Below are 57671 nucleotides of genomic sequence, written 5' to 3' on the forward strand. Positions count from 1 at the left end.
TTTTTATCCGCTTGTTTTCCTTTCCGCCTCATCAACCACACTGTGGCGGGGCGTTGTCGGTCGCGGCGACTTCCACTAAGTTACACGGCAACCACCACTTCCACAACTTTGCTGGTCAAACCACTTTTTCCAGCATCGTCAAAGTAGAAGTCACGGTGGAGCACACACCCTGGGTTGAATAGATGCCCGCACCGCGGGCATCCCTCATGCCCTACGGACAGTAACTGCCCGCAGTTACCGCACTCCAACGCCGAGGGGTCGTCGACAAGCGCTTTACCAAAAGGATGGCCGGCAAGTTCCTCATGGCAAGCATGGCAGGCCCACCACTGATTGCAGGTGGTGCATTTGTTGCCGACCACATCGAAGGGGCCGTGGTAGTGGATGCATCGGCCGTTGCCGTCAACAAGATGGCCACGCATTAGCGTTGTCCTAAATAGGCAGAATCCACCTCGCCGTGGCGGGAGCATTGTGCATCCCAACCATCGGGGCGCACCTGCACCTTCATGCGGCGCCCGCAGATCTGGCAATAGCGGGGTGCCTCATAGCCGGCACGTGCCGAGGGTGAAAGCACCTGGTCTTCGGAAAATGGACGGCCAGTATTGGGGTGAAATACCGGAGCCACGCCGGTCAACATGGCAAATTGCAGCTCATCACTCATTAGATGACCTTGTTAAGAACCTTGATTGGCAGCTGAAGACGACCCATCATGTCGAGGTCTTCTTCCATGGGGCGGCCCAAGGTGGTCAAGTAATTGCCCACGATGAGCGCATTAATGCCACCCAGAAGGCCCTGTTCTGCGCCCTTTTCACCCAGGGTTAGCTCACGGCCACCGGCAAAACGCAGCATAGTGTGTGGCATGGCTAGGCGGAATGCGCCGATGGCACGCAGGGCATCGCGGCTATCCATTAGTTCACGATCGGCAAAAGGAGTTCCTGGGCGCGGATCCAGGAAGTTCATGGGAACCTCGTGCGGGTTGAGTTCTGCTAGCTGCACTGCAAACTCGGCACGCTGCTCGATAGTTTCGCCCATGCCTAAGATGCCGCCGGAACACACCTCCATGCCAGCTTCTGCCACCATGCGCAAGGTATCGCGACGCTCCTCCCAGGTGTGCGTGGTGACAACCTCGGGAAAATAGGAACGCGCAGTTTCCAAATTGTGGTTATAACGGTGCACGCCAGCCTTGGCCAAACGCGCAACCTGCTCCTGCGTCAAGGTGCCAATAGATGCTGCAACCTCAATGTTTACCTCAGCATGAATAGCAGCAACCGCTGCCTCCAACTGCTGCATTAGACGCTCATCTGGCCCCTTCACAGCAGCGACAATGCAAAATTCAGTGGCGCCGGACTTGGCGGTCTGCTTTGCAGCCTCTACCAGCTGTTCAATATCGAGCCACACCGAACGTACGGGAGATTCAAAAAGTCCAGACTGTGAACAGAAGTGGCAATCCTCCGGGCAGCCACCGGTTTTGAGGGAAATGATGCCTTCCACTTCAATTTCCTCGCCACACCACTTCAAACGCACCTGGTGGGCCAATTCCATAAGTTCTGGAATTTGCTCCTCGGGCAGCTCAAAAACCTCAATGAGTTGTTCTTGATTAAGGCCAATCCCCTGCTCCAGGACCTGAGCCCGCGCGGTTTCAAGAATAGACATACAGCACTCCCCTTAGATTTTTATTAAGTGGGACACAGTCTAACATCAAACTGAACACCGTTCAATACACTGTTCAATTAGATTTCTAAGATACGTGTCGACGCCGCCCAGCAGGCGCAACTCAGCCACTCAGCGGTGGCCACCGCCTGCAGGGGCGCGTCGAAAAGCGCAAAAAGGGCAGGCTTAGCGGGCGAGCCAGCCACCATCGACGGTGAGCGTGGAGCCGGAGACAAAGGTGGAGGCGTCAGAGGCGAGGAACACCGCTGCGCCGCCGAGTTCTGCGGGCTTGCCCCAGCGATGCGCCGGCACGCGCTGCATCATCTGGGCTTCGCGGTCGGCAGCCTCGCGGTGCGCCACAGTGAAATCAGTTTCAAAATAGCCCGGCGCGATCGCGTTCACGCGAATACCACGGGCGGTCCACTCATTGGCCAGCGCACGAGTCAGCCCCAGCAGCCCGTGCTTGGAAGCGGCATAGGAAGGAACCTCCACCCCGCCCTGGAAGCCATTAATAGAGGACACATTAATAATGCTGGCGTTGACCTGCCCGGCCGCCTGGTTTGAAGTGCCCTGAGTGCCCTGAGTGCCCGCAGCACCCAGGAGGTGGCGCGCAAAGGCCTGGCTCAGCAAAAAAGGCGTGGTCAGGTTGAGGTCAAGCACCGCCGACCAGTCCGCGGCCGGGGTATCAATAACCGGTCCGCGGCGAATAATGCCTGCGTTATTAACCAGGATCGACAGCCCCGGGAACTGCTCCCCTGCCCATGTGACCAGCTCAGCAGCACTTTCCGGGTTCAGACCACCCAGATCAAGCGCGCGGGTGGCACATTCAACGCCCTTGGCGCGCACCTCCGCGGCCACATCATCAAGGCCGTTGAGCGCGATGGCAACGATATTTGCGCCGGCATCAGCCAAGGCCAGCGCCATTGCCCGCCCCAAACCGCGCGAAGCCCCGGTCACAATGGCGGTCTTGCCATCGAGCCGAAATTGATCAAGTACCGAATCGCCCATGGCCACACTCCTGCATTCCCATTTAAAAGAAGCTCTATATATAAGGTATAAATCAAAAATATCAAGAAAACGCTTGTCGACGCGGCCCTACGCCACAGCAGGTTGCGGCCCGCACCCGAGGAAACGCCCAGCGGTTGAGTGGGAGGTGAACTGCTGGGCGTTTGTTATCTAGTTGGTGACTGCTGCTTGGGCTGCTTGGGCGCGCTCCTCCATCATTTCGCCGATATAGGCGGTGTTGAACTCGCCGCTGCGGAACTTCTCACTATCCAACACCATCTTGTGGAAGTTGGCAGTGGTGGTCACGCCTTCGATCTGAAGTTCATCCAGCGCGCGGAGCATGCGCGCAATGGCTTCATCGCGGTCATTGCCCCAACAAATCAGCTTGCCCACCATGGAGTCATAGAACGGTGGGATGCGGTAGCCATTTTCCACGTGGCTATCCCAGCGCACTCCGAATCCGCCTGGTGCGTGGAAATGAGTGATCGTTCCGGGTCCGGGTGCAAAACCACGTTCTGGGTCTTCGGCGTTAATACGAACCTCGATGGCATGTCCGGACAAGCGGATATCATCCTGGGTGAGATCCAACTTGCCGCCACCGGCAATCTTGAGCTGCAACTTAATGAGGTCAACACCAGAAACCATTTCAGAAACTGGGTGTTCCACCTGGATACGGGTGTTCATCTCAATGAAGTAGAACTTGCGCTCAATATTGTCAAAGACGTATTCCACCGTGCCGGCGTTTTTATAGCCCACTTCTTTACACAGCGCGATGGCTGAGGCTGCGAGCTCTTCGCGGAGTTTGGCATCAAGTACTGGTGAGGGAGATTCCTCCACCAGTTTTTGGTTTCGACGCTGCGAAGTACAGTCACGCTCGCCCACGTGAATGACATTTTCACCATCGGAGATTACCTGGATCTCAATGTGGCGAATGTCGGTGAGATAGCGCTCGATGTAGATGGACGGATCGCCGAAGGCCATTTCTGCCTCGGACATGATTTCAGAAACATCCTTTTCCAAGGTGTCCGCGCTTTTAACCACGCGCAAACCACGTCCGCCGCCACCAGCGGATGCCTTAATAAGCAGTGGGAATCCCACTTCATTGGCAATGGCAACTGCTTCGTCATAATCAGCAACTGCACCCTCGGAACCTGGAACCGTGGGCACACCTGCTTTACGAGCAATCTTCTTGGCTTCAATCTTGTCACCCATACGCAGAATCACTTCTGCGGACGGCCCCACAAAACCAACGCCTTCTTCTTCCACCTTGGCCACAAAATCTGGCTTCTCAGAAAGGAATCCAAAACCAGGGTGAATAGCATCCACACTATAAGCCATCGCCGCACTAATTACTGCTTCAATGCTGGTATAGCTTTGGTTCACAGGTGCGGGTCCGATGCATACAGCCTGGTCAGCGAGGCGAACCGGAAGGGAATCCTTATCGCCTTCGGAATATGCCAGCACGCTCTTAATGCCCATTTCTTTACAAGCTCTGATCACGCGCAGTGCAATTTCACCGCGGTTGGCGATCAGCACACTTTTTAGTCCTGCTGTCATCGTTTACTCCTTTAATCGGGTGGGCAGTTTAAGAAGTCGCGATGACCATCAGTGGCTGGCCGTATTCCACAGCTTCACCATTTTCCACCAGGATGCGCGCAACCTTGCCGGACACCTTGGCCTCAATATTGTTCATGAGCTTCATAACCTCAACGATGCCCAGCACGGATTCTTCAGTAACCTCATCACCCTCAGTAACAAAGGCCGGAGCACCTGGGCGTGGCGCCGAGTAGAAAGTACCCACCATTGGAGCCTTAATCAGAACTTCACCCTCGCCTGTTTCTGCAGCGCCTGCAGCAGGAGCTTGCTTTTCGACGGGCGCAGCTGCCTCAGCCGGTGCGGCCGGTGCCGCAGCTGGGGTTGGTGCTGCCGCAGGTACGGGTGCGGCAGGTGCCGCCGGGGTTGCTGCTGGAGCGTGGGACTGCTCATTGCGGGACATGAAAAGCTCGACGTCGCCGAACTTGAGGGAGAGCTCACGCACGTCATTGGAGGTGTTGACCCACTCGACGATAGACTTGAGTTCGTTGATGCTGATCTTGTTCTCGGACATTGTTATGCTCGTTCCTTTTCTAGATTAATTTCCAGGTCGCCGGTCTTCAGGCTGAAGTGTGCGAATTCTTCGTTTTGGTAGAGTTCCTTGATCAGGCTCAAGATGGTGTTGTACTGCTCATCCGGATTTCCGCCGGCAGCCACAACCTTCTTCATCTCATCAACCTGGCTGCCAGCAAACTGCGCACGCAGCAGGTGGTGATCGAGGCTCTCATCCGGGTGGCGTTCTTGCAGTCCCGGCAGCATTGGCTTAAGTGGAGCTGGTTCCGCCGGAATATCGGAGGCACCGTTTTTGAGAATGAGCTCCATCACGTCATCGGCGATGGGAGCCAGTAGCTTTCCGTAATAACCCAGCGCGTACTTCTTCACCTCATTGGGAACCATCTTGTAGCGCTCCCCGGAGATAACATTGAGTACCGCTTGGGTTCCCACGAACTGAGCAAAAGGCGTGATCATGATGGGATATGCCAGCTCTTCACGCACACGGGCGGTTTCATAGAGTAGCTCTTCAAAACGGTCCGATAGTCCTGCGGTTTCCAACTGGGCTTCGAAGTTGGAGAGCATGCCACCAGGAAGCTGGTGCATATAGTGCATTCCGTCATAAGCAACGGGCTTACCTACTGGCTTGCCTTCAGCTTCTGCGATTTCGCTGAGGCGCTTGCTGATATTCTCAATGCGCTCATCATCAACATTGACGGTGTAGCCCAGGGCGCGGAGATCGCGGACAATGCGCTGGGTAGCAGGCTGACCTGCACCATTTGCCAGTGGTTCGATGGAGGTATGCAGGGCATCGCAACCAAGTTCCACTGCTTCGAGGTATACCAATGGTGCCAAAGCAGTTAGGCAGTGGCTGTGGAGTTCCAGCTGACGGTCGCCGATAACTTCCTTAATGGCTGGGACCAGGGTGCGGATGCGATCTGGGGTCAGCAGGCCGCCAGCGTCCTTCAGCATGATGGAATCAACATCTGCCTTTTCAATAAGCTCCTTGGCCTTAGCCACATAAAGCTCATCGGTGTGGACGGGGCTTTCACAGAAGGACAGCGCACCGAAGGTATGCGCTCCCAATTCTTTGGCATAACGCAGGCCATCGGCAATATTGTCCACATCGTTAAGGCCGTCGAAGGAGCCAATTACGCGGAAGCCATTTTCATAAAGGCGCTGTACCCAGCCGCGGATAACATCGTCTGGCAGGAAGTCGAAGGAAGCTAAGTTCTTGGAGCGGATCAGGGCACGGAACTTGGTGTTTGGTGCGCCCTTGTGTGCTTCGCGGACACGCTCCCAGGGATCTTCTTTGAGGTATCGAACCGAGACATCGAATTGGATCGGTGCCATGAGGTCAACCTGCTCACAACCGGCGTTATCAAAATCTTCCAGCATGGACTGGATATGTTCGGTGCGCATGCGGGTAGCCCAGAGGCTCTGGTGTGCATCGCGCAGGGTGGTATCGATGATCTTGATTTCGCGACGGTTATTGGCCGGGCGACCACCACGGCTCATCACTGTGGCGATATTTTCAATCTCAGCCATGTTTAACTCCTTTATTAATTGATTTCGGTTTGGCTAGACAGTTCGAAGGTCAATGCCCTTGGTTTCAGGCAGTAGCTTCATGGCGATCAATGTAAGAACACAGAGCACGACCACAAATCCACCGGACATCCATGCCAGATCACGGGCAACAAAGAGCTGGTAGACATAGGGCGCGGTGCCGCCGAATACGGCCACGGATACGGAGTAGGCCAGGCCGATGCTCTGAGTCCTTTGAGCTGTTGGGAAAACCTCGGACATGATGGAGGACAACAAGGATCCGGACGCTGCGACGAAGATAAGCGCAATAGAGGAAGCCACCAACAAGGTCCATGGTTCATCGCTGATCAAAGCCATCAATGGAATCTGCAGCACGATCATCGCCACTGCGAAGATGTAGATCACTGGCTTTCTTCCGATGCGGTCAGATAACCTGCCCCATAGTGGCAAGGCGATGAGACCAGCTATTTGAGCAACCACAGTCACCCAGTACGCGCCCTGAGTGGGCATACCCTGCTGAGTAATCGCATAGGTGGAAACATAGGATGACCAGGTGTAGTGAGCTGCGGTGACACCGGATACCATGCCGATCACCAGGAGGATAGATACCCAGCGTGGGCGTACCTTGCGTGGTGCAAGTCCAAAATCTTCCGTGGCGGTGGCTTTAGGTGCTGCACTTTCCGGAGTGGTCTCCTCATCAAAGACCTCTGATTCATGCATACCGCGGCGGAGATAAAGTGCGAAGATTGCACCAAAAGCTCCGAGTAGGAATGGGATCCTCCAGCCCCAAGCACCGATCTGTTCCTGGGTTAGTGCCAGGGAGATTAGGCCGCCAAGTACATAGGCGATAACCGAACCACCAAAAATAGAAACATAAATCAGGCTGCCCCACTGGCCACGCTTTTCCTTGGGAGCAATTTCTGGAATGTAGCTATTTGCAGTGGCTGATTCACCGCCGTGGGCAAAGCCCTGAATCATGCGGATAACCAGCAGGCCGGCAGAAGCACCAATACCGATGGTGTCATAGGTTGGCATGAGACCAATGGCTACGGAAGCCAGTGCCATCATGACCATGGTGACAACCATGACGCGCTTACGACCCTTACGGTCTGCGATGAAACCGAAGACGATACCGCCGATGGGACGCATTAAGAATCCCACTGCAAAGACACCCAGGGTGGACAGCAGTGCAGAAGCAGGATCAAGCTTGTTGAACATTGCTACTGCAATGAAGGGTGCAAATACGGCATAAGAGCTCCACTCGTACCATTCCAAAAGCTGGCCAATGGTAGATGCGCGAAGTGATCGACGGCTTTGCTTACGATCAACTACTCCCGGCGGGTGCACATTATTGTGAACTGCTACTGATTGAGTCACGGTATTTTCCCTTTGTGGATCGAATGTTGAAAAACGGATTTTCAATGGTTTCTTGGCTAAATCCGGTGTTCTTATGAATTGTGAGAAACCTGAGATACATGGTTGGACTCTGTTTTGAACTCAAGGAGGCAGAGACCTTAAATAACTAAAATCTGACTCTTAAGCTCGCTGAGATTTAGCCGATGCTGGTGAGCCGGAAACGTCATATCTGACTTTGATATCCATCCCACAACCTCCGCTCATCTCTGAATAAACCGTGATTTTTGTGTTTTTAATAAAACCCTTCCTCAAGGAAGTGAGACTCATATTACATAGGAGGTAGATTGTCGTCTACGTTATTTAATGTAGGTATGTACATTGTTCAGGGTTATCAGAGTTAAAAAAGTACATTCTACAGAAGGTGGGAACGCTAAAAAGTGGGCCAAATTAACCCCAGAACCCGTCCCGATTTCAAAAAATCCCCCAGCCCATGCCGCATAGGCCCCCGAAAAAGGCTCCCCGATAGGAAAACGTTTAGAAATAGGCCTTTAACTGGCATAATGCAAATTTTCCACATATGCAGTTTGGGCAAAAACAGCTCCTCGAAAGTGCAAAATGACCAAAAATAAAGCCCAGAAAGCGACACCTTCACCACTTGAACACCATTCAATTATTCTTGTCAAGTGAAATTAGCAAGTTTTAGGTTACTATTTCTTTGAGCTTCACCAAAGAATGACATAGAGCCTAAAAAGGCCAGGCCTCCCCATCTCCACCCCAAAACTTAAAAAAACTCAAGAATGCTCACTCTGACTATCTCTAACCATTGATGACACCACCGTCCCCTGCGCGCTAAAGTCGAGGAGAAATACTTGCAAACATTAAGGACAAGAAATATGGGCATTTCTAATGCAATTCTGCGTGGCGTTTCCGGCGCATACCTACTGCAATCTGGATATGGAAAACTAAATCTTCCTTCGGAAGCAGCCGCTGGCATCCAGGGTCTTGCAGCAACTGGTGTTCCGCCAGTGTCCAATCTTGATGCTGAGACCTTCGGCAAAGTTGTGTCTTACTCCGAGCTTGGCATCGGCGCAGCTCTTCTTACCCCCGTAGTTTCAAATCGCATTGCAGGCTTAGGCTTGGGTGTCTTCTCCGCAGGTCTATTGGCTATCTACTTCCGCAACCCAGTGATGACCCAGGAAGATGGCATCCGCCCATCCCAGGATGGCATCGCTATTTCCAAGGACCTCTTCATGGCAGCAATCGCCGGCGCCTTGGTTTTCGCTCCAAAGAAGAAGAAGTAAACTCTAAAACTTCCCTCAAGTGCTCTTTCCGCAAAGGTTTGAGCACTTTTGGCATTTTTAGGGGCTAGCCTTAGGTTATTTAGCACCACCAAAAACTATCCCCACGAAATGAGGATCCTTTGAGCCAGCTGGTCGAGATTTTGGAAAGCTTGTGGTCCGGCAAAGCTATGCCCGAGGATCTGCAGGAGCACCTTAGCCCCCAAGAATTAGATGTGGTGCGCGCGGTAGAAAATAGCATCAACGCTGAAAAGCATTGGCGCGATATTGCACTCTCTATTATGGGGACTGCTAAAAACCTCTCCCGCGGTGAGGATAGAAGCAAGGTGCTCGATGAATTGGTGGAAAGTAGCCGCCGGATTATTCGTTCCGATGTGGCTTATATCAGTATTAATGATCTTGATGCCCAGATCACCCGGGTACTAACAACCTCTGGGGTTATTACAGAGCAATTTCGCGCGGTGGAAATTCCTTTAGGTATTGGCGTTATTGGAAATGTGGCCCAAACCAGGCAGGTGTCCTGGACTTATGATCAAGGAACCGATCCTGAACTTAGCCGCACACCCCATGTTGATGAGGTTGTTAGAGGCGAAGGTGTACGCGGAATTATGGGTGCGCCTCTGGTGAATAATGGGGAAATCATCGGTACCTTGATGGTTGGTGATCGCCGGCCTAGGCGCTACACGGCAGAGGAAAAAATCATTTTGGATTCCCTCGCTTCAATGGCCTCGGTGGCAATGGAAACCTCGCAGCTTATTGCTGATTTGGAAGAAAATGTAGCTGCCCTCAAGGTGGCCAATGAAAGAAGCCAACTGCAGGTTGCGCAATTGCGTGCTCTTTCGGAAGCAGATTCCCAGCTCATGGAGGTACTGTCCCGCGGTACCCAACTAAAAGCCATCCGCGAGGTGGTTCACAAGGCTCTTGATTGTGAAGTGTGGTTTTATCGCGAGGGTGCATTTTTATTGGAGAAGGATAAAAGCACCCACACTCCCCCAGCGGAAGACCTCATCAAATCCCTCATGTTAAGTTCCGAGCAACGCGGGGAGATTGTTAATGAGGAAGGTTTTTCGGTTCTCAGCATATCTTTTAATCAGCGTCAGTTGGGTGCCATCTGCGTTAACCGCACCGTTAGGGGCCATCAAGCAGCAATTTTAAATCGTGCGGCTCAAGCTTTTGCCACCATTGTGTTGTTTAGGGAAGCTGTGGTGGAGGCCGAAAGCCGGCAGGTTGATGATCTGCTGCGTCGTTTTATCGCAGGCACCGCGGTAGAAGAAGACCTGCTGCGGATCAAACGCATGACTGGTCTGAATCTGGCGCGGAATAATAATGTATGTGTGGCAGTTTTGGTCTCGCCCACTTCCCTGCCCCAGGTGCGCGCCACTAAGCAGCATTTAGCTGAAAATGATGTGGTTTTTGAATTTGAAAACCGGCTCTGCATTCTTTTTGAAGCACCTGCAGGGATCGAAAAATCCCTGGACAAGCTGCTCGAATGGCTAAAAGCGGAAAATTACAAGGTTTATATGGGTGCCATTAAAGTGCCCGATGATCTCAGCGCAGTAGCTAAGGCACATAATCGCGCCATTACTTTGGCCACCAGTATGCAGTCTTTGCACTTGGATAATCAGGTGGCAACGCCCACAACCTTTGGTTCTTTGGGCTTGTTGCTGGGTCTTGAAAGTGTGGCTTTGAATGACATCATCACCGATACAGTGGGCGCTTTGCTGGATTTTGATCAGCGCAATAATGCTGAATTGGCCACAACCGCAGCCGTTTATTTTGATAATGCGCGCAATATTGCGGCCACCGCCAAAACGCTTTTTGTCCATTCCAACACCGTGCGCCAACGCATCGACAAGATTTCCAGCATTATCGGCGAGGATTGGGCGACCGGGCCACGATCATTTGATATCCATCTCGCACTTCGGGCCTGGCAAATAACAAAAAAATAACGCTTTTCGACGAGAAGCTGCAGCTTGTCGTCGAAAAGCGTTAAAAGCTAGTCGTTGACGTAGAAGGTTTGCTTGTTCACAAACTCATCCATCGCGAGGACGGATAGCTCACGGCCGAAGCCGGAATTCTTGATGCCACCGAATGGAAGTGCTGGGCTGAATGCCTGGCCGAGGTTCACGTGGATCATGCCGGTTTCCACCTTGTCCGCGACCTTCTTTGCACGCTTTTCATCCTGCGCAAAGACGGATCCGCCGAGTCCATAGTTGGAATTATTGGCCAGCTCGATTGCTTCCTGATCGGAGTTAACCTTGTAGACCTCCGCAACTGGTCCGAAGAATTCCTCGTAGTAAGAATCGGATCCCACTGGAACATCGGTAAGCACTGCTGGGGTGAAGTAGGCGCTCTTCTCATCCAAAACGCCGCCGGTACGCAGGTTGGCACCTGCAGCTACTGCACGTTGCAACTGGTCATTGAGGTTTTCCGCGGCCTGACGGCTAGACATTGGGTAGTACTCATTGGCGCCAGATGCCTGTGGATCACCCTTGGTGAAGCCTTCTGCGATCTTGACCATCTCATCCACAAACTCATCATAGATATCTGCCATGACGATGATGCGCTTATTGGAGGTACATGCCTGGCCGACGTTTTCAATACGCTTGGCCCATGCCTCTTCAGCTGCAGCCTTAACGTCTGCGGTGTCAAGGATGATGTAGGCGTCGGTGCCGCCGAGCTCGAGCACGCACTTCTTCAGTGCCTTACCAGCCTGAGCTGCAACGATGGAACCTGCACGCTCGGAACCGGTGAGGGAAACACCTTGAATGCGACGGTCCGCAATGATGGTTGAGATCTGATCGTGGGTGGCATAAACGTTTATGAACACACCCTCTGGCACGCCCGCGTCGATGAAGACCTTTTCCATTGCAGCCGAGGACTTAGGGCAGATCTCGGCGTGCTTCAAGATGACAGTATTGCCATTCATGAGGTTGGGGCCAGCAAAACGAGCGACCTGGTAGAACGGGTAGTTCCAGGGCATGATGCCCAGAATTGGACCCAAAGGCAGGCGGCGCACAATGGCCTTGCCTCCATCAATATTATCAATTGGCTGGTCAGCGGAGTGCTTTGCGGCATTGTCCGCGTAGAACTGGAGGATATCGCCGGAGAAGTTGATTTCCCATTCGCCCTGCGGGGTGGCCTTACCCATTTCCTCGGCGGCAATCTTTGCCAGCTCTACTTTGCGCTCGCGTAGGAGTTCAGCTGCGCGGGAAATAATGACTGCGCGCTCTTCAAAGGTGGTGTTGCGCCAGGTTTTAAAAGCTTTAGCAGACTTGGCGAGGATCTCTTGGATCTGCTCATCGGTGGCTGCATCAAAGGTCTCAACAATTTCATTGGTCGCTGGGTTCTGGACGCGGTACTGAATAGACATCTACGTGCCTTGCCTTTCATTGGGGGACAAATGGGTTCTGCACTACTTTTTTGAAGCTGTGGCCCCCACGCTACCGACCTTCTTTGGTGCTTTAAGGTCAGTGCGGGGGTTTAGCCGGGGTTTTTGGCCAGGTGGGCCAATAACTTTTTAAGGCATGTTCTTAGGCGCTAGCTTTGGTGGCAATCCCATTGTCTTGCTTGAGATATGCAGGTTCGTCATCTAACAAAGCGATGTGCATCTGCTCATTTTTCTCAATTTCCGCCTGCAGTGCCTCCGGGTTTGCACGGAGCAGGTTATAACGCTCAGCGCGGGCTTCGGTTTCCATTTCAATAATGGGTTGCATGATGGATTTAGCTACACCATAGCTATCCGCAACCTCGTGACCATGGATGATGCGGGTATACGCAGCAGTCCAATCGGCCAGAGATTCTTCTGGCACCTCGGTGAGTGCATTGACGTTAACCACAAAGCCTGTCATGAGGGCATCAACCAAATCCTGGGATGCTTGGTCTGGTTCACCATCAATGGAGTGGATTGCTTCCATGGTGCGCTCGGAGGAGGCGATATCATCATTGCCTTCCATGAGATCCTCGGCGATTCCAACCATGCGGCCAACTACCTTCCACAGGTAGTAGATATCTTGTTCCTGCTCCTCGGTGATGGTCCACCCCATATTGCGCAGTCCCTTGTAGGGGATGTAGGTGAAGTCGAACCAGGTGCGCAGCATATCAATTTCATTGATGGCCACTCCCCAATCGCCGTAGTCAAAGTCGCGGGAGGCGTGTACTCGACGCACATGTGCGTGCATGGCGCGCACCATTCCGGTGTGCATAAAGCCCTTGCTGCCTGGCTGAACACCTTCTGGCAGGTAGAGCGAATAGGTCCAGTTGGTGGTGTAGGCCAAACGCTTCACTGCACCATCGGTGAGTTCACCGGTATTGACCAAAAGATCAGCAATGGCTGGGGTGGAATAGGTGTGAACCAGGGAACCTGGCCCCACTGCCAAACCATGAACCAGTGGTGAGATGGAGAGATAGACCGCACGGCCGCGCTCATATCGCTCTTGATCAATGTTTTCCAGAGCTACTTTCATATCCTCGAGCAGGGCTGCGACCTCGGGGAAAGTATCCTCATTTGCTTCGCCGCGGGCAAGTGCATCGCGCAGGTTTGGCATGATCTCTCGAACTGCGTGGCCACTGGTAAATAGTGCATCGGCAACTGGGTCCGCAGTGAGGAAGCCTTGGGCAAAGCGGTTGGCAAGTTCCTGGCCATAGGTGGCAACAAATTTGTCATAGTTGCCACGGCCGGGAGGCCATTGTTGGGTGGCTGAATTTGGGGTAGTCATAGGGTGCTCCCGTGTGATTGAGGTGTTTTTAGCAAAATGTGGAAGATTTGCTGCAATGGGTGTGGGCTGATTCTCCTGCCGAGAATGCTGGTTTCTTATCAGCTTTTCAGCGGGAACCTACGTTGAGATTAATGTTGTACAGGTCACTATTCGAGCAAAAATGGAATCTGCGCCATATTAGGGGGTAATGAAAGGGGGTTGGCATTTAATTCATCTCAAACTATTAAAATGTCCTTATGGAATAAGGGTCACCCCCGCCCAAAATGGCTTCGCTGCCTAAAAATGGCGCAATTAACCTATTTTAAGCAGGGTGAACCAAGGGATACCGGCAAATCAGGCAACAAAGCCCGCGCCACCACCCTTTAAACCCAAAGGCTTTCATATAAAGAAAACCTATTAGATCTTGGCTTCCTTGGAATTATCGTGCAGATCCCACTTGACAGCTACCTCAGGCTCATTTTTCTTAGCATGATCCTCGATCATCTTAAGAACGGCATCCCATGGTGGCTTGCCATTATGGGCGCGTTTGATTTTTGCTTTTTCTGCGCCCGGCAACTTATCCCGCAGGCTGGTTAATGCTGCGTCTGCCCTCGCAGCCGCGCCATAAATAATTCCGATGGGGCGGAAATTGAGCTTCTCCCATTTGGTTCCGCGCACCATAAAGCGGGTGTCTTTAGTACCAATGATGTTGGAGAGTGCACCCAGCACAATGATTGGCATCAGCGGATGCAGTTTTTCCAAGATGGTCATCAGTGCGGTGGCCACCTCTTGTTGGTAGCTGCTCGACATACCGCCATTGGCGTAGATGTGGTCAGTCATTTTGCGCATTTCATCACCGTTTTTGGGGATGATGTGTTCCTCGGCGCCCATCATGTGCAGGATATATGCCCAGTACATGGCCACGTCATCCCATTCTTGACCGGAATGTGAACGCCCAAAAAACTCATCCACGGCAAGGGGCATGAGCGCAAACCAGCCTTCGCCGGAGACCAAGAAGCTGGATCCAATGGGGCGACCGAAGGTGTTGTAATGCTCTGGTCCCCATAGTTTTTCCAGGCCACGGTTGGCTTGGGCATGCAACAAGCGCACATGAACGGCAGATTTAAGGCCCTCGCTATAGCGATCAAAAACATCATCGCGACCAAGATCCACAAAGAATTTTGCGGTTTCAATGGAACGCTGCATCGCCTTGATGGCAAACATTTGGGTTTCGCCGGTGGCCGCGGAGGTGCGGTCCTCCATGGTGGTGGCCCAGTAGGCGAAGCCAATGGAGAGGATCTCTGAAGTCTTGGTCACATTGTAGTAGGCGATGCGGCCGCGTTCGGCTGCTTCCATGTCGATCCACGCTGGGATGTTGTCAACATCCTCAAAGAAGTCCACCAGTTCAGGCTCTGGGTTTTCCACCTTGTCAATGCCGCGGTTAAGTGCGGTTTCAAAGTCAGCGCGAGCTTTTTCTGGGCCGATTCGCTTAAACATTTTAGCTACCGCTGCCCCCTTCTCATCACATTGCCACATGTGATCATCGAGCAGACGGGTTTGTTCGGAGTTATAGCCCTCCCAGTTGTCCTTGACGTCATGCCAATTATCAAAAAGATTATGACGCAGGGTGCTCCACGATGGCTTATCGGTGCGACGACCTGGTGCCGGACGAAGCGGCATGCCCTCGCGATAAAAATAGCGAAAATCCTCATAGGGATTCTCGGATGGAGGAAGAATCTCAGGCTTGGTTGCAGTAGTCATGTTGCCCTCATTTCCTTTCTCAGATTGGAAGTTGGTTGTACTTCTTTGCCACTGTTAAGCGATAACGTGGCTATTGTTAGGCGAGCGTCATTTCAAGTCAATTATTAGCTAGGTCACACTTTCTCTAACCCTTTTATGAGACCCTTTTTTGTATTCCATGCACAAAATTTCTAGCTGAGGAGGGCATATGAAAATGCAAATTAGCAAGATCCACCAAGAGACCGCAATTGTGAAAACCTTCCTTTTGCACTCACCCGATGGCACACCTTTGCCAGCATGGGAAGCCGGTGCACACATTGATATTCACCTGCCCGATGGCATGATTCGGCAGTACTCTTTGTGCACCAATAACAACACTCCACATGCCTACCGCATCGCTGTAAAACTGGAACCAAACTCACGTGGTGGTTCCCAAGCAATGCACCAATTGCAGGAGGGTGATGAACTTGAGGTCTCCCCTCCTCTTAACCACTTTGAGCTGGCACAAGATGTCGATAAACATATTTTGATTGCGGCAGTAATTGGTATCGCACCAATTTATGCCATGGCCCAACAGCTTGCTCAGCACAATCAAGACTTTGAGCTTTTATATGTGGCTAGTAGCGCGAGCGAAGCAGCCCTTTTGTCCGAAGTGCACAAAATGTGCGGCCCGCGGATCCATGAGTTTTTTGGCGAGAATTTAAGGGAGCAACAAGCTGAGGTTTTACGCACTTTGCTAGCTCCAGCAACGCCCAAGACGCATGTGTATATTTGCGGTCCGGTGGAGTTTAACCACAAGGCTGAGTCCATTGCTGCGGAAAATCTAAGCGCCACGCAGATTCATATTGAAAATTTCCGCGCCGATCCTGACCTCTTGCACAGCCCCGCGGGCAACACTGTTTTTGAGGTGGTGTTTCAGGGTGAAACTTTTGTTATTCCCGCAGATCAGAGCATTGTTGATGTTTTTGAGGACAATGATGTGGGCATCTTGACCTCCTGTGCCGAAGGTACCTGTGGTACCTGCACCATGCGGGTGGTAGCGGGAATTCCGGACCACCGCGATTCAGTCTTAAGCACCCAACAACACGAGGATGAACAGCTTTTTACCCCCTGCTGCTCGCGCGCCCGCTCCGAGCGCATCACCCTGGAACGGTGGCGTCGACAAGCGCCTGCTGCGCCAGTTGAAACCCCTGAAGGGGTCAAGAAGCTCTTTAAGAGATGGGGTTCCGCCTAAAGCTGCGGGCGTGAATAAAGGTGCTCGGGCCGGCCCGATTGTCCATATTTGAGCCTGACTTCAACCACTCCCTGGCTGGCCATGGACGCTAATCGACGTTGGGCCGTAGCGCGCGAGACCCCAGCTATTTCTGCGGCCTCAGCTGCGGAGATCTCTTGGCCCTGCAGCGCATCAAGTAATAATTGCTCAGTTGCGGAGCGTGAATTAACCGGTGTGGTGGAACCGTGCAGAATGGCTAGACCTTGATCGATTTTTTCTTGGGATAGCCCCGCCGATCCGGACAGTACATGTTGGAAACGCGCATAGGAATCAAGCCGGTCCACGAGCTGTTTTTGTGGAAAAGGCTTGAGCAAATATCCCAAAGCACCAGCTTGGAAGGCACGGCGCACGGTGGGAGCATCATCTGCAGCGCTGAGCACAAAGGCATCAATGGCGTGGGTGCGCACCAAATCAATGCCATCACCATCGGGCAGATATACATCAACTAAGAGCAGATCAGGTTGGGAAGTAGCAATGTGGAGGGTGGCCTCTGCCACGGTGCGGGCGGTTGCCAACACACTAAAACCTGGGGCTTGGTCCACAATGGAGGCGTGAATTCCAGCCACGCGGAAATCATCATCAACCACTAGGACCTGCAGCGTTTTATCTTTCATTTTTCCTCCATTACCCCAGGTAGTTGCACCCCAAAAACGGCGCCAGCAGTAGACCCGTGATCAATCACCCAGAGCTCGCCACCATGGGAGCGAGCCAGAGCGCGGCTGAGTTTTAGGCCAATGCCATGACCATGAACCTCTACATTATCCGTTGCGGAATCAGCATTGGCACCCTGTCTAAAAACATCCACGCCAGCAGGAATGCCCGGACCTGAATCGGCAATGGTGATAGCCAGGGTATCGCGATCATCCAGCAAGGTGATTTCCACCCAGCGCGGTTCCTCCCCGGCCACTGCTGCGGTTACGGCATTTGCAATGAGATTGCCCAGGATGGTGGCCACATCTTCGGCAGCTGCAACCTCTCCCAGCACCAGAGTATCGGCACTAACTTTAAGGCTTACCCCGCGTTCAGAGGCCGTAATAGATGCGGTGTTGAGGAAAGAACTCAAAAATGCTTCATTCAAATGCGCAGCCCCAATGAGTGGATGGGATTGACCACCATTTTTGGAGATTTCTCCGAGGAAGTCGGCGGCTTCCCCAAAGCGACCAGCATCAATAAGGCCGGTCGCGGTGTGGATTCGATTGGCAAATTCATGGCGTTGAGCACGCAGCGCATGGGTCATATTGCGTACCGAATCAAGGCGTTCACTCAGTTCAATGATGTCGGTGCGGTCGCGGATGGTGATCACATGGCCTAGGGTTTGTTCACCTCGGATTACTGGGTGAGATGCCACATAAAGAATTCGGCCATTGTGTACAACAGCTTCGGGACGCTGCGCCTTGAATATTGCATCAAGGGTGTCGTCGTCAAGCCCTAAATCTTTAAGGGTGCGCCCGCGCATGGGGCCGGCGCCCAGGATGTCTTGGGCCTGTTGGTTGTGCACGCCGATGCTGCCATCGCGGTTGAGGGCGAGCACGCCCTCGTCGATACCTTCAAGGACGGCGGTGTGGTTTTGGACCAGGGTAATTAGTTCCTCTGGCTGCAGGCCGAGGGTGATTCTTTCCCAGTGGCGGCGCAGCATGAAGGCCACAATTGTGCCGATGAGCAGCGCAAGTAATGAGATCACCAGCATCGACAACAAGATCGCGGGCAGACGTGAATACACACTTTCGCGTTCAAATCCCACGCTTACCTCACCCACGGGCGTGGTACTGCCCGGCGCGAAAACTGGAACCTTGGCACGGGCGGAATCACCCAGGGTGCCAGTTTCCCAGGCGATGGTTTCCTCCCCGCGCATGGCGGCAGCAAAGCTGGTGCTCACTATTTCACCCAGGCGGCTGGGGTCTGGGTGTGCCAGGCGAATGCCATTGCCATCGGTAATCACCACAAAGAGTGCACCGGTGCTGTCCGCTGTAGCTTGGGCAAATTCTTGGAGGTTTCCGGCTGCTAGTTCCGCAGGGCTGGGGTCAGCGCCGGTGAAGGTATCGGCCGCTACTTCAGCTCTGACCTCTGGATTGGAGGCAATGGACCGGCTAATGGCAAGCGCTGTGTGTTCGGCTTCAGTTTTGAGCTGATCCATGGTGAGAGCAGCGGTGATACCGGCACATACACTCACCACCAAGGCGATTGTTAAGACCTGAATCACCAGAATTCGGGTAGCAAAACGCATGGCCTCCACCTCCTTTAAATTCACAAACTACGAATCTTAGTACCCCCGGGGGCACCTCACTTTAACAGTGTCATCCTGGGCTTTTGTTGGGAAAAATTCATGAGTAAAATGCGCAAAACTCTTCTTTTGCACACAACTTAAGCTAATGCACTCAAGACTTCTTAAGTGACTTACGCCACCCTAGACTGCCAGGTGCAAAGTAGAACACTCGGGGCAGTGCAGACGAGGGTTCTTTCGATTCCACATGAACCCTCTAGCCACGAACTTTCAGGAAGGGCAGCAATGAGCAGCTCAACAATACTTCTAGCCGCAGATTACGCGATTAGCCACACACCTTCAGATGGTGTGTTGGTGGTCCTCGGCTTCTCCATGATCTTGACCTTCATGACCTTGATCATGCTGGGTCGCCTCACCCCAATGGTTGCCATGTTGTTGGTGCCCACCATCTTCGGCCTCATTGCAGGCGCCGGCCTCGGCCTTGGCGATATGGCACTTGACGCCATCAAGGACATGGCACCAACCGCAGCGCTATTGATGTTTGCGATTATGTTCTTCGGCATCATGATTGACGTTGGGCTCTTCGACCCACTGATTCGCGCAATCACCCGTTTGCTCCACGATGACCCCGCCAAGGTTGTGCTGGGTACTGCGATTTTGGCAGGTGTGGTTTCCCTGGATGGCGATGGTTCCACCACCTACATTATCACCACCTCCGCTATGCTGCCGATCTACCTGCGCTTGGGCATGAGCCCGGTAGTTCTCACCTGTGTGGCTGGTCTGATTAACGGCACCATGAATATCTTGCCGTGGGGTGGCCCCACCGTCCGTGCTGCTGCAGCACTCGGCTTGGATCCAGCAGAAGTGTTTGTACCAATGGTCCCTTCCCTCATCGCTGGTATCGTGATTTCCCTACTCTTGGCTTGGTTCTTGGGTCTGTCCGAGCGCAAGCGTCTCGGCAAAATTGATTCCTCCCGCTTTGGTGGCCCCGGCTTCCCTGAAACCGGCACCACTGGTTCCCGCGCAGCAGATACCGATGAGCCCCTCGGTGGCACCGGCGGCGCTACCCCACGCAGCACCGGCACCTCCGGCGATAAGACCGGCCCAACTGGTGGACCTAGTGGCGGCATCTTGGTTGAAGAGCGCGCTGAGCAGCAAGAAAAGCACATTAACCTCGATGAATCCACCCTCACCGAGAACATGACTGACACCCTGCTTGATCCTCACCGCGCTACCCTGCGTCCCAAGCTCTTCTGGTTCAACGCGATTCTCACCGCAGCGGTTATGGTGCTGCTGGTTGCCGATATCTTCCCCCTCGCCTTCATCTTCATGGTGGGCGCAGGCCTGGCTCTGGCCGTGAACTTCCCTAGGGTGAAGGATCAGGCCAATGAAATGCTGGCACATTCCTCCAGCATTGTTGGAGTGGTCTCCATGGTTTTAGCCGCTGGCGTTTTGGTCGGCGTGCTCAACGGCACCGGCATGGTTGATGCCATGGCTACCTGGATCACCACGGTTATCCCGAACTCCATGGGACCGCACCTGGCAGTTATCACCGGTTTGCTCTCCATCCCGATGACCTTCTTCATGTCCAATGATGCCTTCTACTTCGGTATCTTGCCGGTGCTCTCCGAAAGCGCCTCCCACTTCGGCATCGCGCCGGTAGAAATGGCTCGCGCCTCCATCACCGGCCAGCCTGTCCACATGCAGAGCCCACTGGTTCCCGCCATCTTGCTGCTGGTCTCCCTAGCCAATGTCAACCTTGGCGATCACCATAAGAAGGTGCTCTGGCGCGCAGTTGTGGTATCCATTGCCATGCTTGCGGTTGCCATCATCCTCGGCGTGGTGCCACTAAGCGCTTAAGCGCTTTTCGACGAAAAAATCCAGCAACTGTGTTTCTACAATTGCTGGGTTTTTGTTATTTATGCTGCTAGAGCGATGGTGAATCCAGTACCTGAGTTACCAACTCTGCAATGCGGGAACGCTCCGAACGCTGGAGGGTGATATGGGCAAAAAGCTCATGGCCTTTGAGCGCTTCCACCACAGAGACAATGCCGTCATAACGTCCCACCCGCAAGTTGTCGCGCTGGGCCACATCGTGGGTGAGCACTACGCGGGAGTTTTGACCAATGCGTGAGAGCATGGTGAGCAAAACATTGCGTTCCAAGGACTGTGCTTCATCAACAATGACAAAGGCGTCATGCAGAGAACGGCCACGGATATGGGTGAGGGGCAGCACCTCAATGAGTCCCCGGGACAGGGCCTCGTCGACAATGTTTTGGCTGACCATGGAGCTCAGGGTGTCAAACACCGCTTGGGCCCAGGGGCCCATTTTTTCATCCTGGTCGCCGGGTAGGTAGCCGAGTTCTTGGCCGCCGACGGCAAAAAGTGGGCGGAAGACAATGATTTTGCGCTGAATGCGACGCTCCAGCACCGCCTCCAAACCTGCGCACAAGGCCAGGGCGCTCTTGCCGGTTCCGGCGGCGCCGCCGAGGGACACAATGCCCACTTCATCATCGTTGAGCAGGTCAATGGCAATGCGCTGTTCGGCGCTGCGGCCGCTGATTCCGAAGACCTGCTGGTCACCCGGAACCAGCTCAATAACCTTGTGCGTGTTCATGCGACCCAGTGCAGAACCGCTGGAGGATTTCAGCGTAAAGCCGTGGTTGATGGGCAGGTTTTCCAGCTCTGGGATCTTGACCTCGCCGACCTCATAGAGTTCACCGAGCTGCTCATCGGTGATGTTGGCGTGAGTGATGCCGGTATATCCCCTATCGCGGGCCAGGGCTGCGCGGTATTCCTGGGCGGCAATTCCGCTGGCTGATGCCTTAATGCGCATGGGGAGATCTTTGGAAACCAAGACCACATTGTGGCCTTCTTGCTGCAGGTTTTTCGCTACCGCCAAAATGCGGGTGTCATTATCGCCCAGGCGGAAACCCACGGGCAGGGATTCTAGATTCTGGTGGTTTAGCTCCACATGGATATGGCCGCCTTCTTCACCGATGGGCAGTGGCTTGGATAGATCGCCATGGATTTCGCGGAGTTCATCAAGCATGCGCAGGGCCTGGCGCGCAAAAAAGCCAAGCTCCGGGTGATGGCGCTTGGCTTCAAGTTCTGTAATTACAACGATGGGAAGGACCACATCATGCTCGGCAAATCGAGTTAAAGAGACCGGGTCAGACAATAACACCGAGGTATCTAGAACATAGGTCATGGTCTTTTCTGAGGATTCTCCCACTTGTGCACCCCCTTCCCTATCCCAGCGCTCTGGATCATTAGACAGCGCAGAATTTTCAAGAAAGTTTGGATAGGTGATGGTCACAAGTCCTCCTTTGATGGGCTTGTCCGCCACGGTAGTTGCGTCTGGCCCCGGTGTCCGGTGTCTTGAAAAAGTTTCATGAGCCTGTCATCTGATGTTCATTTATTCACTGTGATTGGGACTCTTCACACTTTCCGTGGAAAGTACTATAGTGAGGGATGTTCTCAGGGCGGGGTGTAATTCCCCACCGGCGGTATGGGAGTTTATCCGATATAAACTTCTAAGCCCGCGAGCGCTGTATCCCTAAAAAGATGCAGGTCAGCAGATCCGGTGTGATTCCGGAGCCGACGGTCATAGTCCGGATGAAAGAGAACCGTGGTTTTTAGATCGCATTTTTATTTGAGGCTCTAAGCCTTTTGGAAAGTGCTTTTTAGAATCCCGGAAAGACAAGCCCCGAGGATTACATGTCTTTAAATCCTTAAGGGGAATTAATCATGAATCCGATAACTGAATTGCTCGACGCTACCCTGTGGATCGGTGGAGTACCCATCCTGTGGCGCGAAATTATTGGAAATGTTTTTGGCCTGCTTTCCGCCTGGGCTGGTATGAAACGTAAAGTGTGGGCCTGGCCAATTGGCATTGTGGGCAATGCTCTTTTGTTCACCGTCTTTATGGGTGGACTCTTCCACACTCCTCAAAACCTTGATCTTTATGGCCAGGCTGGCCGCCAGATTATGTTTATCGCCGTTAGCCTCTTTGGTTGGTACCAGTGGTCGGCTACCCGCCGCCTCGCAGCCGGAGACACGACTGGCACCGGCGCCGAATCAGAAAATGCCGCTGCAGTACAACCTCGTTGGGCTTCTGCCAAAGAACGCACCGGCATTATCATTGTCGCCATAGTGGGCACCCTCGTTTTTGCCTGGATCTTCCAAGCTCTAGGATCTTGGGGCCCATGGGCCGATGCCTGGATCTTTGTGGGATCCATCTTGGCCACCTACGGCATGGCGCGCGGTTGGACTGAGTTCTGGCTGATCTGGATTGGCGTGGATATTGTGGGCGTACCACTGCTGTTTATCGCTGGTTATTACCCTTCAGCAGCGTTGTACCTCATCTACGGCGCCTTCGTGGCCTGGGGCTTCATTGTGTGGATGCGGGTGCAAAAAGAGGAAGCACCCGCTCGCACCGCTACCCCAGTTGCGGTGAGCTAAACACCTTCAGGGAACTCAAAAAGTCCCCCACGCAGGACGCGGTCCACGGTGGTGATGGCTGCTCTAAACAATGGCATAAAAGCAGATTCAGGGTCATCTGCCCCATGTGCGCCCAGCACTGCGTCACTAACTGCCTGCCAGGCAAAGTGCACCATCACCAAGTGTTCATTTTGAATTTCATCAAAACCTGCGCGCTTGGATAAGGCCACAGCTGCACCACGCAGACTAGCGATCACAAAATCATGGGGTTTCATATTGCCCAGATTGCTCAAAGTACCTGAGAGTATAAGGACATCGGCATAGGTGAAATCATCCTCACCATCGCTTTCAATATTGGACCCGGTGGTTTCAACTAACACCTTGATGGTGTCCCACTCAGCAGGTGCCTCAGCAATATTGTTGGGCCAGGATGCCAAGACCTTGCTCATATGATGAGCTACGGCGTCCTCACGGGTGGCAAAATAGTTGTGGAAGGTTCGGGTGGAAACCCCCCACAATTTTGGAAACTTCTGCTGGGCTTACTCCATGAATTCCACGTTCGGAGGCCATCGCTGTGGCTACCTGTGCCAGCCGATCTTTGGTTTCGCGCTTTTTGCGTTCCCGGATATTTGGCGTTGTTCTTCCTCATTACCTTGCAGAGGGCATATGCTACTCACCTCCCCCATCGGACCAATCGCCGATAAGGGGTAAATCCTAAAACCAAAATGAATTCTAACCACCATTTTGCATTTGGATGCAGAAACTCAGAGATTTTTAAGGAATTTGGAAACAAAAGCATCAGGGGTGCGTCGAAAAGCTTATTTAAGCTCCCCGGTCCAGCTCGCGTAGGTGACCGGAAATGCCTGCCTACCTTGCGTTATTACAAGCCATAGGCGCACGGCGATAATTGCCGCAGCAACTGCCAGAAAAATAGACAAATAACCCTGCGGCTCCATATCGGTAAACTCCACCGCCGCAATCAAACCAAAAAGCGGCGCGGACATCGTTGTGGACAAAAACGCCGCGGCCCCCAGCAATGCGAAAGCTGCCACCGGCACGCCGGTCACCGGCTCTAGGAGCGTGCCGACGCCGCCACCCACCAACGTACCCAGCGTGAAGGCGGGCAACAGGTTTCCACCCACCATGCCAACCCTAAATGCCACCAAAAATAGCACCGTACGCAGCACCAATAACAATAAAATTGTGCCCAGCACCAAGCCACCGGAAAGCATCGTATCTGCCACCCAGCGCGGATTAGCCAAGCTCAAGGGATAAAAATAAGCAACTACGGCAATCCCGCTAAAGCCCAGCGGCATCAGCCATAAAATCTGCGCATTTTTGGGCGCAGCCGCCGCCATCTTATTGGAGGCTCGGGAAAATCCGTGGCCACATAACCCCGCTACCGCACCCACAATGAGGGCGCTGAGCAGCATTCCTGGGCTTTCCGTCAGTGATACCGCGTTATAAACATCTGGGGTATCCACAAAATAACCCGAGCTAGCAACGGCTACGGCAGTGGTAATAATTGAGATCACCACCGCGCGTGTGGTTGCCTCTGCCAGCAGCACCTCCAAAGTAAAAAGCACTCCGGCCAAAGGAAGATGGAAACTTGCACCCAAACCAGCGCCGGCAGCAGCTGCAACCAAAATCCTGCGAGCTTCTAGATCCAGCTGCAAGCTACTGCTAAATTTCTCCGCTACCCAACTGCCCGCGATACGTGGGGCATTTTCTGCACCGGTTGGTGAACCAGCAGCCACCGTAATGGTCTGTAAAAATGCCGATGCCAGGGTCCGAAGGAAAGGCATCTTTTCGCCCCGCATGGCACCCACAACCGATACTTCCGTGGGCTGGTCTTCCTGCTTGTCGGGGCTTGGACGGTGCACAAAATACCAGGCCCAGGACGACACAAATCCGAGGACAACAATGGTGATGGCCAGTCGTAGTGGTGAAATGCCAGCTACCTGGTTTTGATTGTGTAGGTGGTCAGCGCCATATACGAGGTGTTCAACACCGATTGTTGCCAGTTTTAGTGCTACGACAAAAAGACCAGTTCCAATACCAATAATCACCGCCATTACTGCTAGGCGATTGAGTGGGATTCTTGCTAATGGAGTTCTTTCAGGCACGAGGATCACTATAGACCGGGGTTTGATTAGTGGGGCTGCGGTGATCCTAAGGCTGTGCGGATTTAACAACCTTGAGGAGATCATCAAGAACGGCTTGTCCACCCAGTGGGCCAACTCCCGTAATCCACATTGCTTGATCCACCACTGCGATCTGCCCCTCGGGGTTTACTCTGCCCAAGGCCTCCCGGATTCCTTGGATAACCTCATCTTCTTGGGTGGGTGTTGCTGAGGTAACCAACACTAGATCGGCTGCTGCAGTGGTGAGGTTTTCTGCCGATACATCCAGGGAAATATCCTCCCAATCATGCTCAGGGATGGTATATCCTGCACATTCCAGGGTGGATCCGGCAAAAGACGTGGGGCCATAAAGGCTGTAGATGGCGTCGCGCGGACGAATTAACTGCGCTGTCCGCTCCCCTAGGTGCAGTGCTGAAATTTCCTCGGAGACTTGCGCACAGCGCTGCTCATATTCTTCCAAGAGTTCGCTTCCGCCGGCCTCATCGCCAACAACATTGGCCACCATTTTTACATTGTCTTGCCACGGGTCTGCTTGTGAAGCCATATATACCGTGGGTGCCACGGCGGAGAGTTTGTCATAGAGTGCCGAATGACGGCTTTCCGTTCCGATAATTAGGTCCGGCTCTAGTGCTGCAATTGCCTCAACATTAGGTTCCGCAACGGTTCCCACCATGGCAATATCTTGTGCCTCTGCGCCCAAATAATCTGGAATACCGGTGGTTTCATTCAGAACAGCCGCTCCCACAGGAATGGTGCCCAGTGCTACCAAGGTATCCAATTGCACAGGCTCCAATACAACTACTCTTTGTGCAGTGGCTGGAACGTCGGTGACACCATGGGCATGAGTAATTTCTCGAGTTTGAGCCATGGCAGGCTCACTCGCGGGCTCACTGGCTGCTTGACTGCTTGAATCAGTGGCAGAACATGCGGCTGCCAGCAGCGTTATGGAAGAAAAAGCGATAATGGTCGCAGTATTTTTGAGTGTTTTGCTAGGCGAGAATTTCATAAGGTGAGCCTAACCTAAAAGGATTTCCCACGGAAGCTTTTTGTGTAATTTTTCCTGGGGCATGTTTGGTATGACCTTTTATGTTGGGAAAATGCCGTATTTTTTGGCCCTGAGTAGGTCATTTCCCAAACTATCGACGATACTGGCTTAATAGTATGAGCAGGTCGAAATGATGAAGGAGTTGAGAATGCCAAAAAACTACGACACCAACGGGGCGATTCGCAGACGCGATATGCTCCGTCGGAGGTATCTCCCCAACTCCACTCCGGCCCCAGAAGAGGTTTCGCCCCTCACCCGTTATGTCACCGATGGTGTACCAGTGCGTCCACCACTTGGAGCAACGGTAGCCGATGGCCTCGTATTTGCCGAAGGTGCCACCAACCGAATGGTGATGTCGCTCTATCCCGCTCCCTCCAAACCAGCAATTGAAGAACTGGCAGAGGCATGGGACCTCCACCCCACCATCGTGGAGGACTTGTTGATCGGCCAGCAGCGCCCCAAGCTGGATCGATATGAGGACATTACCTTTATTTCCATTCGCTCGGCACGCTATATCGACGCCCGCGAAGAAGTGGATTTTGCCGAATTCCACATCCTGATGAAGCCACAGGCTATTGTGATCCTGTGCCAGGATAATCAGTGGATTGATGGCAGTAGCCCCTCAAACTTCAGCGATGTTAGGCACATTGACCCCCGGATTAGAACCCTGCTTGGCGACGCCGAGCTTTTGCGTTTGGGACCCCGTGCGGTGGCTTATGCGTTGATCGATGCAATTGTGGATGGTTTTGCCCCAGTGCTGCGCGGTATCGCAATCGACCAGGAACAGATTGAACGTCAGGTATTCTCCGGCGACGCCGCCGTAGCCGAACGTATTTATAACCTGTCCCAGGAAATTATCGATATGCAGCACACCACCAGCTCAGTTATCGAAGTTGTGCAGCGCCTCAACAAAGACTTCATCCGCAGCGGTATGCCCGAAGAACTTCGCGCCTACCTTGATGACGTTGCCGACCACCTCACCCGCGACAACACTCGCGTCACCGAATACCGCGAATCGCTGTCACAGATTCTGAGCGTTAACGCCACCTTGGTGGCCCAGCGCCAAAATGAAGATATGAAGAAGATCTCCGGTTGGGCCGCTATTATCTTCGCCCCGACCTTGATCTCCTCCATATATGGCATGAACTTTGATCTCATGCCGGAACTGCACTGGGCCTTTGGCTACCCCATGGCACTCATTGCCATGGTTGGCTTTACCGTGCTGCTCTACTGGATCTTCAAACGCAGTAATTGGATGTAAAGCAGCTTTATTCTGCTGTATCCCGCAGTGCACTTAAGGCTTCCGTTCGTGTAGTAACCCACTCACGAACAGTACTTACCTTGGTTGCAATATCTTCAGCGCTAACTGAATCACGGGCTGGAATGGACGCCGCGATTTCGTCGAGAAGCGTAGTGGCAGTTCCTGAACCATACATTTGTTCATAGAGATCCCAATAGGCTTGCTCGTAAATCTCGGTGAAGGCATCTGATGCGAGGAAACGTTCCTTAAGTTCATTTCCGCTCATCATGCCCCCGCCCATGCCACCTTCAGTATCGGTTTCCTCTCCCATACCTGCGGGACGTTGGCGCTGGACCTGGGTGTCCGCAGCCTCATCCGTGGCAGCAACTGCAGCTTCATCAGTAGTTGCGGTGGTATCAGTGCCAGCAGCCATATCCGGCGGAGTCATACCGGCAGGCAAGTCCGCTGACACAGCCGTATCGGTAGTAGCAGCATCAGCGGTTGTGGCATCAGCAATAGCGTCAGTTGCCGTAGCATCTGCGCCCATCATGCCACGTCCCATGCCACCGCCACCTCCCATGGAGACCTCATCATCGGGGCCTGCATCAGTAGAACCTGACATGGACATATTCAAATCCCAGGAAACAACGCTGATCAAACCAGTGTCATAGTCGTACCAAAGGTAGTAGTTCTTGCCAGGTCCGGCCATATCATCGGAGTTCACCAGCAAGTTCTGAGTTGCTACATAACGGGCAAAGCTTTCCACATCGACATAGTCAGCCAAGTGCGCATCAAACTCCTCATCCGATGCAGTATCCAACCACTTCAGGAGATTAATAATGGGCTGAATATCGCCATTACCTTCATCGTTAATTTGGGTGAATTGTCCCTCATAATCAGTTTGATCCTCACCTTGGTAGGTAAAGGAACTGGAAGCATCGGCCTTAAAGAGCACACCATTTCCAAGACTGTCGGCGTAGTTTTCATCCGGAATCTCGATGATGAGGCGGGTGGTGGTTGCCGAATCATTAAGGCTAAAGGACATAAAACTGGATTGCTGAGTTGCTTGTCCCGTAGCGTCGGTCAAAGCTAGCGCCAAAGCCTCATTAACCACGGTGGTACCAGGGCGAATGGAAAGCTGGCTCATGCCTTGGTACACGCGACCTTCTTCATACTTATCAAAGCTGATCAAGAAGGGCCAGGTGCTGGAGTCATTGATGTCCAAAGACATCATTGCACCGCCACCAGCCCCACCGCCCATACCGCCACCCATTCCGCCGCCTTCAGCCATTTGGGCTTGGAAATTGGCAATATCTTCTTCGGTGATGCCTTCAGGTAGCTCCATGCCTTCAGGCATGGCTGGCATCTCAGCAGTGGCATCTTCACCATCTTCAGTGGTCTCATCGGTGGCAGCGGCACCAGGTGCGCCACCGCGGCTTTCCCCACTTAGGCTTTGTAGCGTGGAGTTTCCTTTGAGGCGAATACCCACATCTTCAATGGTCACGCCATCAATGGTGATGGTTGCCTTAACCCAGGTTTTGGATCCGTCCTCTTGATAATCAGCAAGCATCTCATCAAGGTTTTCTTGGGAGACCTGCAAGGAGACTTCGTGCTGCACCGAGGTATCAAAAAGATCCACATTGCCTGCGCCCACATCAATAGTGGAGGTTGCTGCGGCCGTCGCTTGTACTTCTTGGGAGGAGATATAGGGAACAACCTGTACTCCTCCGATTACTCCGCCCACCACGGCAATTGAGGCTGCGGTTCCTAAAAAGAGGCGTCTATTCATCCTCCATTTTGCAGATCGGTAGATAGGCATGGTGTTTACACATCCGTCTGATCATGGCCGGTGAGCACCGCTGCCTTTTGGCCAAAGTTCACATCGCGCAGCTTGTCTACCAACTCATGTGGCTTGACGGTGTTGCGCATTTGGGCAGTGTAAAAGAATTCAGTCAGTGCGCCACCGCGGACAGATTCAGCAGAGACCAACTCGAAGCTGGTGCAGTGTTCAGCAAGGATCATTTCAACCTCTTCGGCATAGGACTTACCGGAGTCTGCAAGGCCATCTGCAGGTACCTGCACCTTGATGATCTGGCGCTGAATATTGGCCTTAAACCAGTCGAAGCGGTACATAATAAGCAGCACAGCACAGACAACCACGGTGGCAGCGATAGCCAAAACATAAAAGCGGGTACCACAGGTCATGCCGATTGCCATGGCGAGGAAGAGGAAGCCCACATCGCGGGTTTCTTTCACGGCATTACGGAAACGGATCACCGAGAGCGCACCAACCAGGGCGAATGCGCGGGCAATGTTGGAGCCAACCACCAACATGATGATGGCGATGACCATGCCGACCAGTACCAAGGTCTGAACAAAGGACTGGCTATAGGAGATGTGGCGGTGAGTTTTTTGGTACACCACGCCCACAATGGAGGTCAGCACGAAGGAAAGTACCAGGGTGATCAGGACGTCGATCACGGAGAAGGTTCCGGAGAGGTCCTGAAAATCAAAAATTGAGGCAAGATCAGTAGTCACGATTTTTCTTTCTTTAAGTGTTTAAAAAACTTGTTGCACAGCGCCCATGGCAGAAGCCGGGCGGCGGTCAAAAGCTTCGATAGTTTCGCAGTATTTGGACATGCGAATAACTGACATTTGCAGCTGTGCTGTCATATCGGTGAGCCAAAAAGGAACTCGCTCATCACATTTGATTTCCACAACAGCCAATTGCTGGTCCACAGTGGGACGGTCATCCAATTCCTGACCCAGCAAAAAGTCGCGGTCCCGCCCAGCAACACCGTGGTCAATGGTCACGCGCGCACCACTTTCGGTATCCACACCCACAAATGCCTCGCGGCGATAGGTGGTGGTGGCAATGGGCCGCAATTTATAGTTCTGGGCAAATGAAGCCATTTCCCGGATCAATGCGTGCTGGTTTTCTGGGGCAATTTCAAGCAGCTTGTCGACGCCTACCGGTGCGCCTACCGCACCACCGGTGCTATCGCCCAGCGCCAGTGCGTGGAAAAAAGGAAGATCAAGCCGGCGCTTTTGAGTAACTTTGTTGACTCGCTGTTTAATCTCCACGGAGACCGTGGATTCTGGAGTTAAAACTCCATCTCCATAGGTGCGGATGCGGAGTTTGCGCCGGAACTTCAGCCCCTCAATTTTTTCTTGATAACAGCGCAGATCCGGGGAGTCGAAGTAGAGGGATTCAACTCGGTATCCCCCCGGAGGCGAAAGCGGATCGATATACATCCGGGACTTTAGTTTTTCCCGAAGTGCCGGAACATCGCTTTCGGCGACCAGGTACTTGATCTCGTACCTATTAAAACGGTGGGGTGCGGTTTTCACCCCCGACAACAGTGTTTGATTGCTCATGCCAATAAGCATGGAACACCTAAATGGAAGTAACCTGAACGTTTCCTGTGAGGAAAGCTGAAAGGTGTTCCCATTTAACACCCAAGTTGATTTAAATCAGTTAAGTTGCCATTCATGCGCTGTTCACCTGCTCACAGGCACTTTTTAATCCACTAAGTGCGAAGATCTCAGGAATTAACCGCTTCCAATACCTCGATGCGCAGCATTGTCTCAAAATCATCAAAAGCAGGCGCAATTTGTGATTCCACAACCTGGAAAAGTTCTGCGCGTGGTGTTGGTTCATAGTCCATAGCTATTTCCAGCACTGGATTTATACCTGCGCGCCAATGCGAAAAAGTACGTGTCAGATGAGCAATTTTGGCGGCGTTAGAAAGAGCATCACCGGCAAGAGCGTAATTAGAAAATCCAGACATGGTGATGTGAGAATTGCTTAAAACTCGAATTTCAAAAGGTGCAATAGCTGCGTTCCCCTGCTCCAACAAGTCCACAGCATCACTTAGAAATGCTGCATTAAAAGCTGCCCCGGAGTAGAGAAGTTTATGTTTTTCTTGAGCAATTCCCACGGTCCAGGCGTCGCCAAGCAAACTACCTAGCTCATCAGCAACCGCAACTAGCCCGCCCACGTCGCCGCGCACCCGCATATCTATTTTGTGCGTGCCATGCACGCCAATCCACTCCACCTCAGGGCGGATGAGCAGCGCAATGGCTTCAAACCACTGCTGCTCAAGGCCTCCATAAACCTCGATCATGGTGTTGTCGATGAGGCCGAGTACAAAACCTGGGTTGAAGGTGGGACCGGCGCTTGTGCTTTGTTGCTGCAGCAGGGCGCAGGTGCGGCGCAGATCCTCCATGCTGGAGCCGGTGGCAGGCAGCTTGGTGTGCGCAATATATTTGATTTCTGCGGTGTTGATATCTGCTGGAAATTCTAAAACGCCCAGTTCACCGCGCGCTGGACCCCACTTGATTGGGAGGCCCGCTCCCCTGGCCTCTTTGTGGAAATCCTGCACTAATTGAAAAACTGTTCTCATTAGAAAAAATGTATCACCCTAAAAATTAGGACCTGCCATCTCCTCAGATCAAGCCCACAACTGCCTGCAAAATAGTGATGCTGACCAGAGCCCCAGTGATGTAATTAAGGATCAAAAATACCCGCCAGGCAGCGCGCGAGCTTTCACAACTGGCATCACTAATATTCCAAAAACGCCCACAATTGATCACATAAACCACCGCAGCGATAGCCACCACCCAGGCCGGATTAGGCAGAAAAAATACTAAAAGCGCAGCGACCGCATAAAGCAGCGTGGCAATCCTGATTGCGGCCCGTGCCCCACAAACAGTGGCTATAGACGCCAAACCGGCCTGCCTATCTGCAATAACATCTTGGACCGCACCCAACACTTGACTTCCCATACCCCATAGGAAAAAGGCCACAATGGCAATCCAAAAATCACGAGTAGGGGTTGCTCCGGTCATTGTCGCACCGACTAGAGCCGGGGTAACAAAGTGTGCAGCTGAGGTAATCGCATCAAGCCCAGGCTTTTCCTTAAACCTTAAACCAGCAGCCGAATATGCAATGAGCGCAAAAACAGAGATTGCCAGCCACAATGCGGAAGCCCAAGTACCGACAGCAAAAAGAATAATGAGGAATGGAATTGTGCTGAGCACCGAGGCCCACAACAGCAGCCCATGGTATTTCTTTGCAACTACTGCTCCCTCAACACCTCCTTTGCGCGGATTCCTAATATCTGATTCATAATCAAAAACATCATTGATGCCGTAGAGCGCGATGTTATAAGGGATCAAAAAGAAAAACGTGCCCAGATAAAACACCCAATCTAAGGTTCCGCCATTAAGCACATATGCCAAGGCAAAGGGAAAAGCTGTGTTAACCCAACTAATGGGCCTGGAGGCGGCAAAGATGACTTTTAGGCTATTCATTTTTGCCTTCCCTTTTGGTTGGATCTTGGGTTGACTGATGGTCTGGCAGCCACAATGCGGGGATGATCAAAGCCGCAAAAAGTGGATAAAAGAGATCCTCAATGGGAATCCGGCCAATCATGATGCCTAAATGGTGGCCGGCACCAAATCCAAAAAGGCCTGCCCACACCATGAGATTGTCAAAAACAATAGTGAGAACCAGCAGCATTGATGCGGTCATCGCGAAAACTGCCAGCAGTTTAGGAATGCGCCGCAGCTTGAGCAGGAAGATGGTGGTGCCAAAAATTAAGAAGGGAATGCTGATGAGCAGATAGGTCATTTCTCCCCCTTTATTGATGGAAGGCGCAGTTTTAAAAAGCGCGCTACAGCAGTACTTAAATTGAGGGTGAGGTAGCAAAGGAAGAAGAGAAATATAGGTTCTTCCAGTGGCATATGCGGAGCTAATTCAACTCCGGTCATAAAGTCGGATTGACCCCGATAAAAAGTACCGGTGACAATTCCCAATCCATCCCACAGCAGAAAAGCCACGAAGGCAATGGTGATAACTAGTGTTGCTCTGCGAGCATCTCTAAAAAAGGCTAATTTCCAATTAAAATCGCAGATCACCATGCATCCGCTAAAAAGTAGCAAGGCACCCAGGTAGATGAATTGGAGCATGTTTAGCCCAACCCCGCTAAAGGTCCCGGTGAGGTATCTGCATGGATTCGCTTAATCACATTTTCTGCAGAAATGAGACACATTGGTACTCCCACACCTGGCACTGTTGTAGACCCTGCGTAGTACAAACCTGCAACCTTTTTCGAGGTATTTTGTCCCCTGAGGAATGCTGATTGATTGAGGGTGTGAGCTGGCCCAATGGCACCGGCTCGCCAAGAGTTATAGCGCTCGACGAAGTCTGCCGGACCAATGGTTTTTTGCACCAGAATTCTTTGTTCAAAGTCAGGAATGCCAACTTTTTGCGCTACCTGGACAATGGCTGCCGCTGCAATATCTTGTACTGCCTGTGATGGCTGATGCCCATAACAATCACCATGGCCTAGATCTGCTGCCGGTGGGGTGGGTACCAAAATAAAGAGGTTTTCTTGACCAGCGGGTGCTACCTCCGGATCTGTTGCAGACGTCATACACACATAAATGGACTGGGAGGCATTAAGTGGCCGGTCGCTGCGGGGACCTTCAAAAACTACAGAAAAATCCTCATCCCAGTGCTCACTAAAAATAAGATTATGGTGTTCTAGCTGCGGAAGTTTTCCCTCTACGCCAAGCAGCACTAATACTGCGCCAATTCCTGGATCGCGCTTTTCCCAATACTTTTCTGGGTAGGTACGCAAAGAAGGTGGCAGCAAGAAGTTTTCCGTGTGGTGGAGATCAGCTCCTGAAACTACAAAATCCGCTGCAATATTCTCGGCGGTGCCGTCCTCATTAACTACAGCAACGCCGGTGGCATGGGTAGCTTTGGTTTTCGCGCTGGTTTTTGCGCCGGTCTTGGCCGCTGGACTGGTGCTGCTGTTGGTGCTGGTCAGAATGGAGGTGACGGCTGTGTTGAGGCGAATTTTTACCCCATTGTCCACTGCGATTTTGTGGAATGCTTGAACAACTGCGCTAAAACCGCCAAGTGGATATTGCACACCTTGAATGAGATCGGTGTGGCTCATCAAATGGTACAAAGCTGGCGTTTTATCTGGACTTGAAGATAGGAAAACTGCTGGATAACTAAGGATTTGGCGTAAACGAGTGTCTTTGAAACGAGTGTTAACAAACACCTGCATGGACTGGGAAAGCAGGACTAGAAGCTTTCCGGCACGACTGAGAACCTCCGGATGCAAAATGGGACCCAGAGCGCTAAAAGTGGTGTACAAGAATCTTTTGATCGCAATATCGTAGGTTTCTTGAGCGCTTTCAAGATATTCGCGCAATTGGGCACCTGCGCCAGTTTCGATAGATTCAAAAAGCTCAATGGCTGCTTCCCTACCCACGGGAATATCTACCGGTTGCTGGTCCCCTGAAAAAACTCGATAACCGGGATCGAGTGGTTTCAACTCGAGTTGTTCTGCAGTGCTTGTACCCATGAGTTCAAAAAAGTGATCAAAGGCTTCGGGCATGAGATACCACGAGGGACCGGTATCCCAGCGGAAACCGGGGTGGTGAGGATCGGAATAGTCCCCGGCGCGTCCGCCTACCTCCCCATTCTTTTCTACGATGGTGACGGCAAAACCATCTTTAGCCAACAAGGCTGCAGTGGAAAGTCCTGCGATTCCAGCACCGATGACAACAGCATGTTGTTTTTTGGTTGCTTGGGGTGATGGTGAATGCGTCATTGTTTCTTCTCCATACTCATCTTCAGGGCTTGGGGTACTGAACGCACGATGATTAACATTTTGGTTTTTTGGGGAACGCTAATTCTTTTGGTTTTTAGCTCTGCTGCGGTGATGTTGTTTATGCGATTAACTAATTCCGCAAAAAGTTCAGTTGCTGCAATTACACCAGCTCGTGCCTGGAGTGGAAGTTCTGGAATTACTTTCTGAGCAGCACTAATCTCTTGACGGATATCTAAAATGAGTTCTTGTTTTTCAGTCTCATTAAAATCCTTTACTCCTGGGAAATAGGAGCGACCCAGTTCTTTCTGATCGTGGCTAAGGTCGCGTAAAAAGTTAATCTTTTGGAATGCTGAGCCTAGGGATCGAGCTCCATGTTCTAACCGTTTGCACTGCTCTGGGCTAATTTCTTGATCTTGTAAGAAGATGCTCAAGCACAAGAGTCCAATGACCTCTGCAGAGCCGTAGACATAGTCTTTAAACTCGCGTGGATCATAGGTGTTTTGATTCAGGTCGCGGCGCATAGAGGCAAAAAATGCTGTGAGTAATTGATTATCAAAATGGCAGCGCCGTGCTGTTTCCGCATAAGCCTGCAAAATGAGGTCGGTATGGAAATGCTGCTGTGGCGCCTCAAGGACAGCTTTTTCATAATTGTCCAGAATCTCAGCTACCTCTGCCACGGAATTTCCACCCGCGGTAGCAGTGCCATCAACAATTTCATCCGCGATGCGGACCACTGCATAAAGATTACGAATATCGCGACGTATGGGCTGGGCTAACAAAGTGGTAGCCATGCCGAAACTTGTGGAATAGGTTCCGATAACTTGGTCTGCTGCTTTGGTGGCGGTGCGGTCATAACGCAACAGCGCTTTATGAAGAAAAGAAGAAGAATTCATGTGCGCCTGCCTTCGAGCGAATCCACCAATGCATTTAGTAAAACTGGAACTTCGGCTGGGGTAAATGCAGCGATTTTTAGGATTTGATCCCTGCATGCTCTCGAGGTTTCTGCGATGGTATTTTTCAGAAACTTTTCTGCTCCACATTCACTGAGAAGTTCTTTTAACTCTTTAACATCTTCGCTGTTGGTGTATTGATTTCCAAAGTGGGGTTCGATGTGGGGCCAGCTGGCAGTATTCCTGGCGAAGGCCACAATCAGTGTCTCCTTGCCTTCTCTGAAATCTGATAACTCATCCTTGCCGTGTTCTTTGGGGTCGCCGAAGGTGGAAAAGAAATCATCTTGCAATTGGAAGAGTAGACCTAAATCTGCGGCGAGGTCGGCAAATTGCGCTCCTTTTTCAGTGCTATAACCGGCCAAAATAGCTGCGCTGCACATTGGCAGCTCAAAGGTATAAGTCGCTGTTTTTAGCTGACTCATTTCTTTAACGGTACTGGGCAGCGGTGAGATGACTTTTTTACTTAGGCCCACATCCAAAAACTCGCCAATGATGGATTCAGTGATGGAATGCTCAAGGAGATCTAAGAGCGCCAAGCGTTTGTGGTGTGGCAGGTTGAGGCGCGCAAAAATTTGATGGACTTCTGTTAGTAGAAGATCACCAATCAAGATTGCACTCGAACTCGCCCACTCTTTGCGTTCAGCGTGTTGGACAGTTACCTCATCATGGCCTAGGAAAAGGGAGATAAGGTTGGGCCTTCCACGCCTGATCACATCCCCGTCGATGACATCATCATGGATAAGGAAGGCAAAGTGGAGTAGTTCGATTGCCGCCGCAATGTCTACTACCTGTGGCCAAATATCCTTCTGACCGCCGGGAATTGTCGATGCGGTAGTTCCAGAAAGTGCACTGTATAAGTCAATGAGCAGTGTGGGGCGAAGTAATTTTCCGCCCTGGGCTGAAAGTGCTGCCAGCTTGAGTGCCGTGCCAAAACTTGGATGATATCCCTCAGCGGTGCGGATTATTTTCCCAAAGATGTGAGACAGTTCTTTTTCCACCGCGCTAGAGGTACATGCTGGCTTCACTATTTGTGTACTCCATGGGGAGTTTCCAAGAAACAAATCCTTCTCTCCTCCAGGTAGGCCAGAGTGCGGTTTTGTGACTGCCTCGAAAAACAACCACAAAATATTAAGTAATCCGATATACTACACCAATAGTTAACATAGGGAGCATAAAAACGCACAAGCTTTATTTTCTTGCCATCTAGGTTCGTCGCCTGCATTCGCCTCCCCAACCAGCTTTAAGGATCCCAACCAGCTTTAAGGATGAAGTACATGAATCCACAAGCCAGCCCCACCCTTAACTACCAGGCAGAACATCCACAACGTCGAGTCTTAGTCACAGGTGCCACCGGATATGTTGGTGGGCGCCTAATTACGGAATTACTTGCTGCAGGGTTCAGTGTGCGCGCCACCTCCCGCAATAAACAAAGCCTCAAACGTTTTGATTGGCATGAAGATGTTGAGTTGGTTGAAGCAGACCTCAGCAAAGAAACCGAGGTAGCTCAGCTATGTGCAGATGTGGATGTGTTGTACTACCTCGTCCATTCCATGGGCAGCAAAGATGAAGACTTTGAAGAGGTTGAAGCACACACCGCCCGCAATATCGCAGATGTCGCTGCAACAGCCGGAGTGCAGCAAATTGTGTATTTATCAGGGCTTAATCCCAGAAATATGCAACCTGAGGAACTATCCAAACATATGCGTTCACGAGAGAACGTAGCGCAGATCCTCCTTAAATCCCCAGTACCTACGCTTATTCTGCGAGCTGCCACCCTCATTGGCTCCGGTTCTGCCTCTTTTGAGATTATCCGGCACCTCACCGAAAGATTGCCGGTGATGGTCGCACCCTCATGGATTAGTAACTACATTGAGCCTTTGGCCATCCGCGATGCCCTGCATTATTTAGTGCATGCTGCCGATTTAGACTCGCCCATTAATCAGGCCTGCGATGTTGGTTGCGGAAAGCGTTATAAATTTTCAGAATTACTCAAGATTTACGGCGAGATTCGTGGGCTAAGGCGTTTTGTGTTTTCCCTGCCCCTTGATCTCCCCATGGATAAACTCTCGGGGTTTTGGATTGGATTGGTTACCCCAGTTCCAGCAGAACTAGCCTTGCCTCTCGCCCAGTCCATGGCTGAGGATGCAGTCTGCGAGGAACACAGCATTCAGGATATTATCCCGGACCCAGCAGAAGGTTTTATTGATTATCGAGACGCAGTAAAACTTGCTATCAATGCCCAGGACTCTCGCGGCGTACCTACCTCCTGGGATCGCAGCTGGACCGTGGAGCAGGGTGAAATCGGAAAGGCATGGGAAGCTCGGGAAACGGATCCAGAATGGGCAGGGACCCAAATTTTTGAGGATTCCCGCACAGCCACCACCGATCTACCGGCGGAACAAGTGTGGCCAGTAATTGAAGGTTTGGGAGGTTCCCATGGTTGGTACTCCGCGCCGAAATTATGGGCTGTTCGAGGCATCGCCGATAAGTTGGTGGGCGGACCAGGCCTTGGTGGCAGGCGCGACCCCTCCCATCTGGCGCTTGGTGACCGTTTAGACTGGTGGAGAGTGGTGGAATTGCAAAAACCCAACCACTTGGTTCTTAAAGCGGAGATGAAAGTTGATGGCAACGCCTGGCTGGTTTTTGATATCACTGCCAATCCCGACGGCGGATCAACCTATACCCAGCGAGCTCTTTTTGAACCGAAGGGACTACCTGGCCGGCTTTATTGGTGGGCAGTAGCACCTTTTCACGCCTTCATTTTCCCCTTTATGGTGCGCAATATCATTAAGCAGGCACGCTCTACCCCGCCATCGCCTTAAGACACCACGAATCAGCTAGCCCATGGCTTGATATGCAGCTAGCGCAGCCCGGCGCGATTGTGGCAGATCAACAATTGGCGCTGGGTAGGCAGGGGTTCCATATTCTGCAATCCAGCGCCGGATATAGGTTTGCTCAGGATCAAATTTCTGAGCTTGGGTTTCTGGGTTGAAGATGCGGAAATAAGGTGCTGCATCATCACCACAACCTGCAACCCACTGCCAGTTAAAGGCATTAGCCGCGTGATCAGCATCAACCAAGGTGTCCCAAAACCATTCCTCACCGTGGCGCCAATGGATTAGCAGATTTTTGGTGAGGAAGCTTGCCACCACCATGCGGGCTCTATTGTGCATGGTGCCTGTTGCCCAAAGTTCACGCATACCAGCATCTACCAAAGCGATGCCGGTCTGGCCGGAACGCCAGGCAGCAAATACTTCATGAAATTCGCCTGTCCCCCTGGCTTTACGTGGGTCCTCCATCGTGGAGCGTAAATCGCGCGCTTCCTGGGCATCCCATTCCCAGGGAAAATTATCAAAGGTGGTGCGAATATTGTGCTGGTGCATCGTGGGATGTTCGTATAAGCGGTGCCAGGAGAAATCTCGCCACAGCAGCTCATTAAGAAAGGCACGAGCTGCAGCTGGGTGTATTTCCCCTGAGTCAGCCCGCGTGGAAATTTCCCACCAGACTCGGTGAATGCTTAACTCCCCAAATCTTAAATGTGGAGACAACCCGCTGGTGGCAGCCACTTCCATATGATCGCGGCCTGTTGCATAATCTCCGCCTGCACTTAGAAACTCAATAAAGTCAGCTAGTTTCTGCTGGGCAGCGCTTTCCCCCGGGTGACATGCTGCAGCCAATTGCTGTTGCCATCCCGGCCCCGCTTCAAAACCTGCCTCAACACCAGGCTCAAAACCAGTGCCAGCTTCAACCTCGCGCCCTCCCACAAAGCTTTGGGCCTGCACTTCAGCCTGCTCAAAAGCCTTTTTGGCAAAGGGACTAAAAACCTTATAGGAGGTTCCCTGTCCAGTTTTTATCTCCCATGGTTCATTAAGCAAGAACCCCGCATGGCTGCGCACCTCAATCCCGGCGCTAGCAAGTTGAGCTTTAATAGCTGCATCAATAGAACATAAAGGCTGGTGGTAGCGCCTATTCCAGGTCACGGCAGAAGCTCCCAGCGAGGCCACCAACTCAGGCAACAGCTGGGTAGGATCGCCCTCCAGGCGCCACAGTTTCATGCCTTGCGCTGCTAGTGCTGCCTCAAAAAAGTACAAGCTCCGCTCTTGCCACCACTTCGCTGCCGCACCTAGGGGACGTACCTGTGGGTGTTGTTCCCGGATAAAAACCGCGGCCACCTCCCCGTGCGCACGTGCCCAATCCAATGCGGGGTTATCGGCAATCCGCAGATCATCACGCACCCAGATTATTGTTAAAGCCATTGCGTGCTCCACCCCATCACCTAAACTAGTCTAATAGTTATATTTTCCTCTAGGTTACTATTTGAATGGACATCATGCCTTCCCCACATCCCCGCCACACCCTCAGCGTGGTTATCCCCTGCCTCAACGATGCTGAGCTGCTCAGAAAATGCTTGCGGTCACTTCAGGCACAAACCATCCACGCCGATGAAATTGTGGTGGTTGATAATGGCAGCACCGATCATTCGGCGGCGGTGGCCGCAGCCTTTAATACTCGACTCATTAACGAACCCCGGCGCGGGATTACCTGGGCTAGTGCCGCTGGTTTTCAGGCAGCAACCTCAGATGTGATGCTGCGTATTGATGCGGATGTGACATTGCCGCCCGACTTTATTCAACGCCTCCACGCAATTTGGGATCGCGTAGAAAGCTACCAGCCTTCGGCACCCCGAAAGGTAGTGGGTATTTGCGGCAGTGGAGTTTTTGATATTCCAGGCTTTAAAGGGAAACTCTTAAGCAAACTCTACCTGGGGATCTACCGTTCTTCGGTGGGTAGCGCCTTGGGCCATTATCCGCTTTTTGGCTCCAATAGCTGCATCAAAAAAACATGGTGGGAAGAAGTCCACCACAAACTCGATCTAGCGGACACTGAGGTTCACGAGGATATCCAGCTCTCTTTTGCCGTGCGCCCCCAGGAAACCATCTGGTTTCAACAGGACCTGCTGCTCACCATGGATGCGCGGGCGCTCAAAGGTGGTTCACAATTAGTCACCCGTTTAAAACGCGGTTTTCACAGCATTACCGCCGCCTGGAAAACTCAGCCGCCGCAGCAGCGGCTGAGTCAGCGGGGGCTGCTTGGCAGCACCCTAAGTGGATTGGTGCGGGAGGGAGTCGTCGACAAGCGTGGTTTTTGAGATTTTTGCCGGCCACCAAATCTTCGCGTCCAGATCATAAAAGAGCGCGGGCACGAGGAAGGCGCGGACCAGGAAGGTATCAAGGAGCACGCCGAATGCGACGATGAAGGAGATCTGCACCAGGAAGAGGATCGGGATCACCGATAGCGCGGCAAAAGTGGCTGCAAGCACCAGGCCAGCGGAGGTGATAACGCCGCCGGTAACGCCGAGACCTCGCAAAATGCCCGCGCGCGTGCCGTGGTGCAGCGCTTCTTCGCGGATGCGGGTCGCCAGGAAAATATTATAATCAATACCCAATGCAACCAAGAATACAAATCCATAGAGCGGAACGGTGGGGTCAGCGCCGGGGAAATTGAAGATTTCATTAAAGACCAGCGCCGATATGCCCAACGCCGCTGCAAAAGACAAGACCGTCGTGAGCACCAGTAGCACCGGTGCCACCACCGAACGCAGCAGCACCATCAGAATCAGCAAAATCACGATGAGCACCACTGGAATGATGAGGTTACGATCATGAATTGCTGCATTATTAGTATCAATTGCCGTCGCGGTTACGCCGCCAACCAGCACATTTAGCCCCGCTTGGGCAAAATCCTTCCGCAGTTCCCGCACCGCTTGCTGGGCATGTTCGGAATCCTGCGCGGTATCAAGAGTGGCCTGCACCAATACTTGGCCGTCCACCACGGTGGGTGCCATTGCACTACCCAAACCGCTTATCGACGCCGCCCCGCCGGGTGCCTCCTTACTGCTTACCGCGACTTGCGGGAAGTGCGGATTGGCCAAAAGCTGATTCGATACGGCTGGCAGATCAGCCTCTGTGGCCAAGATATAAACAGGGCTGCCGGAACCACCCGGGAAGTGTTCGCCCAGCACCTGCTGGCCTTCGCGGGCCTGAGATTCCCCAATGATCAGCTCAGACTGTGGTACGCCATCAGCCTTAAGCTGAGGTAGAGCTGCAGCTCCCACCAATAAGATCAACACCGAGGCGAGCCACATGGTCCGCGGACGGCGGCGTACCACGGCAGCAACCCGTGCCCACACACCAAAGTCTTCTGGTGCCTTTTGGCTTGGAGCATGTTGTTCAAAACGTGGCACCTTGGGCCAAAAAGCAGCTCGACCCACCAGCAGAAGTAAGGCGGGCAGCAGCGTAAGTGCCGCCAGCATGGCGAAGATAATGCCAATGGCAGCCACCGGCCCCAGGGTGCTATTTGATTTCAAATCACTTAGCAGCAAACACAAAAGACCAGCAATTACTGTGGTGCCTGAAGCCAAAATCGGCTCCACCGAGCCTTTAATGGCATTTTTGCTAGCGGTCCATTTATCGGCATGAACCTTTAGTTGCTCGCGGAAGCGCGCCACATAAAGCAGCGAATAATCGGTGGCAGCGCCAATAACCAGGATTAATAAGATGCCTTGAGTTTGACCACTAAGCAGAAGAACGCCCCATTTTGCCAGCCACCAGATCGCCAAGATGGCAGTGCTCAGCGCAAAGAGGCTAGTGGCGAGGACCATTATGGGCAACAGCACTGATCGGTACACAAAGATCAAAATGACAAAAACTGCCACCAGCGCCACGATGAGTAGCAATCCATCAATTCCGGCAAAGGCACTACCAAGATCGGCCGCAAAACCAGCGGGTCCGGTGACATAAGCAGATAATCCCGCTGGAGTTTCCTGCGCCAGGATCTCAGACATCTCAGCTACGGTGTCCCCCACTTCAGCCCCGGTGGAGATGGGAACAAAAGCTTCTACAGCTTGCTCATCGGTGGAAGGAATTAAGGGTGATGATCCAGGTGCTACTCCTGCAACATTGTTGAGCTGTTCCAGAATTACATTGAGCTGACTTACCTGCTCTGAGCTAAGGGCAGTGTCGCTGGCAAAAACCACAACTGCTGGAATATCTGCAGAGTCCCTGAACTCCCCCAGTTTTTGCTGCACCTGGCTGGCATCGGCAGATTCTGGGAGATAAAGGGTTTGATCATTGGTGGAGACTTCACTTATTTTTCCAAAGTAGGGGCCCCCAATTCCAGCACCAACAAGCCAAAGTAGCACTAATATTGCCGGAACAATTATGCGCATCACATGTGGAAATCCGCGTTGAGGTGATAGTTTCATTTCATAAACCTTTTATTATACTACTAGTTAAAATAACTTTTGTTGAAAGGTATCCACATTTCTTAAGTTTAGGTTTAGTATCTATTTATGCCCGTTCAGCAAGATCCCCAACAATGGCAATCCATTTCTCAGAATCTCTTCGACGTCAACTCCAGCGATCCCAATAGTGAAATTGTCGATCGCTCCTCTTTGAGCCACGAGGAGATTGCTCAAATTGGTCGCGTTATGAAGTCTCTGGGAGATCTTAGAAATGCTGAACGCGCCGTAGCTGAAGCTTCCGAAAAGTACATGAAGCTCAGTTCCCAAGATATGCGCGCCTTGCACTACCTAATTGTGGCCAAGCACCGCGATGAGGTTGTTACCCCTGGCATGTTGGGCCAGTATTTGAGTCTTTCACCTGCATCAATTACCAAGCTGCTGAATCGTTTGGAAAAAGGCGGGCACATCATTCGGGAGGTACATCCCTTTGACCGCCGCGCCTTTGCCATTGAAGTAACTCCCAGTACCCGCAATTCCGCCATGCAGACTGTGGGCAAACAGCATGCAAAACGTTTCCAATCAGCAGCCCGACTGACCTCTGCCGAAAGGGAAATTGTGATTAAGTTCTTTGAGGATATGAACAAAGAACTTTCACTGGAAGACGTGGACTGGTCAGAGCCTTCCTCACACTAAGCACAGTGGGGTGGCGTCACCACGTCCACCGTTAACTGGTGAGGTGAAAAATGCGCAATCCCACCAACCACGAGCACTGACCGTGGCACGAACCTCTTGCCATTGCTGGGCACTCAATGCCGGAGTCCGAGAGAGCACAAATCCGGAACGGCGCTGCGGATCCCCCACAATTGCCAGGGAATAATCCGAGGCCAAATAGGTAATGCGGTAGTTCACGGGACCATTAGGATCCTGGAATGGAATTCCGGAAAAGCTCACTCGGAGGGAAGCATCTGAGCGCACCGTTGCACTGCCTTCAATGACTGAGTTTTGCCCAAAAGGTGTGCCACAGGAGTTGCGTACAGAAATAGTCTGAGCATCTATAACGCCATATTCTGCGGTGGTGTTATTGGTGCATTGCAGACTAAAAGGTTGTGGCACCGCTGCCACCTGATACCACAGGCCCGCATATTGCTGCAGGTCCACCGGGTTTTCCACCTCACTAAGTTCCGCACCCGGCAGTGAGATTCCGGAGCTTAGGTTGGATGCTGCCCCACCGAGGCGACCGCCATTAAAAACATCCTGAGCTGTAGCTGCTGGAGTGCTCAGGAGCGCCAATACCGCCAGGACTGTGAAGAATCTGCGCATGATATTCCTTTCGACTTAAATATTAAACCAAAGTTTAGTTTATCCATTTGTTTATTGTCTATGTTTTAGGAAATATCGATATCATCTCCGCTAAGCGTCTCCCCCCACACCACATTTTTGGCCAAAGGAATCTGATGGGAGGCACTTTCCAAAATATGCATAAAGTAGCCAGCAGTATTGGGGATTGCGATAATATCTCCGGGTTTTATCCCTTCCGGGAAGACCATTTCACGCTTGATAATAACTTCATCTTCAATGCAATATGCGCCAACCAAAAAACCAGTTGCCCCCGGTCCCCACTCAGTCCCTGCAGTGTGCTTCGCAGCAGACTGTGGCATCAAAATGGGATCCAGCAAAATATCATCGGAGGTGGTTCGGCACTGAGTTCGGTTCATTTCTAAGCCCACCAAAGGCACCCCATCACTACGGTGTTTTAAGAAGGCCACCCGCACTAAAATCAGACCGCAGCCATCTAAAACTGCACGTCCAGGTTCCACGTGGAGCCGTAGACCGCGTTTGATAAATTCCGGAGCCGTACCGTCTAATATCTCCGATAGCCACTGCCCGCGGATAGGTTTTTGATGGAAGGGATAGGTCTGCGCCAAAGGATCGGCCTTCCAGCTAAACGGTGGCCGCTGGCCAGCGTTCATCTGCTCACGAGCGCGCTGGAAATTCTCCCATTGTTGTTCATCGTCCACATAACTCATTGGCACCCCACCGCCAATGTCAACAAACCTGGGGCGGTGACCCGCTGCGGTCGCGGAGTCGACAAGCAAAAAGGCCTCTTTAAGGGCTGTTTTTCTATCGGTGGCGCTATAACCGTGCAGGTGAAAATGCACTCCCACTAGCTGGACTGCCGCTGGCCACTGGGCAAGCTGCGTGGTCCACACCGCTAAAACCTCACCAAAACGCGTGGCGGGAAGGTGTGTGGGATCAGGCGCTAGACGTGGCGCCACATAGGCAGAAAGCTGAAGCCGCTGCGCCAACTCTCCGACTCGCTGCAGCTCAGAGACGGAATCGAGGGAAATCCGTACCCCATTTTTAAGCGCCAGCTCCAACAACTCATCTGGTTTGATGGCAGCACTGAGAATAATATTTTCGCCCAGAACACCGCGATCCAACACCTGTTGCAATTCCCGCACACTGGCCACATCCACTCCATGTCCAGCATCGCGAATAGCATCAACAAAGGTCAGCGCCTTATTGGCTTTGCGGGCAAAAAATATCCGGGTTTCCACACCTGCATCTGCACCGGCATCCACTAATTCCGCGCAATTCCTTAACAGTGGCGCGCTGTGCAGCATATTCGCTGGAGATCCAAAACGCGCTAGCACCTCTTGGCACTGCTGGGGATTGCCAAGCAATTCAATTGCCCAGGGTTCCAAGCGCGCAGTTAATGGTACGGTGGCCCTCATACGCGGATTCTCGAGAGTTTTTGCTGCCGAATTTTTGATCACTGTTGCCGCCCACCTTGGAATCACATTGTTTAAAGTTCGGGATAAAGTATCGGGACCCAGCACCACATCTTCACTTTCACGCCCCACCACCGCCAGGTGTTTCAGGCCCACCACCATGCCATTTGGATGCAACCACTGCCCGCGATTATGTACCACTAGCTGGTCTTTTAGGGGTGTATTTAAGGTTGGCGGGGCCAATACGGCGTCCACAGTGACATCGACCGCTGGCACCTTGCCGGCCGGTGAAAGAGCGGTGGCATCGAGGATGCCGGCGTCGAAAAGCGCTAAAATCTTGTGCGCATTCACTGGCGGTGGACCGAAGGCCACGCGCTCTAAACGCGCTGCAAGCTGGTCAAATCCCGCCAAACTGGCGCGCCCGCCATAGGAGGCGCGCTGCACAATCGCGGGATAGAGCGAGCGCCACGCCTGGCCCACCGCCCACGCAGCGCCCGGGGGCACCTCGCCGCGCGCAACCTGCAGGGAAAACCGCAGCTTTGCGACGGGATCCTCGTGGATTTCCCCCGCCAAAATGGCCTGAACTGCAGTTTTATCTGGAGTGTCGAGCAGAGCTAGCGCACATTGGGCTACCGCCTGCTGAAATTCCGGCAGGTCCCGCGCCACCTTAATTTTTGCACTGTAGGTGGCAATGAGGTCTGGACTGATGGTGAATACCCCGGGGTTTGGCTTCACCTCCATCAATTGCCCGCTGCGTGAATAGGGGTAAATGACGGCCGGTTCCTGCCCACTTGGGTGATATCCGGTTGCATCAAAATAGCCGCCGCGGCCTTCCGTCAGCTCCAGCACTGCGTCAATAAAACTTAAGGCAGCACCCCGGATTGCAACGGATTGACCTGCTTTAATACAGGCAAGTTCAGCGCGTGGATAAATTTTCAGCGCAGTATCCAGGCTGCCTTCCCAGGACTGTGCGTGGCCTGTTGCGCTTAAAACCTCCTGATAAAGCGTGTTCTCAATACGCCACTGCTCGCCTACTTGTTCCAGGGTTTCGGCTCGCCTTTTGATGTGGTTGAGGGAGCAACCTGGGGGCAGATTTTTATAAAGTTCTAGAAAAGCAGCGTGGAAAAACTCACCCACCTGCGCGCGTGATGGGAAAGGATCTTCGGCATCGCCGCGCCACTGATTAAATGTTGTGCTGCGGGTGCGGATCAGGCTGGCATCTACATTTAGCCGCCAATAAGGTGGCTGCTCAGGGCTATAAGCTGCACCGATGCCTAGTTCCTGGGGTTCCCAGACATCGATGTCCACGGCCACAGCATGGGTGCGGGCTTGGAAAAGTAATTCCTCAACAGCCCACAAACCTCGTGGTCCACCGCCAATAATGGCCACTTTAATGGGTGCGTTCATAGCTGCTCCATCTTTTTAGCCAAGTCCGCTGCGCTGGTGTGGAGGTTCTCCAGAACCCAGGTGTCATCAAAAATTGTGTCAACATAAGCCGCACCAGAATCATGCAGGATGATTACGATCTCCGCACCGGTGGGTAGCTCGGGGATTTTAGCCAAAAGCGCAGCGATAACTGCACCTCCAGAGGCTCCCGCAAGGATTCCTTCTTTTTGTACCAGCAGACGTGCTCCAGCCACGGCATCAATATCACATACCCGCATGACCTCATCTGGATGGACATAATGGGCTAGCTCTGGAACAACTCCGGCTCCAAAACCTGGCAGCGTGCGAGTGCTGCGAGTCCCGCCAAAAAGGACCGACCCCTGGGCATCCACCCCTATGACATGGGTTTTAGCTGCACAGTTATGGAGTTTTTGGAGGCATCCGCCGATGGTGCCGGTGGTGCTCATTGCAACCAAAAGGAGATCAGGTGCACTGCCCAGATCTTCCAAAATTTCACTCATGGTGCCATCTGCATGGGCATCAAAAGCTGCTCTATTGGAATATTGATCCAGGGACAGCGATTTGGGGATTTCGGCCAGGAGTTGTTTTACCAAAGCCCGGCGCGCAATAAGCCAGTCTCCTGTTGCCGGATCTGGGCATTCCACCATGTGGACGATGGCGCCGAAGGCTTTCATGATGGCAAGTGCCCGTGGGTTTGCGCGCGGATCAACCACACAGTGAAAAGGCCAGCCATGCAGCAAACATTCTCTTGCCAAGGCCATGCCAAGATTGCCGGAGCTGGATTCAATGACACTTACTCCATCATTGAGTGTGCCGTCTGCAATTCCCGCGTTGACCAGTGCAGACGCTGTGCGATCCTTGGTGCTACGGCCGGGATTAAACTCCTCGAGCTTTGCCCAAATGCGAATATCTGCGCGCGTGCTGAGTTTTTCCAGCCGCACTAAAGGAGTACGGCCGATGGTGGCATTTATCCCTGCCACGGTGGAGGTCTCAGCTGAATACATAGCGCCGATACTATCCCAATGGTTAATTATAGTGCCAGGGTGACAACTATTAGATATTTTTATTGCCACGTTTTTTCTAAGCTAGAGACAAAAAGAGCTTTTCCATCTCTTTTTTATCCATTTCCCCATTGGGATCCTGCAAGCATTGTTCGAGGCCAGCGGCGATAATAGTAAAGCCCGCACGGTCAAGTGCCTTGGTCACTGCCGAAAGCTGGGTGACCACATCCTTACATTCGCGACCTTCCTCCAGCATGCGCACCACGGCAGCAAGTTGGCCTTGGGCACGCTTGAGGCGATTAATGGCTGGTTTTAGCTCATCGGGATCAAGTTGCATGAGATTCTCCTTTATTTAGTTATCTCACCATATACCCCCACGGGCATTTGGGGTAGTAGCTTCCACTGGCCCCACTTCACTATTCCGTTTAAGTAAAAATATGAGTACACTCAAAAATGATTAAACTCATTAAACCTAGGAGCTTAAAATTATGCGCGCATTTGTCCTGCCCAACTACCGGGCTGAAATTCAGGAAAAAGACGTACCCGAGCCCATTGTTGGCGACCACGATGTTTTGATCAACATTGAAGCTGCCAGCCTCAACCACATTGACCACCGCATTAGCACCGGCGAATTCAAGGCCATTTTGCCCTATAAACTGCCACTAATTTTGGGCCATGACTTCGCCGGAACTGTGCTTTCCACCGGCCCCAAGGTGCACAACTTCAAAGTTGGTGACACGATTTATGGCCGTCCCCGTGATTTCCACATCGGCACCTATGCCGAGCGTATCGCCGTTAATGAAAATGAAATTGCGCTAGCGCCGACCTCAATCAGCACCGAGGAAGCAGCCTCCTTGCCACTCGTTGCCTTGACCGCCTGGCAAGCACTTATTGAAATTGCCGATATCCAACCTGGCCACAAGGTTCTTATCCATGCTGGTGCTGGCGGCGTGGGAACAATTGCCATTCAGCTTGCCAAACATGTGGGCGCTTATGTGGCCACCACGGCCTCCACCAAAAACCGTGAATTCCTGCTCCAGCTTGGTGCCGATGAAGTCATCGATTATCGCACCGAAGATTTCTCCAAAACCCTGTCCAACTTTGACGTGGTGTTAGATTCCCTAGGCGGCGATAACCTCCTCAAATCCCTCGGCATCCTGCGCAAAGGTGGCATCGCGGTAAGTATTTCAGGTCCTCCCACCCCTGAATTCGCCACCGCCGCCGGCCTCAACCCCCTAGTGCGCCTGGCCATCACCGCACTCAGCCTCAAAATCCGCCGCCTCGCTGCAAAGAGCGGTGTCACCTACAAATTCCTCTTTATGCACGCCTCTGGCGCCCAGCTGAAAAAATAACCGCGCTTATCGACGAAAAGCTGATCCGTCCCGCACTCGGGACAACACTCCCCTTTTCTCAGATTCCCACAGCTCTTGATTCCCTAGAGCACCCCACCGTGCGCGGAAAAATCGTTTTTAGCTCTCAGCTCTAAGGATCACTTGGACAAGCCCGCGGAGTTCTGCAACCAGCTCCGCTGGGCTTTTATCCTTATTTAAAGCAGAGGCCAAAACCATATACACCGTTGCTGCAATCACCTGGGCTAAGCTATCTGCTTTTTCTGCGTTCGACTCTGTATGCCGCATGATGAGTTCTTTAATCTCTTGCTGCGTCTCCCCCACAATATTCAATGCTTTGGCATGATAGGGCTCCTCAGGATCACCAAAAACCATTTCCTGCAGGTAGGTGCGACCATCAGCTACTTGCACTCGGTTACATTCAATAACCGGAGTCACAAGCGCCATCACTGCTGCTAGCACTGTGGATTGTGCAGCAGCGGCAGTTTTACCGCGGGCTAACGCGGCTGCATAATTGTTATTTTGCACCAAAAGCAAAAGCTCACCCTTGGTCTTGACATAGAGGAATAGCGTGCCGGTACCGATATCGGCTGCATCTGCAATTTGCTGAGTGGTCACCCCAGCGACCCCATGTTGGGCAAAAAGCTGCGTGGCAGCAGCCGTGATGCGATCGAGTTTTTCCTGCTTATTTCGCTCCCGACGCCCTAATTGAGGCTTACCCTCAGACATTTTTGCCCCTCCAGCATCAAAATATGATCAAACTCAGTTTCGAGCTTAGTCGCTGGAGGGGCAAAAACTTAAGTGGTGTCTAGGAGCTACGCCAATCAGACCATGCAGCTTGTGCGCCAGTATGTCCAGTGACAACTACCTGGTAGATCACAAAGAGACCAGTAATCACCGTCAGCACCTGGAAGAGCACACCCAGCCAGCGCATTTCTTGTAATTTAGCCAAGAAGCTGAGCTTTGCGGAGAACCATGGACCATACAAAGCAATGGTCACATATAGCGCCACGGTGAAAATAAGTGCGGCGAGCTTCATCAAATCGCCTTGTTCTGCATGCTCATGAATAAGTTCATTGCGAGGCATGGCGTGCTCGAGGGCTTCACCAGCACTAGCAGTTAACAAAGTAGAAATAGTGGCAATAAAGGTGACGATAACTGCGGGCCATTCCAGCACTTTGCGCCATACTGGCCGTACCGCATAGGCAATGCCCAGCAGTGCAGCAATAGGAGCCAAGACTACAGCTGCGTGGAGGAAGAGAATATGGGCTGGGAGACCAAAGACTTCTAACATTGTTGAGCCTTTCGAAGTGTGCAACCAGCTGTGGCTTCTCAACACTCCGAAAAGCAGCTACCGGTCTGGAAAATCCTTTAAAATTCTAGAAAATCAAGTTGGGAAAGCGGAGTAATTTTCCTCTTTAAAACATGCGAAGAGGTAGGGCGTCAGCTGTGCTTTCCTAACTAAAGAGCGAACCCAGACCATAGGTCAACGCAAGACCCAGCGCTCCACCAAGCAGCAGACGCAAGCAGGAGCGCAGACGAGAGGTGCCAGAGAGCATCGCGGAAATATAACCAGTCAAAGCCAAGGTAATGAGAGTAACGATGGTGACCACCACGGCTTTGGTGCCATCTGGAGCAAGGAACACCGAGAGCATAGGCAACAAGGCACCCGCCAAGAATGAGATAGCAGAAGATACTGCAGCCGCGACTGGGCTGGTGAGTTCATCACTATCCATACCCAATTCCAACTTCAGGTGAGCAGCCAGTGGATCCCTTTGCTCAATTTCTCGAGCTGCCTTGGCGGCAGTTTCTGGGGAGATTCCATAACCAGATAGGATTCCCACCAATTCCTCGTGTTCTTCCTCAGGCTGTTCTTTAAGCTCTTGGCGTTCCAAAGCCACCAAGCTCTTTTCAGAATCTCGCTGTGCAGACACAGAAACATATTCACCTAAGGCCATAGAAACTGCACCTGCAATGGTGGAAGCAATGCCGGCTAGGAGGATTGCGCCATCCCCCATTCCGGTGGCAATTACACCAAGCAAAAGCGCAGCAATAGAAACGATGCCATCGTTGGCACCTAAGACACCGGCACGCAACCAGTTGAGCCGAGCATGATGGCTGGCGGCGTGAGGTTCAAGAGAATGCTCTGTATTTAGAGTCATGGGTAATTCCTTAGTGAAGGTGAAGTACCAGGAACCTGAAATAATTCCCAACGTTTAGTTTATCTAGCCATTTGGCTGAATATGCAGACATTGTGAGAATAGTGACGCGCGAGACAGGGTAGGTGCGCGATTCAAGAATAAAGGCCACGACGCGGAACGGCGAGTCCAATTCTTCAAAATTCGATGCTCCGACGTCAATCTTGCGAGACTATCCACACCCAGCCTGTGGTTCAGTTTGCAGCATGCAATTAATTCCGTGATTTTCCCATGACGAGCCTTAAATTAATCTGTATGACAATATCCACTGATAATGAATCGGCCAATACACCGGTTTCCACCAGCCCGGAATCCGCAGAGCCGATTCGAGCAGTCTCGCCCACAGGGCCAGATGAGCCGCAGGAGAAACTCACTGCTGGCAAGTTCACCATGAATGTCCTCAATGGCATTTCCATTGCAGTGATTGTGGCGCTGGTACCACAGGCACTGCTCGGTGAAATCTTCACGGCCTTGTTGCCTGTGTTCCCGCAGGGACAAAGCCTCATCAACTTGGTGAGCTTGTCGTCGTCAATGCTGCCTATTTTGATCGGCGTCATGGTGGGTCTGCAGTTCAAGCTGAGCCCCATCCAAACAGCATGCGTAGGCCTGTCCAGTGTCTTGGGTTCGGGAGTTGCAACTCCCCAAGAAGCCGGTGGATTCATTGTTAAAGGCACAGGCCTCGTATTGAACTCTGGACTCACGGCCGCAATCGCCGTCGGTCTCCTCCTTCTCATTGGACACCGCCTCGGTTCTTATACTGTCTTGTTCCTATCGACGATCACCGTCGTAGTCGCGGGCGGAATCGGCTGGATTGTCACCTACCCCATCGTCAAACAGCTAACGACCTGGATTGGTGGCCTCGTCAACGGTGCTACCGATCTGCAGCCGATCTTCATGGGCATCGTGCTTTCAGTCGTGTTCTGCATCATGATCGTCTCCCCTGTCTCCACCGTTGGCCTCGCAACCGCAATCATGATGACGGGCATTTCCTCCGGTACCGCGAATTTGGGTGTTGTCGCAGCTGGTTTTGGCCTGTGCATCGCTGGTTGGAAAGCTAATGGACCAGGTAAATCACTGCTTCCACTCCTTGGCTCGCCGAAGGTGCAAATGGCAAACGTCTGGGGCCGACCATTAAACTTCTTGCCTATTCTTTCAACAGCAGCAGTCCTCGGAGCTCTCGGCGGAATTTTCAAAATCTCCGGCACGCCTATTTCTGCTGGTTTTGGTATTTCTGGCCTCGTTGGTCCACTTGCAGCACTTAATTATGAAGGCTGGGGCTGGACTACTAGCAACATCACCATCGTCGTAGGGGTCTTTATTATTGCCCCAATTGTTTTTTCAGTCTTCTTTAGCTGGTTCTATGCCAAGTTGGGCTGGGTAAAGCCCGAGCACTTCCGTCTCGATTTTGAATAAGTTCTTCGGCGATGTCTGTGACTAGGTAGGCATCGCCGAAGCAAACAAAAGCTGGAATACAAAAAACCGGAGACCACACTCAATTAAGAATGTGAACTCCGGCTGAGCAGTTCGAAAACTACCTTTTGTGCCCGGGGGGGGACTTGAACCCCCACGTCCTTGCGAACACTGGCACCTGAAGCCAGCGCGTCTGCCAATTCCGCCACCCGGGCAGGGTGTCTATTTTTGCGACTTGATAAAGATATCATGAGGACCCGTGGAAATACCAAATCACCAGCTGAAAGCTTAATTTTGAGTTGGCAACAATGTAATAACTATTTCGGTTCCCACGGTTTCGCCTATAACTACAGGCCTCTTCACCTCTATAATGACGCTATCGTGCGCTTTGCTTCTTATCTCTAGGTTGGGATTTTTATCAAAACTCCAGCTTCCGAGGGGGACAAAGCCATGCCCTTAGGCGTTTTCATAAAGAAAGCACCTATGGAACACCCAACATGTTAAGGAAAAGGAGGTCGCGAGCAATTGGCTAATTCAAGTCGAGTGGCTAATGCGATGAACAGTCTCGCCAAGCTAGACAGTTCTTTACAGCGCGGCCTTGATAACGCGTTGGCGTTTGTTTTTCGAGGTCGTGTTGTTCCGGCTGAACTTGAGGAGCTCCTCAAGCAGCAGGCTGAGGACAATGTTGTACACACCTCGGATGGCTATGTTGAAGCACCGAATATTTTTAAGATTTCGGTGAGTCCAAAAGATTTTGAAAATCTCGTCGATCGTTTCCCTGATCAGCCGGCTCGTTTCACTGATCAAATGATGAGATTTTGCAGGAACAGTGGCTGGACATTAGCTGGACCGGTGATTGTGTTAATTGCAGAGGATTCTGCACTGCACACCGGCCAGTTGAAATCGGTGTCGGAAAAAGATCCTGACCCCGAGTTGAGTAGCGGTTATCTGCCTTTGGAAGGCGACGGCATCCTGCCGATCGCGGAAAGTGAGTCGAAGAACGTGTCTGATAGTTCCCCTTATACCGGCACGGAGTTCCTGCCCGCGCAGTCTGCGGATCGGCCTCTAGCTCAAGGTATATCGAAGTCTCAGATGGAAGCCAACCACCTCAATGCCATGAAGCGAAGTGGCCCTACTGTGACCCTCCTGCTCCAAGATGGTTCCAGCCGCACCTATGTGGTGCAAGAAGGCTCCAATATCATCGGCCGCAGCAATGACGCAGACCTCCGTTTGCCCGATACTGGTGTTTCCCGTCAACATGCGGAAATCACTTGGGATGGCCGCGATGCCATTTTGGTTGATTTGAAGTCCACTAATGGCACTACAGTTAATGACACTCCGGTTGACAATTGGCTACTGGCTGATGGCGATGTCATCACCGTTGGACATTCCAATATCGAAGTTCGCATTGTTAGCCCTTAAAGGGAGAGGTTGAGTATGGATTCTCTGGTCCTTTTGGGGCTGCGCATCGCGCTACTTGTTGTGTTGTGGTTTTTCGTTTTAATGGCCTTGCGCGCAATGCGCGCCGATTTGAAGGTGGCCGGGCCCGCGTCGACAAGCACTGTTAATGCCCCCCAAGGTTTAGCGCGCGCGTTTAACCGATCCACCGCTCCCCGTCTGCTCACTGTGGTTGAGGGGCCGCTCGCGGGCTCGTCTATCGAGGTCAGTGAGGATATGACCATGGGACGTAGTCCCGATTGCACCTTTGTGGTCGGCGATGATTACGCTTCTGGCACCCACGCACGCATTTTTAAGCGTGGTTCGGAATGGTTTGTCGAGGATTTGGATTCCCGCAACGGCACCTTTGTGGGCGGTGTGCGCATTGATCAGCCTGAACAGGTGTCGGTGGGTACAGATATCCGGATTGGTCGTACAACAGTGAGGCTTGTTCCCTGATGCTGAAACTTAACTATGCGGTGGCTTCTGACCGTGGCCTAGTGCGAGGAAATAATGAGGATTCCGCTTATGCTGGTCCTCACCTTTTGGCGCTTGCCGACGGTATGGGTGGCCACGCAGCTGGTGAGGTCGCCTCCCAGTTAATGATTAATCATCTGCGCGCCCTCGATGTTGATCCCGGTGACAATGACATGTTGGCGCTCATTGGCTTAGTTGCCAATGAAGCCAATGCCTCAATTGCTGCTGGCATTGATGAGGACCCGGCGCGTGATGGCATGGGCACGACCCTCACGGCCTTCATGTTTAATGGCACTGACCTGGCACTATGCCATGTTGGTGATAGCCGTGGATATGTTATGCGCGAGGGCAAACTGGTGCAGGTCACCGTGGACGATACCTTTGTGCAATCCCTGGTTGCTGAAGGCAAGCTGGATCCAGAAGATGTGTCCACGCACCCGCAACGTTCCCTAATTTTGAAGGCTTATACCGGCCATCCTGTTGAGCCCACCTTGGAGCAATTCCCGGCTCAGCCAGGCGATCGCATTCTCATTTGCTCGGATGGTCTTTCTGATCCGGTAACTCACTCCACCATTGAAGAAACCTTGCGCGTTGGCACTCCTCAGGAAGCTGCCAAGAAGCTGGTGGAATTGGCTCTGCGTTCCGGCGGCCCCGATAACGTCACCGTTGTGGTGGCAGATGTGGTTCCCACCCCAGATTCCGATACTGAGGCTGAAGCTTCTGTGCCAGTTACCGCTGGTGCACTTAATGGCGAACAGCCAGAGGATCCGCATCCAGATACTGCTGCGGGACGCGCGGCCGCCATTACTCGGCGACCCAAGGTGATTGATCCGGCCCCGGAGATATCATCAGATTCCGGAGCTCCGGAGGAACCTGAAATTGAGGATCCCCCGGAGAAGAGCTCTGGCAAACTTGCGGTTTTGGTCGTAGCCCTGGTCGTCCTCATCGGTGTAGTCGCCGCAGGATGGTGGGGCTACTCCCGTATTGACAGCACCTTCTATGTTGCTGTGAATGACCAGGAAACAATCTCTATTGAACAAGGTATTGATTATCGCATTTTGGGACAGGATTTACACTCGCAGTTCCAGGTGGCCTGCCTTGATGGCTCTGGCATCTTAACCCTCAAAGAATCATGTGAGGGTGCTGCTGCTTTTTCCATTAATGACCTGCCAGAGTCATTGCGCGGTAGTGTCGCAAACCTACCCTCTGGTTCCTATGACGAGATCCAAGCACAAATGCAAAGACTCGCGGCTCAAGCTTTACCCGTTTGTGTAAATAAAGAAACAACCACCGGTGGAGACCGCAGCGAACCCGGAGTTAACTGCAGGGAGGTGTCATGAGCACACTTGAAAGATTAAAACTACGTCGCACTGAAATGTGGCTTCTGCTCCTGGCCACTGTTGTTGTGGCCGTCATGTTTGTCAGCCTTGAGGTTGCCTTGGGCAATGAACTGGGCTTGCACATCATCATGCTTATCGGCGGATACATCGGCGTATTCACCATTGCTCACCTGGCCATGGCCTGGGTCGCCCCCTTTGCCGATCAAATTATGCTGCCGGTGGTAGCCCTTTTAAATGGCATTGGCTTGGTGATGATTTATCGCCTGGACCTCGCCACCGGCTACACCACGGTTAATAGCCAGTTGATGTGGACCTTGGTGGGCGCTGTGCTCATGATCTTGGTGCTGGTTTTGCTGCGTGACTACAAGTCACTGTCGCGCTATTCCTACCTACTGGGTGTAATCGGCCTGGTGCTTCTGGCCTTGCCTTTGGTGTGGCCACAGCCTGCTGGTGTGGAAGCCCGCATTTGGATTTGGTTGGGACCATTCTCCATCCAACCTGGTGAGTTCTCCAAGATCTTGCTGCTGCTATTTTTTGCACAGCTGCTTGCAACCAAGCGTGCCCTCTTTACTGTTGCCGGATACCGTTTCCTCGGAATGGACTTCCCCCGCTTGCGCGACCTCGCTCCCATCTTGGTGGTGTGGGCTATGGCCATCCTCATCATGGCTGGTGCCAATGACTTCGGCCCCGCACTGCTGCTCTTTAGCACCGTGCTGGCCATGGTCTACCTGGCAACCGGACGCGGATCTTGGCT

At 52.4% G+C, this 57671-nt stretch carries 50 protein-coding genes, 1 tRNA gene, 2 pseudogenes and 1 riboswitch (1 of these 54 running past the window's edge); of the genes and pseudogenes, 16 read left to right on the forward strand and 37 right to left on the reverse strand.

Annotated features, from left to right (window positions below):
- A partial coding sequence (locus tag SFC07_RS05730; protein ID WP_411207487.1) for a hypothetical protein occupies positions 1–182 on the forward strand: 182 nt, incomplete at its 5' end.
- A gap of 60 nt (positions 183–242) precedes the next feature.
- Here the strand turns inward: SFC07_RS05730 and SFC07_RS05735 are convergent.
- The 8 genes and pseudogenes from SFC07_RS05735 to SFC07_RS05770 form a co-directional block, all read right to left on the reverse strand.
- A pseudogene (locus SFC07_RS05735) lies at positions 243–359 on the reverse strand (hypothetical protein); the annotation flags it as partial.
- Between the two features lie 59 nt (positions 360–418).
- The gene (locus SFC07_RS05740) at positions 419–658 is read right to left on the reverse strand and encodes a hypothetical protein (protein WP_411207277.1); all 240 of its coding nucleotides are present in this window, start codon (positions 656–658) and stop codon (positions 419–421) included.
- The gene (gene bioB / locus SFC07_RS05745) at positions 658–1650 is read right to left on the reverse strand and encodes a biotin synthase BioB (protein ID WP_411207278.1); all 993 of its coding nucleotides are present in this window, start codon (positions 1648–1650) and stop codon (positions 658–660) included. The genes SFC07_RS05740 and bioB overlap by 1 nt, the downstream gene beginning before the upstream one ends.
- Before the next feature lie 183 nt (positions 1651–1833).
- A complete protein-coding gene (locus tag SFC07_RS05750) occupies positions 1834–2655 on the reverse strand; it encodes an SDR family NAD(P)-dependent oxidoreductase (RefSeq protein WP_411207279.1) in 822 nt (273 codons plus the stop codon).
- A gap of 168 nt (positions 2656–2823) precedes the next feature.
- Positions 2824–4209: an acetyl-CoA carboxylase biotin carboxylase subunit gene (gene accC, locus SFC07_RS05755; RefSeq protein ID WP_411207280.1), complete on the reverse strand. Its 1386-nt coding sequence runs from the start codon at positions 4207–4209 to the stop codon at positions 2824–2826.
- A 28-nt stretch (positions 4210–4237) separates the two neighbouring features.
- On the reverse strand, positions 4238–4759 hold the full coding sequence (gene accB / locus SFC07_RS05760) for an acetyl-CoA carboxylase biotin carboxyl carrier protein (protein WP_411207281.1): 522 nt from the start codon (positions 4757–4759) through the stop codon (positions 4238–4240).
- A 2-nt stretch (positions 4760–4761) separates the two neighbouring features.
- Positions 4762–6285 (reverse strand): pyruvate carboxylase subunit B, encoded by a 1524-nt coding sequence (locus SFC07_RS05765; RefSeq protein ID WP_411207282.1) that lies wholly within the window; start codon positions 6283–6285, stop codon positions 4762–4764.
- A gap of 33 nt (positions 6286–6318) precedes the next feature.
- A complete protein-coding gene (locus tag SFC07_RS05770) occupies positions 6319–7629 on the reverse strand; it encodes an MFS transporter (protein ID WP_411207477.1) in 1311 nt (436 codons plus the stop codon).
- 902 nt (positions 7630–8531) lie between these two features.
- Here SFC07_RS05770 and SFC07_RS05775 point away from each other — a divergent pair.
- On the forward strand, positions 8532–8939 hold the full coding sequence (locus tag SFC07_RS05775; protein WP_411207283.1) for a hypothetical protein: 408 nt from the start codon (positions 8532–8534) through the stop codon (positions 8937–8939).
- 119 nt (positions 8940–9058) lie between these two features.
- Complete coding sequence (locus SFC07_RS05780; protein WP_411207284.1) at positions 9059–10885, forward strand: helix-turn-helix domain-containing protein; 1827 nt, start codon at positions 9059–9061, stop codon at positions 10883–10885.
- Positions 10886–10932: 47 nt separating this feature from the next.
- Here SFC07_RS05780 and SFC07_RS05785 read toward each other — a convergent pair whose 3' ends face one another.
- From SFC07_RS05785 to SFC07_RS05795, 3 genes are all read right to left on the reverse strand, one after another.
- Positions 10933–12309 (reverse strand): NAD-dependent succinate-semialdehyde dehydrogenase, encoded by a 1377-nt coding sequence (locus SFC07_RS05785; protein WP_411207285.1) that lies wholly within the window; start codon positions 12307–12309, stop codon positions 10933–10935.
- Between the two features lie 160 nt (positions 12310–12469).
- Complete coding sequence (locus SFC07_RS05790) at positions 12470–13654, reverse strand: oxygenase MpaB family protein (RefSeq protein WP_411207286.1); 1185 nt, start codon at positions 13652–13654, stop codon at positions 12470–12472.
- A 396-nt stretch (positions 13655–14050) separates the two neighbouring features.
- On the reverse strand, positions 14051–15394 hold the full coding sequence (locus SFC07_RS05795; protein ID WP_411207287.1) for an oxygenase MpaB family protein: 1344 nt from the start codon (positions 15392–15394) through the stop codon (positions 14051–14053).
- A 187-nt stretch (positions 15395–15581) separates the two neighbouring features.
- Here SFC07_RS05795 and SFC07_RS05800 point away from each other — a divergent pair, with 187 nt between their 5' ends.
- The gene (locus tag SFC07_RS05800) at positions 15582–16607 is read left to right on the forward strand and encodes a PDR/VanB family oxidoreductase (protein WP_411207288.1); all 1026 of its coding nucleotides are present in this window, start codon (positions 15582–15584) and stop codon (positions 16605–16607) included.
- Here the strand turns inward: SFC07_RS05800 and SFC07_RS05805 are convergent.
- Together SFC07_RS05805 and SFC07_RS05810 are read right to left on the reverse strand one after the other, a co-directional pair.
- A complete protein-coding gene (locus tag SFC07_RS05805; protein ID WP_411207289.1) occupies positions 16604–17260 on the reverse strand; it encodes a response regulator in 657 nt (218 codons plus the stop codon). The genes SFC07_RS05800 and SFC07_RS05805 overlap by 4 nt on opposite strands.
- Entirely contained in the window at positions 17257–18870 is a 1614-nt protein-coding gene (locus tag SFC07_RS05810) for an ATP-binding protein (RefSeq protein ID WP_411207290.1), read from the reverse strand. The genes SFC07_RS05805 and SFC07_RS05810 overlap by 4 nt, the downstream gene beginning before the upstream one ends.
- A 282-nt stretch (positions 18871–19152) precedes the next feature.
- On the opposite strand from SFC07_RS05810, the gene SFC07_RS05815 reads away from it, so the two are divergent.
- Entirely contained in the window at positions 19153–20727 is a 1575-nt protein-coding gene (locus SFC07_RS05815; RefSeq protein ID WP_411207291.1) for a CitMHS family transporter, read from the forward strand.
- Positions 20728–20794: 67 nt separating this feature from the next.
- On the opposite strand, the gene SFC07_RS05820 is transcribed toward SFC07_RS05815, so the two are convergent.
- On the reverse strand, positions 20795–22186 hold the full coding sequence (locus SFC07_RS05820) for a PhoH family protein (protein ID WP_411207292.1): 1392 nt from the start codon (positions 22184–22186) through the stop codon (positions 20795–20797).
- A gap of 153 nt (positions 22187–22339) precedes the next feature.
- A riboswitch (FMN riboswitch) is annotated at positions 22340–22501 on the forward strand.
- 116 nt (positions 22502–22617) lie between these two features.
- On the opposite strand from SFC07_RS05820, the gene pnuC reads away from it, so the two are divergent.
- Positions 22618–23331 carry a nicotinamide riboside transporter PnuC gene (gene pnuC, locus SFC07_RS05825; RefSeq protein WP_411207293.1) on the forward strand — a complete coding sequence of 238 codons (714 nt, stop codon included), beginning with the start codon at positions 22618–22620 and terminating at the stop codon, positions 23329–23331.
- On the opposite strand, the gene SFC07_RS05830 is transcribed toward pnuC, so the two are convergent.
- From SFC07_RS05830 to SFC07_RS05840, 3 genes are all read right to left on the reverse strand, one after another.
- Positions 23328–23828 (reverse strand): hypothetical protein, encoded by a 501-nt coding sequence (locus SFC07_RS05830; RefSeq protein WP_411207294.1) that lies wholly within the window; start codon positions 23826–23828, stop codon positions 23328–23330. The two genes, pnuC and SFC07_RS05830, sit on opposite strands and share 4 nt — an antisense overlap.
- Before the next feature lie 300 nt (positions 23829–24128).
- Positions 24129–25385 (reverse strand): chloride channel protein, encoded by a 1257-nt coding sequence (locus SFC07_RS05835; RefSeq protein WP_411207478.1) that lies wholly within the window; start codon positions 25383–25385, stop codon positions 24129–24131.
- Between the two features lie 97 nt (positions 25386–25482).
- Complete coding sequence (locus SFC07_RS05840) at positions 25483–26460, reverse strand: ABC transporter substrate-binding protein (protein WP_411207295.1); 978 nt, start codon at positions 26458–26460, stop codon at positions 25483–25485.
- Between the two features lie 187 nt (positions 26461–26647).
- Here SFC07_RS05840 and SFC07_RS05845 point away from each other — a divergent pair, with 187 nt between their 5' ends.
- On the forward strand, positions 26648–27760 hold the full coding sequence (locus SFC07_RS05845) for a magnesium and cobalt transport protein CorA (protein ID WP_411207296.1): 1113 nt from the start codon (positions 26648–26650) through the stop codon (positions 27758–27760).
- A 7-nt stretch (positions 27761–27767) separates the two neighbouring features.
- On the opposite strand, the gene SFC07_RS05850 is transcribed toward SFC07_RS05845, so the two are convergent.
- From SFC07_RS05850 to SFC07_RS05895, 10 genes are all read right to left on the reverse strand, one after another.
- Positions 27768–29528, reverse strand: a complete 1761-nt coding sequence (locus tag SFC07_RS05850; protein WP_411207297.1) for a CotH kinase family protein — start codon at positions 29526–29528, stop codon at positions 27768–27770.
- A gap of 35 nt (positions 29529–29563) precedes the next feature.
- Positions 29564–30277, reverse strand: a complete 714-nt coding sequence (locus tag SFC07_RS05855; RefSeq protein ID WP_411207298.1) for a DUF4956 domain-containing protein — start codon at positions 30275–30277, stop codon at positions 29564–29566.
- A gap of 21 nt (positions 30278–30298) precedes the next feature.
- Positions 30299–31117: a polyphosphate polymerase domain-containing protein gene (locus SFC07_RS05860; protein WP_411207300.1), complete on the reverse strand. Its 819-nt coding sequence runs from the start codon at positions 31115–31117 to the stop codon at positions 30299–30301.
- Positions 31118–31284: 167 nt separating this feature from the next.
- Positions 31285–32145: a hypothetical protein gene (locus SFC07_RS05865; RefSeq protein WP_411207301.1), complete on the reverse strand. Its 861-nt coding sequence runs from the start codon at positions 32143–32145 to the stop codon at positions 31285–31287.
- A gap of 43 nt (positions 32146–32188) precedes the next feature.
- The gene (locus tag SFC07_RS05870; RefSeq protein ID WP_411207302.1) at positions 32189–33055 is read right to left on the reverse strand and encodes a prenyltransferase; all 867 of its coding nucleotides are present in this window, start codon (positions 33053–33055) and stop codon (positions 32189–32191) included.
- Positions 33048–33374: a lycopene cyclase domain-containing protein gene (locus tag SFC07_RS05875; protein WP_411207303.1), complete on the reverse strand. Its 327-nt coding sequence runs from the start codon at positions 33372–33374 to the stop codon at positions 33048–33050. Before SFC07_RS05875 ends, SFC07_RS05870 begins: the two co-directional genes overlap by 8 nt.
- Complete coding sequence (locus SFC07_RS05880) at positions 33371–33712, reverse strand: lycopene cyclase domain-containing protein (RefSeq protein ID WP_411207304.1); 342 nt, start codon at positions 33710–33712, stop codon at positions 33371–33373. The genes SFC07_RS05875 and SFC07_RS05880 overlap by 4 nt, the downstream gene beginning before the upstream one ends.
- A 2-nt stretch (positions 33713–33714) precedes the next feature.
- Positions 33715–35373 (reverse strand): phytoene desaturase family protein, encoded by a 1659-nt coding sequence (crtI, locus tag SFC07_RS05885; RefSeq protein ID WP_411207305.1) that lies wholly within the window; start codon positions 35371–35373, stop codon positions 33715–33717.
- Positions 35370–36266, reverse strand: coding sequence for a phytoene/squalene synthase family protein (locus SFC07_RS05890; RefSeq protein ID WP_411207306.1), 897 nt, complete (start codon positions 36264–36266; stop codon positions 35370–35372). The genes crtI and SFC07_RS05890 overlap by 4 nt, the downstream gene beginning before the upstream one ends.
- Positions 36263–37348: a polyprenyl synthetase family protein gene (locus SFC07_RS05895; protein ID WP_411207307.1), complete on the reverse strand. Its 1086-nt coding sequence runs from the start codon at positions 37346–37348 to the stop codon at positions 36263–36265. The genes SFC07_RS05890 and SFC07_RS05895 overlap by 4 nt, the downstream gene beginning before the upstream one ends.
- A gap of 249 nt (positions 37349–37597) precedes the next feature.
- Between SFC07_RS05895 and SFC07_RS05900 the strand changes: the two genes are divergently transcribed.
- Positions 37598–39145: an SDR family oxidoreductase gene (locus tag SFC07_RS05900; protein ID WP_411207308.1), complete on the forward strand. Its 1548-nt coding sequence runs from the start codon at positions 37598–37600 to the stop codon at positions 39143–39145.
- 15 nt (positions 39146–39160) lie between these two features.
- On the opposite strand, the gene SFC07_RS05905 is transcribed toward SFC07_RS05900, so the two are convergent.
- Positions 39161–40579 (reverse strand): cryptochrome/photolyase family protein, encoded by a 1419-nt coding sequence (locus SFC07_RS05905; RefSeq protein WP_411207309.1) that lies wholly within the window; start codon positions 40577–40579, stop codon positions 39161–39163.
- A 74-nt stretch (positions 40580–40653) separates the two neighbouring features.
- Here SFC07_RS05905 and SFC07_RS05910 point away from each other — a divergent pair, with 74 nt between their 5' ends.
- Positions 40654–41472, forward strand: a complete 819-nt coding sequence (locus SFC07_RS05910; protein ID WP_411207310.1) for a glycosyltransferase family 2 protein — start codon at positions 40654–40656, stop codon at positions 41470–41472.
- Here SFC07_RS05910 and SFC07_RS05915 read toward each other — a convergent pair.
- Positions 41425–43551, reverse strand: coding sequence for an MMPL family transporter (locus tag SFC07_RS05915; RefSeq protein WP_411207479.1), 2127 nt, complete (start codon positions 43549–43551; stop codon positions 41425–41427). The two genes, SFC07_RS05910 and SFC07_RS05915, sit on opposite strands and share 48 nt — an antisense overlap.
- A gap of 123 nt (positions 43552–43674) precedes the next feature.
- On the opposite strand from SFC07_RS05915, the gene SFC07_RS05920 reads away from it, so the two are divergent.
- Positions 43675–44259, forward strand: a complete 585-nt coding sequence (locus SFC07_RS05920) for a MarR family winged helix-turn-helix transcriptional regulator (RefSeq protein ID WP_411207311.1) — start codon at positions 43675–43677, stop codon at positions 44257–44259.
- Here the strand turns inward: SFC07_RS05920 and SFC07_RS05925 are convergent.
- The 4 genes from SFC07_RS05925 to SFC07_RS05940 form a co-directional block, all read right to left on the reverse strand.
- Positions 44251–44886: a lipocalin family protein gene (locus SFC07_RS05925; protein ID WP_411207312.1), complete on the reverse strand. Its 636-nt coding sequence runs from the start codon at positions 44884–44886 to the stop codon at positions 44251–44253. The genes SFC07_RS05920 and SFC07_RS05925 overlap by 9 nt on opposite strands.
- Before the next feature lie 65 nt (positions 44887–44951).
- Entirely contained in the window at positions 44952–47705 is a 2754-nt protein-coding gene (locus SFC07_RS05930; RefSeq protein ID WP_411207313.1) for an FAD/NAD(P)-binding protein, read from the reverse strand.
- Positions 47702–48709 carry a pyridoxal-phosphate dependent enzyme gene (locus tag SFC07_RS05935; protein ID WP_411207314.1) on the reverse strand — a complete coding sequence of 336 codons (1008 nt, stop codon included), beginning with the start codon at positions 48707–48709 and terminating at the stop codon, positions 47702–47704. The genes SFC07_RS05930 and SFC07_RS05935 overlap by 4 nt, the downstream gene beginning before the upstream one ends.
- Before the next feature lie 76 nt (positions 48710–48785).
- Positions 48786–49043, reverse strand: coding sequence for a metal-sensitive transcriptional regulator (locus SFC07_RS05940; protein WP_411207315.1), 258 nt, complete (start codon positions 49041–49043; stop codon positions 48786–48788).
- 235 nt (positions 49044–49278) lie between these two features.
- Between SFC07_RS05940 and SFC07_RS05945 the strand changes: the two are divergent.
- Positions 49279–50192, forward strand: a pseudogene (locus tag SFC07_RS05945) (NADP-dependent oxidoreductase).
- On the opposite strand, the gene SFC07_RS05950 reads toward SFC07_RS05945, so the two are convergent.
- The 3 genes from SFC07_RS05950 to SFC07_RS05960 form a co-directional block, all read right to left on the reverse strand.
- Positions 50176–50784: a TetR/AcrR family transcriptional regulator gene (locus SFC07_RS05950; RefSeq protein ID WP_411207316.1), complete on the reverse strand. Its 609-nt coding sequence runs from the start codon at positions 50782–50784 to the stop codon at positions 50176–50178. The pseudogene SFC07_RS05945 and the gene SFC07_RS05950 overlap by 17 nt on opposite strands.
- A 79-nt stretch (positions 50785–50863) precedes the next feature.
- Entirely contained in the window at positions 50864–51349 is a 486-nt protein-coding gene (locus SFC07_RS05955; RefSeq protein ID WP_411207317.1) for a hypothetical protein, read from the reverse strand.
- A gap of 163 nt (positions 51350–51512) precedes the next feature.
- Positions 51513–52217, reverse strand: coding sequence for a VIT family protein (locus tag SFC07_RS05960; RefSeq protein ID WP_411207318.1), 705 nt, complete (start codon positions 52215–52217; stop codon positions 51513–51515).
- Positions 52218–52643: 426 nt separating this feature from the next.
- On the opposite strand from SFC07_RS05960, the gene SFC07_RS05965 reads away from it, so the two are divergent.
- Positions 52644–53666 carry a PTS transporter subunit IIC gene (locus SFC07_RS05965; RefSeq protein WP_411207480.1) on the forward strand — a complete coding sequence of 341 codons (1023 nt, stop codon included), beginning with the start codon at positions 52644–52646 and terminating at the stop codon, positions 53664–53666.
- 128 nt (positions 53667–53794) lie between these two features.
- On the opposite strand, the gene SFC07_RS05970 is transcribed toward SFC07_RS05965, so the two are convergent.
- Positions 53795–53878, reverse strand: a tRNA-Leu gene (locus tag SFC07_RS05970).
- 310 nt (positions 53879–54188) lie between these two features.
- Between SFC07_RS05970 and SFC07_RS05975 the strand changes: the two genes are divergently transcribed.
- The 4 genes in view from SFC07_RS05975 to SFC07_RS05990 are tightly spaced (at most 15 nt apart) and all read left to right on the forward strand, a layout consistent with a single transcriptional unit that may run on beyond the window.
- The gene (locus tag SFC07_RS05975; protein WP_411207319.1) at positions 54189–55085 is read left to right on the forward strand and encodes a DUF3662 and FHA domain-containing protein; all 897 of its coding nucleotides are present in this window, start codon (positions 54189–54191) and stop codon (positions 55083–55085) included.
- Between the two features lie 15 nt (positions 55086–55100).
- Complete coding sequence (locus SFC07_RS05980) at positions 55101–55559, forward strand: FHA domain-containing protein (RefSeq protein ID WP_411207320.1); 459 nt, start codon at positions 55101–55103, stop codon at positions 55557–55559.
- Positions 55559–56917 carry a PP2C family protein-serine/threonine phosphatase gene (locus tag SFC07_RS05985; RefSeq protein WP_411207321.1) on the forward strand — a complete coding sequence of 453 codons (1359 nt, stop codon included), beginning with the start codon at positions 55559–55561 and terminating at the stop codon, positions 56915–56917. Before SFC07_RS05980 ends, SFC07_RS05985 begins: the two co-directional genes overlap by 1 nt.
- Positions 56914–57671 carry the 5' portion of an FtsW/RodA/SpoVE family cell cycle protein gene (locus SFC07_RS05990; protein WP_411207322.1) on the forward strand. 649 nt of this gene lie beyond the right edge of the window, so only the first 758 of its 1407 coding nucleotides appear in the window; the start codon lies at positions 56914–56916; its stop codon lies beyond the right edge, outside the window. Before SFC07_RS05985 ends, SFC07_RS05990 begins: the two co-directional genes overlap by 4 nt.

Origin of the sequence: Corynebacterium callunae (assembly GCF_046592015.1) — a bacterium.
Taxonomy (GTDB): Bacteria; Actinomycetota; Actinomycetes; order Mycobacteriales; family Mycobacteriaceae; genus Corynebacterium; species Corynebacterium callunae_A.

What these genes read in the sequence shown, in the direction of transcription:
- SFC07_RS05795 (WP_411207287.1), bottom strand. Translation starts at nt 15,394, where the DNA reads ATGACTACTGCAACCAAGCCTGAGATTCTTCCTCCATCCGAGAATCCC.
- SFC07_RS05805 (WP_411207289.1), bottom strand. Translation starts at nt 17,260, where the DNA reads ATGAAAGATAAAACGCTGCAGGTCCTAGTGGTTGATGATGATTTCCGC.
- SFC07_RS05900 (WP_411207308.1), top strand. Translation starts at nt 37,598, where the DNA reads ATGAATCCACAAGCCAGCCCCACCCTTAACTACCAGGCAGAACATCCA.
- SFC07_RS05985 (WP_411207321.1), top strand. Translation starts at nt 55,559, where the DNA reads ATGCTGAAACTTAACTATGCGGTGGCTTCTGACCGTGGCCTAGTGCGA.
- SFC07_RS05865 (WP_411207301.1), bottom strand. Translation starts at nt 32,145, where the DNA reads ATGAGAACAGTTTTTCAATTAGTGCAGGATTTCCACAAAGAGGCCAGG.
- SFC07_RS05765 (WP_411207282.1), bottom strand. Translation starts at nt 6,285, where the DNA reads ATGGCTGAGATTGAAAATATCGCCACAGTGATGAGCCGTGGTGGTCGC.
- SFC07_RS05980 (WP_411207320.1), top strand. Translation starts at nt 55,101, where the DNA reads ATGGATTCTCTGGTCCTTTTGGGGCTGCGCATCGCGCTACTTGTTGTG.
- SFC07_RS05840 (WP_411207295.1), bottom strand. Translation starts at nt 26,460, where the DNA reads ATGAAATTCTCGCCTAGCAAAACACTCAAAAATACTGCGACCATTATC.
- accC (WP_411207280.1), bottom strand. Translation starts at nt 4,209, where the DNA reads ATGACAGCAGGACTAAAAAGTGTGCTGATCGCCAACCGCGGTGAAATT.
- SFC07_RS05955 (WP_411207317.1), bottom strand. Translation starts at nt 51,349, where the DNA reads ATGTTAGAAGTCTTTGGTCTCCCAGCCCATATTCTCTTCCTCCACGCA.
- SFC07_RS05875 (WP_411207303.1), bottom strand. Translation starts at nt 33,374, where the DNA reads ATGACCTATCTGCTCATCAGCATTCCCTTCTTAATTTTTGGCACCACC.
- bioB (WP_411207278.1), bottom strand. Translation starts at nt 1,650, where the DNA reads ATGTCTATTCTTGAAACCGCGCGGGCTCAGGTCCTGGAGCAGGGGATT.
- SFC07_RS05960 (WP_411207318.1), bottom strand. Translation starts at nt 52,217, where the DNA reads ATGACTCTAAATACAGAGCATTCTCTTGAACCTCACGCCGCCAGCCAT.
- SFC07_RS05860 (WP_411207300.1), bottom strand. Translation starts at nt 31,117, where the DNA reads ATGAGCAATCAAACACTGTTGTCGGGGGTGAAAACCGCACCCCACCGT.
- SFC07_RS05930 (WP_411207313.1), bottom strand. Translation starts at nt 47,705, where the DNA reads ATGAACGCACCCATTAAAGTGGCCATTATTGGCGGTGGACCACGAGGT.
- SFC07_RS05790 (WP_411207286.1), bottom strand. Translation starts at nt 13,654, where the DNA reads ATGACTACCCCAAATTCAGCCACCCAACAATGGCCTCCCGGCCGTGGC.
- SFC07_RS05850 (WP_411207297.1), bottom strand. Translation starts at nt 29,528, where the DNA reads ATGAATAGACGCCTCTTTTTAGGAACCGCAGCCTCAATTGCCGTGGTG.
- SFC07_RS05905 (WP_411207309.1), bottom strand. Translation starts at nt 40,579, where the DNA reads ATGGCTTTAACAATAATCTGGGTGCGTGATGATCTGCGGATTGCCGAT.
- SFC07_RS05890 (WP_411207306.1), bottom strand. Translation starts at nt 36,266, where the DNA reads ATGAATTCTTCTTCTTTTCTTCATAAAGCGCTGTTGCGTTATGACCGC.
- SFC07_RS05920 (WP_411207311.1), top strand. Translation starts at nt 43,675, where the DNA reads ATGCCCGTTCAGCAAGATCCCCAACAATGGCAATCCATTTCTCAGAAT.
- SFC07_RS05775 (WP_411207283.1), top strand. Translation starts at nt 8,532, where the DNA reads ATGGGCATTTCTAATGCAATTCTGCGTGGCGTTTCCGGCGCATACCTA.
- pnuC (WP_411207293.1), top strand. Translation starts at nt 22,618, where the DNA reads ATGAATCCGATAACTGAATTGCTCGACGCTACCCTGTGGATCGGTGGA.
- SFC07_RS05845 (WP_411207296.1), top strand. Translation starts at nt 26,648, where the DNA reads ATGCCAAAAAACTACGACACCAACGGGGCGATTCGCAGACGCGATATG.
- SFC07_RS05815 (WP_411207291.1), top strand. Translation starts at nt 19,153, where the DNA reads ATGAGCAGCTCAACAATACTTCTAGCCGCAGATTACGCGATTAGCCAC.
- SFC07_RS05810 (WP_411207290.1), bottom strand. Translation starts at nt 18,870, where the DNA reads ATGCGTTTTGCTACCCGAATTCTGGTGATTCAGGTCTTAACAATCGCC.
- SFC07_RS05940 (WP_411207315.1), bottom strand. Translation starts at nt 49,043, where the DNA reads ATGCAACTTGATCCCGATGAGCTAAAACCAGCCATTAATCGCCTCAAG.
- SFC07_RS05785 (WP_411207285.1), bottom strand. Translation starts at nt 12,309, where the DNA reads ATGTCTATTCAGTACCGCGTCCAGAACCCAGCGACCAATGAAATTGTT.
- SFC07_RS05935 (WP_411207314.1), bottom strand. Translation starts at nt 48,709, where the DNA reads ATGTATTCAGCTGAGACCTCCACCGTGGCAGGGATAAATGCCACCATC.
- SFC07_RS05835 (WP_411207478.1), bottom strand. Translation starts at nt 25,385, where the DNA reads ATGGCGGTGATTATTGGTATTGGAACTGGTCTTTTTGTCGTAGCACTA.
- SFC07_RS05880 (WP_411207304.1), bottom strand. Translation starts at nt 33,712, where the DNA reads ATGCTCCAATTCATCTACCTGGGTGCCTTGCTACTTTTTAGCGGATGC.
- SFC07_RS05910 (WP_411207310.1), top strand. Translation starts at nt 40,654, where the DNA reads ATGCCTTCCCCACATCCCCGCCACACCCTCAGCGTGGTTATCCCCTGC.
- SFC07_RS05800 (WP_411207288.1), top strand. Translation starts at nt 15,582, where the DNA reads ATGAAAATGCAAATTAGCAAGATCCACCAAGAGACCGCAATTGTGAAA.
- crtI (WP_411207305.1), bottom strand. Translation starts at nt 35,373, where the DNA reads ATGACGCATTCACCATCACCCCAAGCAACCAAAAAACAACATGCTGTT.
- SFC07_RS05925 (WP_411207312.1), bottom strand. Translation starts at nt 44,886, where the DNA reads ATGCGCAGATTCTTCACAGTCCTGGCGGTATTGGCGCTCCTGAGCACT.
- accB (WP_411207281.1), bottom strand. Translation starts at nt 4,759, where the DNA reads ATGTCCGAGAACAAGATCAGCATCAACGAACTCAAGTCTATCGTCGAG.
- SFC07_RS05915 (WP_411207479.1), bottom strand. Translation starts at nt 43,551, where the DNA reads ATGCGCATAATTGTTCCGGCAATATTAGTGCTACTTTGGCTTGTTGGT.
- SFC07_RS05965 (WP_411207480.1), top strand. Translation starts at nt 52,644, where the DNA reads ATGAATGTCCTCAATGGCATTTCCATTGCAGTGATTGTGGCGCTGGTA.
- SFC07_RS05950 (WP_411207316.1), bottom strand. Translation starts at nt 50,784, where the DNA reads ATGTCTGAGGGTAAGCCTCAATTAGGGCGTCGGGAGCGAAATAAGCAG.
- SFC07_RS05740 (WP_411207277.1), bottom strand. Translation starts at nt 658, where the DNA reads ATGAGTGATGAGCTGCAATTTGCCATGTTGACCGGCGTGGCTCCGGTA.
- SFC07_RS05870 (WP_411207302.1), bottom strand. Translation starts at nt 33,055, where the DNA reads ATGAATAGCCTAAAAGTCATCTTTGCCGCCTCCAGGCCCATTAGTTGG.
- SFC07_RS05750 (WP_411207279.1), bottom strand. Translation starts at nt 2,655, where the DNA reads ATGGGCGATTCGGTACTTGATCAATTTCGGCTCGATGGCAAGACCGCC.